This is a genomic window from Nocardioides lentus, assembly GCF_039529515.1.
GTDB classification, from domain to species: domain Bacteria; phylum Actinomycetota; class Actinomycetes; order Propionibacteriales; family Nocardioidaceae; genus Nocardioides; species Nocardioides lentus.
On sequence record NZ_BAAAMY010000002.1, the window covers coordinates 55,467 to 110,166 of the forward strand.

The following is a 54,700-nucleotide window of genomic DNA, read 5'->3' on the forward strand; positions in this document are numbered from 1 at the left end:
GCCTCGACGGCGTCGGCGGTGGTGAGGTAGTTGTCCTCGCCGGTGTTGATGACGATGCCCGCGCGGGCGTGGACCTGGCGGCTGAAGCGCTGGTCCACGAAGGTGCGCACGGGGTTGATGTCGCGGAACAGGATCCCGTACATCGAGTCGTTGAGCATCATGTCGAGCCGCTCGAGCCCGGCGAGCACCGCGATCTCGGGCATGCACAGCCCGGAGGCGTAGTTGGTCAGCCGGACGTAGCGCCCGAGCTCGCGGCTGGTCTCGTCGAGCGCCGCCCGCATCAGCCGGAAGTTCTCCTGGGTGGCGTAGGTGCCCGCGAAGCCCTCGCGGGTCGCGCCCTCCGGCACGTAGTCGAGCAGGCTCTGGCCGGTCGAGCGGATCACCGCGATGACGTCGGCACCCTCGCGGGCCGCGGCGCGCGCCTGGCCGATGTCCTCGTGGATGTCGCCGGTCGCGACGATGAGGTAGATCCACGGCTGGCGCGGGGCGTCGCCGACCTCAGCGACCAGGGCGTCACGCTCCGCGCGGCGGTGGTCGGTGCGGTCCAGCCCCGCGCCGACGGCGGCCCGGGCGGCCTCGGCGGCCCGGTCGGCGTCCGTGCCGGTCGGCACGCGGAAGCGCACCGACCCGGCCGACGCGCGACGCGCGAGGGCGTCGAGGTCCGGGGCCTCGCCGCGCACCAGCGCGTCCCACACCGGCAGGCTGAGGCCGAGGGACAGCCCGCCGTCCGGTGCGGTGTCGGCGAGGACGGCCTCGGCGAGCCGGTTGACCCAGGGCGTCCCGTCGGGGTCGGCGCCACTGAGGCCGGCCAGGCGCAGCGTGGCGCGCTCGACCGAGACGGTGGTGTGCTCGCGGGCGGTGGCCACGATGGGCTCGCCGATCCGGGCGGCGAGCTCGCGCGCCCGGCGGGTGGTGGCGGGGTCCAGGCCGAGCTTGTCGCTCACGTCGTGCTCCTCACGGTGCGCCCGGCGACCAGCAGGTGGCGCAGGACGGGAAGGTCGGCGCCGGGGTCCAGCACCGGCAGGGTGTCGTCGGTCAGCCCGGCGGGGCAGTCCCACAGGGCGAGGTCGGCACGTGCCCCGACCTCGAGGCGACCGCCGTCGGCGTCGCGGCCCGCCGCCGCCGAGCCGGCGGTGTGCGCGGCGTAGGCGACGGGCGCCGTGACGCGGTGCTCGGGGGCGTGGTGGTGCACGGCGGCGCGCACCGCGGCCCAGGGGCCCAGCGCGGTGACCGGCGAGTCGGAGCCGATCGCGAGCCCGCCGCGGGTGGCGGCGAGGGCGGCGAGCGGGTTCGTGACGCGCCACCGCTCGCCGAGCCGGTCGGCGTACATGCCGTCGGGTCCGCCCCACAGCGCGTCGAAGACCGGCTGCACGCTCGCGACGACGCCGAGGTCGTCGAGCACGGCGACGACCGCCGCCGAGGGCATCTCGACGTGCTCCAGGCGGTGCCCGGCCGCACGGAGCCGGGCGGCGCCGAGGCGGTCACGGGCGGCGGCGAACCCCGCGCCGATCGCGTCGAGCGCGGCGTCGCCGATGCAGTGGAAGCCCGCCTGCAGACCGGCCTCGGTGCAGGCCACCACGTGGTCGGCGACCTGCTCGGCGCTCAGGTAGGCGTGGCCGCACGTGGGCGCGTCCGCGTACGACGCGGCGAGCGCGGCGGTCCGGGAGCCGAACGCGCCGTCGGCGATGAGGTCGCCGGCGAGCCCGGTCGCCCCGAGCCTGCGGGCGGTGTCGACGGCGAGCAGCTCGCCCCAGTAGACGGTCGCCCGCAGCCCCGCGTCCGCGGCCGCCCGACGCACGAGCGGGATCTCGGCCTCCGGGCCGATGTGCGGCGCCGCGTTCTCGTGGAAGCCCACGAGGCCGACGTCCGCCATGGCGCCGACGGCGGCCCGGGCGGCGGCGAGCCGGTCGGCGTCGGAGACCAGCGACTCCAGCGTGGCGCGGGCGGCGTGGTGGGCGTCGCGCTCCACCCGACCGTCGTCGGAGGACCCGTCGAGGTCGCCGAGGCCCGGCACGAGGGCGGCCAGCGCGGGCGAGAGCACCGCGGAGTGGGCGTCCACCCGGGTCAGCTGGACCCGGCGTCCGGGCGCGGCGCGCTCCAGCTCGGCCGCGGTGGGGGCGCGACGCTCGGCCCACCCCGTCTCGTCCCAGCCCTGGCCGAGCAGGACGCCGGCGTCGGGGCTCGCCGCCGCGTGGGCGGCGACGGCGTCCAGCACGGCGGCGAGACTGGGAGCGCCGGTGAGGTCGAGGCCGGTGAGGGCGAAGCCGGTCCGCACGGTGTGGACGTGGCTGTCGGTGAAGCCGGCGGTGAGCAGGGCGCCGTCGGCGTCGAGGACCTCCGCGCCGCCGGTGTCCCAGGCCTCGGCCTCGTCCTCCGCGCCGACCAGGACGATCCGGTCGCCCTCGACCGCGACGGCGGTGGCGGCGGAGCCCGGCAGCCGTGCCCGGCGCACCAGCAGCCGGCGGGTCACGCGTGCGCCTCCAGCCGGGCCTCGAAGAGCGCCCGCACGCCGGGCTCGGAGCGCAGCAGGTCGAGGGCGACGTCGGCGTGGCCGGGCACGTAGCCGTTGCCGACGACCATCGTGACGTCCGCGGCGAGTCCCTCGGCGCCCAGCGCGGCCGCGGCGAACGAGGTCGCCATGGAGAAGAAGATCACCGTTCCACCCTGGGCCGTCGCGAGCACGGCGCCACCCTCGCACCCCGGCACGTCGACGCACACCACCGTCACGTCGGCGGGTCCGCCGGTCGCCGCGACAGCGTCGCGGAGGGCGACGGGGTCGCGGGCGTCGCACACGACGACCTCGTCGGCCAGCCCGGCCGCGCGCAGCGTGGCGGCCTCCCCGTCGTGCGGCACGACCCCGACGGTGGCGCGCGCCCCGGCCCGTCGCGCGGCGGCGAGGCACAGCGACCCGGACTTGCCGGCCGCCCCGACGACGGCGACCCGGGGGCCGACGCCACGGTCGCTGTCGAGGTCGACGTGGCGCGCGACGTGGCGCGCGGTGAGGGCCGGCGCCCCACAGACGTCCATGACGGCGAGCGCCAGCTCGGCCGGGAGGTCCTCGGGCAGGCGTGCGGCCACCGAGCGTCCGAAGAGCACCGCGTGGCCGGCGGCGGGGACCTGCTCGGAGCGCCCGTCCCAGCCGGCGAGCGCGTCGGTGAGGTGCAGCGGGGTCAGGGTCAGCGAGACCAGGGTGGCCACCCGGTCGCCGACGGCGAGCCCGAGGGTCGAGGCGGGACCGACCTCCTCGACGGTCCCGACGAGCATGCCGCCGGAGCCGGTGACCGGGTTGTGCATCTTGCCGCGCGCGCCGACGATCTCGAGGACCTCGGCCCGCACCGCCTCGCCGTCCCCGCCGTGCTTCTCGCTGAGCTGGCGGAACGAGGCCGCGTCGAGGTTGAGGCGCTCGACCGCGATCCGCACCTCGTCGGCCCACAGCTCGGGCCGGGCGTCGAGGCGCTGCGCGGCCTGGGGCAGCGCCCCCGCCGGCTCCAGCACCCGGTGCAACCCCAACGGGTCCCCCATCGCCATTCGTTCTGCCCTTCTCTGCGCGACTCGCCGTACGTCTTGCGGCGAGGAGTTGGACTCGCCGGAGATCTTCCGCATATCGTGACAGAGCACACGCGGCGTCGCCAACCGACGCGCGCACCCGAGCTGGAGGCTGCGACATGACCACGACGACCCTGACCCCGGGGGCGACCGACGAGCCCACGGACGCCGCGCGCGCCGGGCAGCCGTACGAGTACCGCCGCGTCGAGCTGGTCGAGCCCGACTGGACGCGCTTCCCGGGCTGGCGCGACGTCACCCGCGAGGAGTGGCACTCCGTGCAGTGGCAGCGCGCGCACTGCGTGAAGAACCTCCGCCAGCTGCGGGCCCTGTGGGGCGACCTCGTCGACGAGCGGTTCTACGCTGACCTCGAGCGCGACCAGGCCGAGCGCGCGACCATGTCGATGCTGGTGCCGCCGCAGATGATGAACACGATGGCGCCCCACGCCGTGCCCGCCGGGCCCGGGTCGCTGACCGAGGCGATGTACGCCGACCCGGTGCGCCGCTACATGATCCCGGTGCTCTCCGACCGTCGTACCGACTGGGCCAGCCACCCGATGGCGAGCCGCGACTCGCTGCACGAGCACGACATGTGGGTCGCCGAGGGCCTGACCCACCGCTACCCCACCAAGGTCCTGGCCGAGCTGCTGCCGACCTGCCCGCAGTACTGCGGCCACTGCACGCGCATGGACCTCGTCGGCACCTCAACCCCGCAGGTCGACAAGCTGAAGTTCCTCGGCAAGCCGGTCGACCGCCACGCCGAGATGCTCGACTACCTGCGCCGCACCCCCTCGGTGCGCGACGTGGTCGTCTCCGGCGGCGACGTCGCCAACATGCCGTGGGCCCGCCTGGAGCAGTGGCTGGACGCAGTCCTCGACATCGAGAACATCCGCGACATCCGTCTGGCCAGCAAGGCGCTGGCCGGTCTGCCCCAGCACTGGCTGGCCGACGACCTGCGCGCCGGCATGGAGCGCGTCGCCACCAAGGCGCGCCGCCGCGGTGTCTCCCTGGCCATCCACACCCACGTCAACCACGCGAGCTCGGTCACGCCGCTCGTCGCCGACGCCGCCCGCGCGATGCTGGAGGCCGGGGTGCGCGACGTCCGCAACCAGGGGGTCCTGCTCGACGGGGTCAACGCCGACGCGCACACGCTGCTGGACCTGTCCTTCGCGCTGCTCGACGGGGCCGGGATCATGCCCTACTACCTGTACATGTGCGACATGATCCCCGCCGCCGAGCACTGGCGGGTCTCCGTGGCCCGCGCCCAGGAGCTGCAGCACGCGATCATGGGCTACCTGCCCGGGTTCGCGACGCCGCGGATCGTCTGCGACGTGCCGTTCGTCGGGAAGCGCTGGGTGCACCAGCTCGCCGACTACGACACGGTGCGGGGCATCTCGTACTGGACGAAGAACTACCGCACCTCCATCGAGGCCACGGACCCCGAGGCGCTGAGCCGGACCTACGGCTACTGGGACCCGATCCACACCCTCCCGGAGGAGGGTCGGCGCTGGTGGGCCGAGCAGGCGGACGCCTGAGCGACAGCCGTCACGTCGGCGTCCCGGGGCGCCGACGGTGACGAACGGGCCGTCGTCACTCATGCTGGACCCTGGTGCGGGACCCGCCGCACCCTGAGCTGCCCCTCGGTCCCGCCCCGCGGCCCGCGCAGGGCGGAGAGGCCCCGATGACCGCAGTCCGCGCGGACCCGACCCACACCCGCCCCCTGCGGGCGGCGGGCTGGGCGCTCCACGCCTACACCGCGAGCGGGACGGCGATCGCCTTCCTCGCCCTGGTCGCGGCGGTCGGCGGCAACGAGCTGGCGGCGCTGTGGCTGCTGTTCGTGGCGCTCCTGGTCGACGGCACCGACGGCATGCTCGCCCGGCGCCTGCGGGTCGGCGAGGTGATCCCGGGCTTCGACGGGGCCCGCCTCGACGACATCGTCGACTACATCACCTACGCCTTCGTGCCGGTCTTCCTGCTCTGGAACGGCGGCTGGCTGCCCGAGGGGACCGCGGGGATCGTGCTGGCGGTGCTCCCGCTGCTCGCCTCGAGCTTCCAGTTCTGCCGCACCGACGCCAAGACCGACGACAACTGCTTCCTGGGCTTCCCGAGCTACTGGAACGTGCTGGCGCTCTACGTCATCGTCCTCGAGCTGTCGCCGGCCGCGACGGCGTCGCTGCTGGTGGTCTGCTCGGTGCTGGTGTTCGTGCCGATCCGCTACCTCTACCCGTCCAAGACGCGGGTGCACCGGCCGCTCAACCTGACCCTCGCGGCGATCTGGCTCGCGACGTACGCCGTGATGCTGCTGCAGTTCGGCGACCCGCACCCGGTGGTCGTCGGCCTCTCGCTGCTCTACGTCGTCTACTACGTCGCCGCGAGCGTGGTGCACACGGTGCGCACGGCACGCCGGGGCACCGTGGCCACGGCGGGCACGGCGACGACGCCGTTGGCGTGACGCGCTAGCTGACCGGGCGCCCCTCGTACGGCGTGGACAGCACGATCGTCGTGCGCGTCGAGACCCCGGCGGCGGCGCGGATCCGCGCCAGCAGGTCCTCGAGGACGGCGGGCGTCGCGACCCGGACCTTGAGGATGTAGGACTCCTCCCCCGCCACCGACCAGCAGGACTCGATCTCCGTCAGGTGGGCGAGGCGGTCCGGGGCGTCGTCCGCGGCGGCGGGGTCGATGGGACGGACCGACACGAACGCCGTGAGCGGCAGGCCGGCCGCCGCGTGGTCGACCTGGGCGCCGTAGCCGGTGATCAGGCCGCGCTGCTCCAGCCGCTTGACCCGCTGGTGGACCGCCGAGGTCGACAGGCCGGTTGCCCGGCCCAGGTCGGTGAACGACATCCGGCCGTCCTCGCTGAGCAGCCGCAGGATCCGGCGGTCGGTGTCCTCCACGGCGCCACCCTAGACGGGTGGGCGGCGCGCTCTGGGAGACTGCACGGATGACGGACCCGAGCCCCGACGCCCGCCCCGAGCGGCTCATGCTGCTCGACACCGCGAGCCTGTACTTCCGGGCGTTCTTCGGGGTCCCCGACTCGGTCACCGCCCCCGACGGCACGCCCGTCAACGCGGTCCGGGGGCTGATGGACTTCGTCACCCGGCTCGTCGGCGACTACGCGCCGACCCACCTGGCCTGCTGCTGGGACGACGACTGGCGCCCGCAGTGGCGCGTCGACCTGCTGCCGTCGTACAAGGCGCACCGGGTGGTCGAGGAGGTCGCGACCGACCCGGACGTGGAGGAGGTCCCGGACCCGCTCGCCACGCAGGTGCCGGTGATCCGCGACGTCCTCGAGGCCCTCGGGATTGCCGTGGTCGGGCACGCCGAGATGGAGGCGGACGACGTCATCGGCACCCTGGCCACCGGCGCGGGCATGCCCGTGGACGTCGTGACCGGCGACCGCGACCTGTTCCAGCTCGTCGACGACGAGGCCGAGGTCCGGATCCTCTACACCGCACGCGGGGTCGGCCGCCACGAGCGCGTGGACGACGCGTGGGTGGTGGGGAGGTACGCCGTGCACGCCGCGCAGTACGCCGACTTCGCCACGCTGCGCGGGGACTCCTCCGACGGGCTGCCGGGCGTCGCCGGCGTGGGGGACAAGACGGCGGCCACCCTGCTGGGCCGCTTCGGCGACCTCCCGGGGATTCTCGCCGCCGTCGACGACCCCGCGGCCGACCTCGGCCCGGGCCCGCGCGGCAAGATCCGTGCGGCGGCGGACTACCTGGAGGTCGCCCCCCGCGTGGTGGCCGTCCGACGCGACCTCGACCTCGGCGGTCCGGACCTGACGCTGCCCCGCAGTCCCGCCGACCCCGACGCGTTCGCCGCCCTGACCGAGCGGTGGGGCCTGGGCTCCTCCGCCGAGCGGCTCCTCGCGGCGCTGGCGGGCTGACGCCCCTTCGCGCTCCCCCGTAGGTTGGGGGACATGTCGAAGATCGCTGTCGTCGGTGGCCACGGCAAGGTGGCCCTCCAGCTGCACCCCCTCCTCGTGGACGCCGGGCACACGCCCGTGGCGCTGGTCCGCACCGAGGACTACCGCGCCGAGCTCGAGGGCCTGGGGGCCGAGGTGAGGATCCTCGACATCGAGAGCGACGACGCCGACGCCTTCGCCGCGGCCTTCGAGGGCTGCGCCGCGGTCGTGTTCGCGGCCGGGGGCGGCGCCGACGGCAACGTCGAGCGGAAGCGGACCGTCGACCTCGGCGGCTCCCTGAAGTCCGTCGAGGGCGCGCGCAAGGCCGGGATCTCCCGCTTTGTGCAGGTCTCCGCCATCAGCGTCGACGAGCCCGTGGCCGACGACGCCGGCGAGGTCTGGAAGGTCTACGTCGAGGCCAAGCGCGACGCCGACGCCGCCCTGCGCGAGTCCGGCCTGGACTGGACGATCATCCGACCCGGCGGCCTCGAGGACACCCCCGGCACCGGCATGGTCGCCCTCGCACCGTCGTTGGAGCGCGGCAACGTCCCCCGCGCCGACGTGGCCGCCGTGGTCGCCGCCTGCCTCGACGAGGACGCCACCATCGGCAAGCAGTGGGAGCTCGTCGCCGGCCAGACCCCCGTCCTCGCCGCCGTCCGCGACGCCTGAGCCACCCGCCGTACCCCGGCCGGCTCCCGCGCCCGGCTGGCCCGCCGGCCCGCTTGGGCGGGTCGGCAGGGCTGCTGATTGTCGACAAACGGTGGATCTGGTCGGCCCGGAGCTGCCGTTTGTGGACAATCGGCAGCACTGACCCCTCGCCCGCCCACGCCACCCGACTGGCCCGACCCCGCCGCCCGGGGACCGCGCGGCGGCCCGGTGGCTAGGAGGCGGTCGAGCGGGCGCGCACGTGCATGCGCTCGCCCTCGCGGCTGAAGATCGACAGGAACTCGACGCGGTGCGCGTCGGCTCCGCCGAACCAGTGCGGCAGCCGGGTGTCGAACTCGACCACCTCGCCGGGGGTCAGGACGAGGTCGTGCTCGCCGAGCACCATCCGCAGCCGACCGTCCAGCACGTAGAGCCACTCGTAGCCCTCGTGGACCTGCGGGTCGGGCTCGCGGCGGCGCCGTCCGGGCGGGATCGTCAGCTTGAACGCCTGCAGGCTCCCGGGGCGCCGCGACAGCGGCACCATCGTCATCCCGCCGCGCGTGATCGCGTTCTGCGGCACGCGCGGGTCCTCGGCGGTCGTCGTCTCGAGCAGCTCGTCGAGCGCCATCCCGTAGGCGCGCGCGATCGGCAGCAGCAGCTCGAGGGTCGGCTTGCGTCCGCCGGACTCCAGGCGCGACAGCGTGCTCACCGAGATCGCCGTGGCCGCGGCCAGCTCGGCGAGCGTCATCTCCTGCTCCCCGCGCAGCGCCCGCAGCCGGGGCCCCACCGCGTCCAGCACCGCGTCCACGTCCATGCTCCGGAGTTTGCCGTATCGGCAACGGTGTTTGTCAACTGCGCTTCCTTCCCACACGCTGGGTGACGTCGAGAGGAGACACGTGATGGACACGTACGACGTCGTGGTGGTCGGGGGTGGCCCGGCGGGCCTGTCGGGAGGGATCGCCCTCGCGCGCTCGCGCCGCCGGGTGCTGGTGGTCGACGCGGGCGAGCCCCGCAACGCGCCGGCGGAGGGCGCGCACAACCTGCTCGGGCGCGAGGGGGTGAGCCCCGCCGAGCTGCTCGCGACCGGGCGCGCCGAGCTCGCCTCGTACGGCGGGCAGGTGCGGCGCGGCACCGCGATCGGCGCCCGCCGCACCGGGGAGGGGGACTTCGTCCTCACCCTCACCGAGGGCCCCGAGGTGGCCGCGCGAGGGCTGCTGGTGACCAGCGGGCTCGTCGACGAGCTGCCGGACGTCACCGGGCTCGCGGACCGGTGGGGCCACGACGTCCTCCACTGCCCGTTCTGCCACGGCTGGGAGGTCCGCGACCGCCGGATCGGGGTGCTGTCCATCGGGCCGATGACGGCGCACCAGGCGCTGCTGTTCCGCGAGCTGTCCGACGACGTCGTCGTGCTCGCCCACACCGCGCCGCCGACCGGTCAGGACCGCACGAACCTGGAGGTGTCGGGGGTGCGGGTCGTCGACGCCGAGGTCGTGGCCGTCGAGGGCGAGCCCGGTGGCGCCATGGCCGGTGCCCGGCTCGCCGACGGCGACCTCGTCGAGCTGGACGCGCTCGTCGTCGCCTCCCGGCTGGTCGCCTCCAGCGCCGTCCTCGACGACCTCGGCCTCGCGCCGGTCGAGCACCCCACCGGGATGGGCTCCTCGTACCCCTCGGAGATGGCCGGCGGGACCGAGGTGCCCCGGCTGCGCCTGGCGGGCAACGTCACCGATCTCATGGCCCAGGTCGGGGCGTCGGCCGCGGCCGGGGTCACGGCGGGCGCCGCGCTCCACGGCGACCTGATCCAGGCCGACCTCGCCGCCCGTCTCGCCGAGTCGGCGCGAGCCCCCGCCTGAGGCACGCCGAGTCGGCGCGACCTCCCGCCTGAGACCCGCCGAGTCGGCGCGAGCTCCCGGGAGCACCCGGGAGGTCGTGCCGACTCGACGCCGTGTGGCTACTCGGTGAGGGTGGAGTAGGCGACCACGCCGCGGCGCAGCCGGGCGCCCGTCTCCCGCGCCGTACGACGCAGCTCGCCGCCGCCGGCCGCCGAGGCGACCTGGTCGGTCAGGTCGAGCAGCTGGCGCACCCAGCGCACGAAGTCACCCGCGGCGAGGTCGGTGCCGGCGAGCACGTCGTCCAGCTCGGCGCCCTCCGCCCAGCGCCAGGCCGCCCACGCGAACCCCAGGTCCGGCGGGCGCAGGTAGTCGAGCCGGTGGTCCTTCTCCAGGGTGTCCAGCTCGCGCCAGAGCCGCACCGTCTCCTCGATGGCCCCCGCCACCGGCCCCCGGGGCAGGCGCGGCTCGGACGCCTCGTCGGGGCGCCGAGCCTCGTAGACCAGCACCGAGAGGGCGGCGGCCAGCTCCGAGGGGTCCAGGCCCTGCCAGAGCCCCCGCCGCAACGCCTCCGCGGCCACGAGGTCCATCTCGGAGTGCAGGCGTCGCAGTCCCCGGCCGCGCTCGGTGACCGTGTCGCCGTCGAGGTAGCCCAGGGCGTCGAGCACCTCGCAGACGCGGTCGAAGCTCCGCGCGACCGTGTGGGTACGGCGCTCCACCCGCTGCCGGAGGGTCTCGGCGTCGCCGGCCAGGCGCTGGTGCCGCTCGGCCCAGCGGGCGTGGTCCTCCCGGTCGGGGCAGTCGTGGCACGGGTGCGCGGCCAGCGCGGCGCGCAGCGAGGCGATCTCCTTCTCCACCGCCGAGGGCAGCCCGACCCCGCCGCGGGAGGCCCGACCGCGCAGCGCGAACGGCGGGTCGAGGTCGCGGGTGCGGGTGCGGACCGCGGAGGCGAGGTCGCGGCGCATCTGCGGGTTGCGGCTGGTGAAGCTCTTCGGCACCTTCACGGTGCCGACCGGCTCGACCGGGCTGGGGAAGTCGACCATGCTCAGACGCCGCGCGTGCCGCTCGTCGGTGACCACCAGCGGGCGTGGCTCGCGGCCCTCGACCCCGGGGTCGACGACCACGGCCCAGCCGGCGAACTTGCCCGCCGGCACCGCGATCACGTCCCCGCGCCGCAGGCGGCCCACCGAAGCCGCCGCCTCGTCGCGCAGGTCGAGGCGGCGCGCCTTGGCGGCGCCCTTCTCGACCTCGGTGATCCGACGACGCAGCGCGGCGTACTCCATGAAGTCGCCCCGGTCGCAGGCCGCGGCGTCCGCGTAGCCGCCGAGCGCGTCCTCGGCCTTGGCGAGCTGTCGGGCGAGCCCCACGACCGACTTGTCGGCCTGGAACTGCGCGAAGGACTGCTCCAGCAGGTCCCGGGACCGCTCCCGGCCCACCTGCGCGACCAGGTTCACCGCCATGTTGTACGACGGGCGGAACGAGCTGCGCAGCGGGTAGGTGCGGGTGGACGCGAGCCCCGCGACCTCCGCGGGGTCCATGCCGGGCTGCCACAGCACGACGCCGTGGCCCTCGACGTCGAGCCCGCGACGCCCGGCGCGACCGGTCAGCTGGGTGTACTCCCCCGGCGTGATGTCGGCGTGGTTCTCGCCGTTCCACTTGCTGAGCTTCTCGATGACCACGGTCCGCGCGGGCATGTTGATGCCGAGCGCGAGGGTCTCGGTCGCGAACACGGCCTTGACGAGACCCTGCACGAACAGCGCCTCGACGCACTCCTTGAAGGTCGGCAGCATCCCCGCGTGGTGGGAGGCGATGCCGCGGGACAGGCCCTCCGCGAAGCGGGCGTAGCCGAGGACCAGCCGGTCCTCGTCGGGCAGGTGGCGGCAGTGCTCCTCGACGAAGGCGAGGATCGAGTCCCGCTCCGCCGGGGTGGTCAGGCGCAGGTCGGCGTCGAGGCACTGCTCGACCGCCGCGTCGCAGCCCACCCGGCTGAACACGAAGACGATGGCCGGCAGCAGGCCGTCACGGTCCAGGCGCACCAGCACCTCGGGGCGGCTGGGGATCCACACCCGGCGCCCGTTGCCGACGTCGCGGCGGCCCCCGGACCCGCCGGACCCCCGCTGGCCGGGTCCACCGCGGTCACGCCCGCCGCGGGCGCCCTTGGGGGCCCGCCGGTCGCGGACGCGTCGGCTGGCGAAGTCGTCGCGCGCGACCCGGAGCAGCTCGCCGTTGACCGGCGCGCCCTCGCGGACGAACCCGGCGGCCGCGTCGACGTCGGAGGAGGCGAACAGGTCGTGGAGGCGCCGGCCCACCATCACGTGCTGGTATAGCGGCACCGGGCGCCGCTCCTCCACGATCGTGGCGGTGTCGCCGCGCACGGTCGCCAACCACTCGCCGAGCTCCTCGGCGTTCGACACGGTCGCCGACAGCGAGACCAGCGACACCGAGTCGGGCAGGTGGATGATGACCTCCTCCCACACCGCGCCGCGCATCCGGTCGGCGAGGTAGTGCACCTCGTCCATCACCACGTAGCCGAGGTCGGTGAGCGTGCCGGAGGAGGCGTACAGCATGTTGCGGAGCACCTCGGTGGTCATGACCACGATGGGTGCGTCCCCGTTCACGGCGTGATCGCCGGTGAGCAGGCCCACCTGGTCGGGGCCGTAGCGCCGCACCAGGTCGGCGTACTTCTGGTTGGACAGCGCCTTGATGGGGGTGGTGTAGAAGCACTTGCGGCCCCCGGCGAGGGCGAGGTGGCAGGCGAACTCGCCGACGACCGTCTTGCCCGACCCGGTGGGCGCGGCCACCAGCACGCCGCGGCCGTCCTCCAGCTCGCGGCAGGCGCGGAGCTGGAAGTCGTCGAGGCCGAACGGGTAGTGCGCCTCGAAGTCGACCAGCACCGGGTGCCGGGAGCGGCGGCGGCTCGCGGCGTAGCGCTCCGACGGGCTGAGCGCCTCGCCGGAGTCGTCCGCCGTGCGGTCCCTCATGTGAGCACCTCCAGCGCCGCGGGGGCGCACTCGATCGTCAACGGCAGCGGCCCGAGCCGTTCACCGTCCGCATAGGCCACGATGCCCGGTGCCGCCAAGGTCACGCGCGCCACCCGGTGCCGGGTGTACGCCGGGTGCCGCACGTGGGTGCCGCGGTAGAGCGTCGGGTAGGTGCGCACGAGCCCCGTGCGGCTCATTGGGGCGATGACGACGACGTCGAGCAGGCCGTCGTCCAGCGCAGCCCCCTCGGTGATCCGCAGGCCCCCGCCGAACGACGGGCCGTTGCCGACGGCGACCAGCATCGCCGAGGTGCGCAGCACCTCGCCGTCGAGCTCGAGGACGTACTCGCGCGGCCGGAAGGTGCGCAGCTCGGCGGCGGTGGCCAGCGTGTAGCGCGCCTGCCCGCGGGGCCAGGTCAGGCCGTTCGCGCGCTCGTTGACGACCGCGTCGAAGCCGGCTGCGAGCACGGTGGCGAAGTGGGTGGCGCCGACCCGGGCGAGGTCGATACGTCGGCGCCGGCCCGCGACGACGCGGTCGGCGGCCGCGCGGGCGTCGCCGCGCGGGAGGTCGAGCATGCGGGCGACGTCGTTGCCGGTGCCGCAGGCGACCACGCCGAGCGGCACCCGGGTCCCGGCGAGCCCCTGGATCGCGGCGTGCACGGTGCCGTCCCCGCCGACCGCGACCACCGCGGCGGGTCCGCCACCGGCGACCGCGGCGCGCACGAGGTCGGCGGCGTGGGCGGCGTCGTCCGCGGGGAGCGGACGGACCTCGAGGCCCGCGTCGCGCAGCCGTCCGGTCGCCTCCCGGGCCGCATCGGCCACCGCGGACCGGCCGCGGGCGCCGGAGCCGGCCGCGGGGTTGGTCAGCAGGGCGATCCAGCGGCCGGGCACGACCGCACCCTAGTGGCGGTGGTCGACCCCGAGCAGCAGCTGCACCGTCCAGCGGCGCGCGTCGGCCCCCACGGCGCGGGCGAACCGCTCGACCGCGTCCAGCACGCCGTCGGCGGTGAACGTCGCCCCGGGGGCGGCCAGCGTGGTCCGCCCGTCGCGCTCGACGAGGTGCACCTGGCCGTGGCGCCACGCGAGGTGCGCGGCGCGACGGGTCACGTCGTCGGCGACGGTGAGGGGGTGCGCGTCGTCGACGGCCAGCAGGTCGCAGGCGAGCTCGCGCCCGCCATCCTCCCGCAGTCGCCCGGTCACGAGGTGTCCGTCGCGGACCCCGGAGTCGGCCTGCCACGTCACGGGCTCGGTGCCGAGCCACTCGGGCAGGTCGAACGGGTCGAGCGCGGGCAGGTCGGTCGGCGGGGTGGTCGTCAGCGCGGGCCTCAGATCGTCGACAGCTCGTCGTCGTCCCACTGGTCCGTGCCGGCGGCGTTGCGGTCCCGGGCGCGGTCGACGAGACGGGCGACGATCTCGGCGATGACGAACAGCACGAGCATCGGCAGGGCCAGCATCAGCATGGAGAACGGGTCCGTGGACGGCGTCGCCACGGCTGCGAACACGAAGGTGCCGATGATGATCCAGGGCCGGTAGCGGCCGATCTGCTTGCCCTTCACGACCCCGGCCAGGTTGAGCATGATCACGAACAGCGGGATCTCGAAGGCGACGCCGAACACGAGCAGCATCCGGGTGAAGAAGCTGAAGTACTCCCCGAAGTCGACGAGGCTCACCAGCGGGTCGGGCGTGAACCCGATCAGCACCTCGAGGCCGACCGGCAGCACGTAGTACGCCGTGCCGACGCCGGCGAGGAACAGCGGGCCGGCGATCACGACGAACAGCCGGGTCCACAGCTTCTCGCGCCGGTGCAGCCCGGGGACGATGAAGGCCCAGAGCTGGTAGAGCCAGTACGGCGAGGTGACGACCACGGCGGCCACCGCGGACAGCTTCAGCTGCAGCAGCAGCGGACCGGTCGCACCACCGATGTAGGGCGTGGTGTCGACGTCCTGCTCCTCGGCCAGGATGTCGCGCGCCTGCTCGTAGGGCCCCAGGACGAGGCCGAGGAGCTGGTCGTAGAAGAAGAGCGCGGCGACGAACACCACGACGAGCGCGAGCGTCGCCTTGATGATGCGGGCGCGGAGCTCGCGGAGGTGGTCGGACAGCGCCATCTGGCCGTCGGGCCCCACCGGGTGGTGGGGCTTGCCGCGGAGCAGGCTGGCGACGCCGCCCAGGGGGACGGAGAAGGCCATCGAGGAAGGACTCGGCTCAGCTGGTCGTGTCGCGGGGCTCGCGGGTGGCCTGGATCTCCGCCTCGCGGGCGGCGGCGTTGCGGGCCTCGATCTCCTTCTCGGCCGGGTGCTTGTCGGAGTCCTTGACCCCGTCGTCGTCACCCTCGATCAGGCCCTTGGTCTCGGTCTTGAAGATCCGCAGCGCACGACCCGTGCCGCGCGCGAGCTCAGGGAGCTTCGCGGCGCCGAACAGCAGGATGATCACGCCGAAGATGAGCACCAGTTCCATGGTGCCGAGTCCGAACATCGGGCGCTCCTCAGGTTGCGGGTGTCGATCGGTGTCTCCGACCTCACTGTACGTCGTGTTCGGAGTAGAGGCCCTCCACGGATGTGAGGTCCGCGGTGAACATCTCGGTGAACTCTGGCGGACGCACGACCGTGGCCGCCGGGGCCAGCCGCATCAGGGTGCGTCGCAGCCACCTCTCGTCGGCGACCCGCAGGTCGACCTCGAGGCTGCCGTCGGGCTGCGGGCGGACCTCGTCGACCTGGTAGTACTCCGGCACCCAGCGGGCGTCCGGGCTCAGCCGCAGCGTCACCCGCCGGGCGTCCGTGGCGGGCGCGAACAGGCCGGCGCCGGGCTCCTCGGGCGGTCGGGGGCCCTGGGCGGGCCGCTCGACGGGGCTGTCGAGCACGACGGCGGAGGAGATCCGGTCGAGCCGGAACCAGCGGGGCGCCTCGGCGCGGTGGCACCAGGCACCGAGGTAGTCGTGGCCGCGGTCGGTCACCAGCGAGTCGGGGTCGACGACCCGCTCGGACTCCTCGTCGCGGGCGGGCACCAGGTAGGTCAGGCGCAGCTGACGGCCGCCGTCGATCGCACGCCGCAGCGTCGCACGGGTCTCGACCAGGCCCGCGTCGGCGGGGTCCTCCCCCGCGTCGACGCGCTGGGCGACCCCGCCCGCGGCGACCTCGAGCTTGGCCAGCACGCGGTCGAGCACCTCGCGGGTCTCCTCGTCGGCGTCGGTGCGCAGGGAGCGCAGGGCGACCACGAGGGCCGCGGCCTCCGTGGCCTGCAGGCGCAGGGGGTGGGAGAGGTAGTCGGCGTTGGAGACCCGCACGACGCCCTCGTCCTCCAGCGCGTCGAGGTCGACGTCGATGAGGTCGTCGGGGTAGCCGCCGGGCAGGCCGCACATGAAGAGCACCCGCAGGTCGCGGTCGAGCTGCTCGCGGCTCACCCCGAGGTCGGTGGCGGCGTGGTCGAGGGGCACGGAGCCGCGGCGGTTGAGGTAGGGCACGAGCCGCAGCAGGCGGCCCACCTGGTCGAGCGCCGGCTGGGCCCGCCGGGGGCTGCTCACGAGGCCTCCCCGGCCGCCGCGAGGGCCCGACGGGCGGCGGCGACCCGTCCCAGCACCGCGGCCCGCAGCTCGGCGGGGCCCTCGACGTAGGCGTCGGCGCCGTGGGCCAGGACCTCGTCGGCGACCTCGCTGCCCGAGTCGGGCAGCACGAGGCGGTCCCACGGCGTCGCGCCGTCCGGCCCGGGCACGCCGGTCTCGGTGCTCTGCGCGGCGCGGCGCAGGCCGAGGCCCGCGTCCCGTCGTACGAGCACGTGGGCGGGGACGCCGGGTGTCGGGCGGACGAGGTTGCGGGTCAGCTGGCCCACCTCGGTGCCGGGCGGCACCACGACGTCGCCGGGCTCCCCGTCGGGCACGACGTCGCCGACCACGCGGCTGAGGCGGAAGACCCGCGGCTCGGCGCGGTCGCGGTCCCGGCCCGCGACGTACCAGCGTCCGGAGGAGCGCACGACCCCCCACGGCTCGAGGCGTCGGGTGGTGGTCTCGTCGGCGGCGCTGCGGCGGTAGTCGAAGCGCACGGGCTGGCCCTGCCCGACCGCGCTCCAGAAGGCCTCGAACGACGGCTCCTCGGCCCGCAGCCGCGGCTCGACCAGCTCCAGGGCCGACCGGTCGAGCTCCACGCCGGCGGCGGTCAGCGTCGCGAGCGCGCGGGTGGTCTCCTCGGCGAGGCGGGCGTGGTCCCAGGCGCGGCCCGCGAGGGCGACGACGGAGGCCTCCTCGGCGGTCAGGGTCACCTCGGGCAGCGCGAACTGCTCGGGGCGGACGCGGTAGCCGACCTCGTCCTCGAAGTAGGTGTCCATGCCGCCGACCTCCACAGGGACGCCGATGCTGCGCAGCTCCTCCTTGTCGCGCTCGAACATCTTCTCGAACGCCGCGTCGGAGGACCCGGCGTACAGGACCTCGCGGATCCGGGCCTTCGGGATCCAGTGCCGCGTGACCAGCAGCATGATCAGCAGGTTCAGCAGCCGCTCGCTCTTGTCGCTGCTCATCGGCGCACCCCCGTCGGCGGCGTCACCGGCGGTCGGCGCCGCCCTGGCCGCCGCCCTGGCCCTGGTTGCCGCCCTGGTCCGCTCCGTCGGACGGCGCGGGGGTCTCGGGGGCCTCGGAGGGTGCCGGGGTCTCGGGCGCGGCCGGCTCGGTGTCGATCACGCTGGTGCCGAGGACGTCGATGACGAAGTACAGGGTGTCGTCGCCGCTGATGCCGGCCTGCTCGTTGCCCTGGGCGCCGTAGCCCAGGTCCGGGGGGATGACGAGCATGACGCGGCTGCCGGTGCGCACGCCCTCGAGGCCCTGCTGCCACCCGTCGACGACGCCGTCGAGGGAGAACACGCCCGGGCCCACCTCGGCGGGAGCGGCGGCGGGGTTGGCGGGATCCGGCTCGGGGGCGGTGAAGTTGGTGTCGAACGGCTGCTCGCCGTCACGGGTCTGGCCGAGGTAGGTGACCGCGACGTAGTCGTCGGGCTGCACCTCGGGGCCGTTGCCCTCGGTGAGCGTGACGACCCGCAGCTGGTCGGTGGGCTCGTCGGAGCCTTCGAAGTTCAGCCCGGTCACGGCGCCGGCGTCGTCGAAGCGGATCCGCGGCAGGCCCGCGGGGGGCTGCTCCTCGCCGCCGGGGTCGATGGCGGGCTTGACGAGGCCGAGGACGTCGAGGACGAACAGGACGCTGTCGGCGTTGCCGATGCCGAGCTGGGGGTTGCCGAGCTCGCCGAAGGCGTCGGCGGGCGGGGCCACGGTCACAGTGCGGCTCCCGACGGTGACGCCCTCGAAGCCCGCGGCGATGCCGGGGGGCAGCTCGGCGGAGGGCGTGAAGATCTCCGGCGACTGCGGCGGGTCGGCGTAGGTGCTGATGGCCGTCGACTGGGTGTAGCCGTTGCCGATGACGAGCTGGGCCATGACCCCGGAGTCGGCGGGGACCTCCTGGCCCTCGCCCTCGACGAGGACCTCGGTCTCGGTCTCGTCGACGGAGACCCGGCCGTCCCACTCGATCTCGGGCGACTGTCCGACGTTGTCGGACACGGTCACGCTCCCGAGGCCGCCCTGGGTGGGCTGGGCGTCCTCCTCGGCGTCCTCGCCGCAGGCGGCGAGGCCGAGGACGAGGACGGTCACGGCGGGGACGGCGAGGGCTCTGCGGGTACGTCGGCGCACGGCGTTCACCCTAACGCCGGGGCGGGTGCGCTCCCCGGGCGCCGTGCGGCGGGTCCTCACATGCCGTCGATGAGGCGCTGGACGCGCTCGTCCGTGGCCCGGAAGGGGTCCTTGCACAGGACGGTGCGCTGGGCCTGGTCGTTGAGCTTGAGGTGCACCCAGTCGACGGTGAAGTCGCGGCGGCGCTCCTGGGCCTTGCGGATGAACTCGCCCCGCAGGCGGGCGCGCGTGGTCTGGGGGGGGACGCTCTTGGCCTCGAAGACCTTGAGGTCGGTGGTGATCCGCTCGACCTTGCCGCGCTTCTCGAGCAGGTAGTACAGGCCGCGGTCGCGGTGGATGTCGTGGTAGGCAAGGTCGAGCTGAGCGACCCGCGGGTGGCTCAGCGGCAGACCGTGCTTCGCGCGGTAGGCGTCGATGAGCTTCCACTTGATGACCCAGTCGAGCTCCCGGTCGACGAGGCCGAGGTCGTCGGACTCGACGGCCTTCAGCCCGCGCTCCCACAGGTCGAGGCTGCGTTCGATGACCGGGGTCGACAGCCCGCGGCGGTCGACGAAGTCGCGGGCCTTCGCCAGGTACTCGCCCTGGATCTCGAGCGCGCTGGCCTCGCGGCCGTTGGCGAGCATCACCTTGCGGCGCCCGGTGACGTCGTGGGAGATCTCGCGGATCGCCCGGATCGGGTTCTCGAGGGTGAGGTCACGCATCACGACGCCCTCCTCGATCATCCGCAGCACGAGGTCGCAGGAGGCCACCTTCAGCATGGTGGTGGTCTCGGACATGTTGGAGTCGCCGACGATGACGTGCAGGCGGCGGTAGCGCTCGGCGTCCGCGTGGGGCTCGTCGCGGGTGTTGATGATGGGCCGCGAGCGGGTGGTGGCGCTCGAGACGCCCTCCCAGATGTGCTCGGCGCGCTGGCTGACGCTGAAGCTGGCGCCGCGCGGTGTCTGGGTGATCTTCCCGGCGCCGACGACGATCTGGCGGGTGACCAGGAACGGGATCAGCACGTCGGCGAGCCGCCCGAACTCGCCGGAGCGGGTGACGAGGTAGTTCTCGTGACAGCCGTAGGAGTTGCCCGCGGAGTCGGTGTTGTTCTTGAACAGGTAGATGTCACCGGCGATGCCCTCGTCGTGCAGCCGCTGCTCGGCGTCGAGCAGCAGGCCCTCGAGGACCCTCTCCCCGGCCTTGTCGTGGGTGACGAGGTCGACGATGTCGTCGCACTCGGGCGTGGCGTACTCGGGGTGCGAGCCCACGTCGAGGTAGAGCCGCGCGCCGTTGCGCAGGAACACGTTGCTGCTGCGCCCCCAGGACACGACCTTGCGGAACAGGTAGCGCGCCACCTCGTCCGGGCTCAGCCGCCGCTGCCCCCGGAACGTGCACGTCACGCCGTACTCGTTCTCGATCCCGAAGATCCGCCGGTCCACTCCCTCACCCTAGTCCCGCTCCCCCACCCCCACGCCTCACCGACGCTCCCGCGCCGGGGCCGGGGGTGGGGCCGCTGAGTGTGGGCAAACGGCAGTGCCGGGGCCGCAGCCCCTGCTGCTAGCCGGCACCGAAGACGTCCATCCGCACCGCCCACCGGGTCCGGAGCCGCGCACGGCCGGCCTCGGTGTAGGCGGAGCGGTCCAGCAGTCGTCGCCAGGTGCGGAGCCGGCCGAGATCGGTGTCTCGAGCCAGGGCACGGTCGACCTCACCCATCACCACCGCAGGGTGTCGTACGAGGTCCTCGGCGGTGTATCCCCGTCGCTGCTGCCCCGCCTGCACCAGGGTGCGCTCGCGTCGGAGGTCCTGGTGCTGCGCGGCCCGGGAGCGGTGGACGGCGCCGTCGTACTCGAACAGCAGAGGCGTGCCCCGCACCCGCAGGTCGGCCCGCGCGACGAACGCCCCCTGCTGGTCGCGGATCGTCGGCTGCACCTCGACGTCGACACCCATCACGACCATGAAGAGGCGTAGCAGGCTCTCGCCGGCCGACTCCGTGGTCCGGTACGACAACGCCAACGCCCGGCGCAGGACCCGGACCCCGGGCCGGCGCGACTCGCAGAGCTCCGTGACGTGCTCGGCCGTGACCGCACCCGACCGCAGGGCTGATTCCACCAGCGGTACGAGGTCGAGCAGGTCGAGGTCGCGTGCGCACCGGAGCAGCACCTCGGCGGGGCCGTCGACCGGCAGCCCCTCCAGCCACCCGGTCCGGTGGTCGGATCGGCGGCGGTAGCGGCTCACGACGAGTCCCGAGCGCTGCGGGCAGGTGCTTCCCGCGCTGACGGCGGCGAAGACCGGCGCCCAGGTCGGCAGGGGTGGGCACCACCAGCCGGCGAGGCGTGCGGCCGTGAGTCCCGTGAAGACAGCGGACTCCGGCAGGACCTCGCGCCAGGCCCGGAGGTCCCGCAGCCACTCCGCGCGCTCCGTGGTGCTCTCCTGCACCGGCAGGAACAACCCGTGGCTGACCCGGCGGTAGCGCGGACTGCGCACGTTGCCGCGGACCGGTCCCCCGGCGGGGGCCCGGCGCCCGTCACGGCCGGGGCGCAGGGCCTCCTCGCGCCGCGCCGAGGCCCGGGGCGCTCGCCAGCGGCTCAGCTCGGCCTCACCCAGACGCTCGTCGCGCTCGTCACCGTCGTCCATGGCGGTGATGCTGCCCCGATCCCACCGCTCCCGAGGCGGCCGCTCTCGTCGGGTGTGGACGGCCGCGACCAGCGCGCGGCTGTGGACGCCTTGCGGCCCTCCCCTCAGCTCAGAGCAGCGGGCATCGCGTTGCCGTTTGTCCGCAAACGGCACGTCGGCGGGCCCGTCGACCACCGTTTGTCGCCAATCGGCAGGCGACCAACCTGTACTGGCGACCACACGGGCAGCACGACCCCCGTCGCGATCGTGGTCAGGTGAAGAGCCCGGAGTACGCGTTGAGGGCGGGCTGCCCCCCGAGATGGGCGTACAGCACGGTCGAGGAGGCCGGGATCTCACGGGACCGGACCAGGTCGATCAGGCCGGCCATCGACTTGCCCTCGTAGACCGGGTCGAGGATGACCCCCTCCAATGACCCGGTGAGCCTGATCGCCTCGAGCGTGGACTCGACAGGGATGCCGTAGACGTCGCCCGCCCACCCCTCCATCACGGTGATCTCCTCGTCGCGCAGGTCGCGCCCGAGACCGATCAGCTCGGCGGTGCTCCGCGCGATGCGGGCGACCTGGTCGCGGGTCTTCTGCAGCGTGGCGGAGGCGTCGATGCCGATGACGCGCCGCGGTCGGGACTGGCCGGCGAACCCGGCGACCATGCCGGCGTGCGTGGAGCCGGTGACGGTGCACACCACGATGGTGTCGAAGAAGACACCGAGCTCGGCCTCCTGCTGCTCGACCTCTCGCGCCCAGGCTGCGAAGCCGAGACCACCGAGGGGGTGCTCCGAGGCGCCGGCGGGGATGCCGTACGGCGTGCGCCCGGCGGCCCGCTCCTCCTCCATGGCCTGCTCCCAGGACGACCGGATGCCGATGTCGAAGCCGGCCGGGTCCAGTCGGACGTCGGCCCCCATGATCCGGGACAGCAGGATGTTGCCGACCTTGTCGTTGACGGCATCGGGCCAGTCGACCCACTTCTCCTGCACCAGACGCGCCCGCAGGCCCAGCTTGGCGGCCACGGCGGCGACCTGACGGGTGTGGTTGGACTGGAAGCCACCGATCGACACGAGCGTGTCGGCCCCCTGGGCGAGGGCGTCGGGAACGATGTACTCCAGCTTGCGGGTCTTGTTGCCGCCGTAGGCGAGACCCGAGCTCACGTCCTCCCGCTTGGCCCAGACCGTCGCGCCCCCGAGGTGGGCGGTGAGGCGCTCCAGGGGATGGACCGGGCTCGGCCCGAAGGTCAGCGGGTAGCGGGCGAAGTCGTCGAGCGACATGGGGTCTCCTGGGGTCGGGGTGCGGTGGATCAGGGATCGGGCGGGCCGGTGTCGTCGAGAAGGCCCTCAGTCGACGGGGCGCAGGGTCATCCAGTTGGCCCGGACCTCGGCGGCGCAGGCCTCCACGTCACCGGAGCGGGCGAGTTCGACGATCCGGCGGTGCTGGCTCACCGACCGACGGCCGGACAGCGACGCGAACCGCGCACGCTCCATCCGGCGCAGGAGCGGCGTCACGTCCGAGAGCACCCCGGCGAGCACGCGGTTCCCGGCTAGGTCGACGAAGACCGCGTGGAAGTGGTCATCGGCCTCGAGGGCCGCCTCGACGTCCGCAGCGTCCAGCGCCTCGGCGAACCGGTCGTTGACCTCGGACATCCGGACCAGGTCCGCGTCGGTGACCACGGGTACGGCGTCCCGCGCGGCCTGCGCGTGCAGGCTCGCGGCGACCGTCTGGGCCTCGCTCGCCTCGCGGTCGTCCAGGGGCGCGACCACCGTGCCCCGACCGGGTGTCACCCGCACCAGACCCATCTGCACCAGACGGGCGAGGGCTTCGCGCACCGGCGTGCGACTCACCCCGAGCCACGCGGTGAGCTCGGCGTCCAACAACCGCTCCCCGGGCTCGAGCGTCCCGTCGACGATGGCGCGGCGCAGCTCGGTCAGCGCATGGTCGCGCATCAAGGCGGGCGTCGGGGTCGGCCGCGACGGAACGGGAGGCACTCTCACAGCGTATGCGATATATCGCGTATCGGTAAAGAGGGTGATGCCGATTGTCGGCAATCGGTGCCGCTGACAAGCCGAGGGCCACCGTTTGTCGGCAAACGGTGGCCCTCGGCGGCGCGCACCGGTGCTCCCTGGTGCGTGGGGGTGGGTCAGGGGGCGATGGGCGGGGGCTGGTCGGTGTCGTCGGAGACGGGGTAGGGCGTCGGCTCCGGCGCGGTGGGCTGGGCCGGGACGCCCTCGACGGAGGTGGCGTCGGCCGGTGTGGCGTCGGCCGGTGTGGCGTCGGCCGGTGCGGTGTCCTCGCCCGGGGTGTCGCCGGCGGCGCTGCGGTCGCCGAGGAGCTCGGTGAGGCGGGCGGGGCGCAGTCGGGAGAACTTGCGGGTCTGCGCCCGGGTGCGGTCGAGGACGGCGACCTCGAGGTCCTCGACCGGGACGACGCGGTCGCCGGCCTCGGAGTGGCCCAGGGCCCGCACGGCGAGGCGGAGGGCGGTCTGCAGGTCCGCACCGGTGGCGTACTCGGCGGTGAGCACGGTGGTCACCACGTCGGCGGCGCCACCCATGACGGCGAAGCCGTGCTCGTCGGCGACCTGCCCGTCGTAGGTCAAGCGGTAGATCTGGTCGTCGTCGGGCCCGGCTCCGACCTCGGCGACGAACAGCTCGACCTCGTAGGGCTTCTCACCGCCCGACGAGAAGATCGTGCCGAGGGTCTGCGCGTAGGCGTTGGCCAGGCCCCGGCCGGTGACGTCGCGGCGGTCGTAGGAGAAGCCCCGCATGTCGGCGTGGCGCACCCCGGCGATGCGGAGGTTCTCGAACTCGTTGTAGCGACCGACCGCCGCGAACGCGATCCGGTCGTAGATCTCGGAGACCTTGTGCAGCGCCTGGGAGGGGTTCTCCGAGACGAACAGGACGCCGTCGGCGTACTGCACGACGACGACGGACCGGCCGCGGGCGATGCCCTTGCGGGCGAAGTCCGCCCGGTCCTTCATCAGCTGCTCGGGCGAGACGTAGAACGGGGTGCTCATCGGGGGTCCTTCAGCTCAGGGCGGCGGCGGGGCCGTCGGGACGCTGCATGCGGGCGGCGACGACGACGTCGGCCACGGCGGCGACCTCGGCGTCCCCCCAGCGGCGGCCGCCGTCGGCGGTGATCACGTGGACGACCGGGAAGATGCGGCGGGCCAGGTCGGGACCGCCGGTCGCCGAGTCGTCGTCGGCGGCGTCGTAGAGCGCCTGCACGCACGCCAGCACGGCCTCGTCGGCGGTGAGGTCCTCGCGGTAGAGCTTCTTCAGCGAGCCCCGCGCGAACACCGAGCCCGACCCCGTCGAGTGGAACGCGGTCTCCTCGTAGCGGCCGCCGGTCGCGTCGTAGCTGAAGATGCGACCGGTCTCCGCGTCGAGGTCGTACCCGGCGAACAGCGGGACCACGGCGAGTCCCTGCATCGCCAGGCCGAGGTTGCCGCGGATCAGGGCGGCGAGGCGATTGGCCTTGCCGTCCATCGACAGCGTGACGCCCTCGATCTTCTCGTAGTGCTCGAGCTCGGTCTGGAACAGGCGCGTCATCTCCACCGCGATCCCCGCGGCGCCGGCGATGCCGACCGCGGAGTACTCGTCGGCGGGGAACACCTTCTGGATGTCGCGCTGGGCGATGACGTTGCCCATGGTCGCGCGCCGGTCACCGGCGACCACGACGCCGCCGGGGAACGTCGCCGCGACGATCGTGGTCGCGTGGGGGGTCAGGCCGTCCCCCGCCGCGCCCGCGGGCAGCGCACGGGCCGAGGGAAGCAGCTCGGGGGCCTGCGAGGCGAGGAAGTCGGTGAACGACGAGGTGCCCGGGGCGAGGTAGGCGCCGGGCAGCCGGGGGCCGTCGGGAGCGCCGCTCATTCGCCGCCCTTCTGGATGAAGGACTTCACGAAGTCCTCCGCGTTGGACTCGAGGACCTCGTCGATCTCGTCGAGGATGCTGTCGGTCTCCTCGTCCAGGGCGTCCTTGCGCTCGGCGGTCTCCGCCGACGCGCTCGCCTCGGTGGACGTCTCGTCCTCGGTCTGCGAGGACTTCCCGCGCTGCTTGTGCTCCTGGGCCACGGCGCACCTCCATCGGCCGTCCCGGGCCGCGTGCCCGGGCGTGACGCCAACCTAGCGCGTGCCCCCGACACCGCCCGACGGCGTCCGGGCGGGTGCGGAGGCGCCGCCGGTCAGGTCCTAGTCGGCGAGCGCGTCGACCAGGGTCGCGGCGTCCTCGCAGCGGTCGAGGAGGTCGCCCACGTGGGCGCGGCTGCCGCGCAGCGGGTCGGTCGTCGGCACGCGCTGGAGGGAGTCGCGGCCCGGCAGGTCGAAGATCACCGAGTCCCACGACGCGGCGGCGACCTGGTCGGCGTACTTCTCCAGGCAGCGGCCCCGGAAGTAGGCCCGGGTATCGGTCGGCGGCTCGTGCATGGCGGCCTCGACCTCGGCGTCGTCGAGCAGGCGCTCCATCCGGCCGGCGGCGACGAGCCGGTGGTGCAGGCCCTTCTCGGGCCGGATGTCGGAGTACTGCAGGTCCACCAGCGCGAGCTTCGCGTCGTCCCAGCCGAGGCCGTCGCGGCTGCGGTACTGCTCGAGCAGCCGCAGCTTGGCCACCCAGTCCAGCTCGCCGGCGAGCTGCAGCGGGTCCTGCTCGAGCCGGGTCAGCACGGACTCCCACCGCGCGAGCACGTCCACCGTCTGCGGGTCGGCGTCGGCGCCGAGACGGTCGTCGACGTGCTTGCGGGCCTGGTCGAGGTACTCCATCTGCAGCTGCACCGCCGTGAGGCGGCGCCCGTCGCCGAGGCGGAGGAGGTGCCCGAGCCCGGGATCGTGGGACACCGCGCGCAGCGACGCCACCGGGCCCTCCACGGCGAGGTCCCCGCGCAGCCAGCCGTCCTCGATCATCGCCAGCACCAGCGACGTCGTCCCGACCTTGAGGTACGTCGAGACCTCGGAGAGGTTCGCGTCCCCGATGATCACGTGGAGACGCCGGTAGCGCTCGGGATCGGCGTGGGGCTCGTCGCGGGTGTTGATGATCGGTCGCTTCAGCGTCGTCTCGAGGCCGACCTCGACCTCGAAGAAGTCCGCGCGCTGGCTGAGCTGGAAGCCGTGCTGGCGACCGTCCTGGCCCAGCCCGACGCGTCCCGCACCCGTCACGACCTGCCGCGAGACGAAGAAGGGCGTCAGGTGCCGCACGATCTCGGCGAACGGCGTGGAGCGGCGCATCAGGTAGTTCTCGTGCGCGCCGTACGACGCGCCCTTGTTGTCGGTGTTGTTCTTGTAGAGGACGATCGGCGCGCCGCCGGGCAGGCGGCCGGCGCGGCCGGCGGCGTCGAGCATGACCTGCTCCCCCGCCTTGTCCCACCGGACGATGTCGAGCGGCGTGGTGACCTCGGGGGTGGCGAACTCGGGGTGGGCGTGGTCGACGTAGAGCCGCGCCCCGTTGGTGAGGATGATGTTGGCGAGGCCGAGGTCCTCGTCGGTCAGCTGGCTGGCGTCGGCGACCTGTCGGCTCATGTCGAAGCCCCGCGCGTCGCGCAGCGGCGACTCCTCCTCGAAGTCCCACCGTGCACGTCGCGCCCGGTGGCTGGCCGTCGCGTAGGCGTTCACGACCTGCGAGGACGCCAGCATCGGGTTGGCCTGGGGCTGCCCGGAGACCGCGATCCCGTACTCGACCTCGGTCCCCATCACCCGGCGCACGCTCATGTGGGCGAGCGTACGCCGGGTCCTCCCACCACAGCCGGGGTCCCGCTGGAAGACTCACGGTGTGGCCCCCCGACCTCTCCTGCGTCGTCGCCGCCGGTCCTGCCGGACGGGCGAGCGCGAGGATCTGCAGTACCTCTTCGTCCTGACCTACGGCCGCTCCGGCTCGACCCTGCTGCAGGGCGTGCTCAACGCGATCCCCGGTGTCCTGGTGCGTGGCGAGAACCACCAGGTGCTGCGCCACCTGTGGCGCTTCGAGACCGAGGCCCGCGAGGAGCGCGACGTCCAACGGCGACTCCGGCTGCGCCACGGCCGGCTCGCCAGCGGGCCCACGAACTCCTTCTACGGCATCGACGGCTTCCCCGTCACGCGGGCGCGCGAGTCGATCCGGCGGCTCGCCCTCGACACGGTGCTGAGGCCCGAGCCGGACACCCGGATCGCCGGGTTCAAGGAGATCCGCTGGGAGGAACCCGACGTGTCCGCCTACGTCGCGTGGCTCCGGGTGGTCTTCCCGGGCGCGCGGTTCGTGGTCAACACCCGCGATCTCGACGACGTCGCCCGCAGCAAGTGGTGGGCCGATCGAACCGACGCCCGCGAGCACCTCGCGGCGGTCGAGCAGCGCCTCCTCGACGTGGCCGCCGACCTCGACAGCGCGGCGTACCGGGTGCACTACGACGACTACGTCGAGGATCCGGCCCGGCTGCAGGGCCTCTTCACCTGGCTCGGCGTCCCGTTCGACCTCGAGCTCGTCCGCCGGACCCTCGCCGTCCGCCACTCGTACTGACCCGTCCGCTGCCCCCTGCGTTCCCGGCCCAGCCGCCCGGGGGCGCCGCGGCCGCTGACCACCATGGTGCCGATTGTCGACAAACGGAAGTCCAGGACGTCCGAAGACCGCCGATTGTCAGCAATCGGCGGCCTTCGGCTCGCCCACCTCGCGGCGGAGGGTCAGAGGTACTGACCGGTGTTGGAGACGGTGTCGATGGAGCGGCCGGGCTCGGTGCCCTGCTTGCCGGTGATGAGCGTGCGGATGAAGACGATCCGCTCGCCCTTCTTGCCCGAGATCCGCGCCCAGTCGTCGGGGTTGGTCGTGTTGGGCAGGTCCTCGTTCTCCTTGAACTCGTCGACGCAGGCCTGCAGCAGGTGCTGCACGCGCAGACCCTTCTGGTCGTGGTCGAGGAGGTCCTTGATCGCCATCTTCTTGGCCCGGTCGACGATGTTCTGGATCATCGCGCCGGAGTTGAAGTCCTTGAAGTACAGGATCTCCTTGTCACCGTTGGCGTAGGTGACCTCGAGGAACCGGTTCTCGTCGGTCTCGGTGTACATCCGCTCGACCGTCGCACGGATCATGCCGTCCACGCAGGCGGTCCGGTCGCCACCGAACTCGGCGAGGTCGTCGGCGTGGAGCGGCAACCGGGTGGTGAGGTACTTGGAGAAGATGTCGCGCGCGGACTCCGCGTCGGGCCGCTCGATCTTGATCTTCACGTCGAGCCGGCCGGGTCGCAGGATGGCGGGGTCGATCATGTCCTCGCGGTTGGAGGCGCCGATGACCAGCACGTTCTCCAGCGTCTCGACGCCGTCGATCTCGCTGAGGAGCTGCGGCACGATGGTGTTCTCGACGTCGGAGGACACCCCCGAGCCGCGGGTGCGGAACAGCGAGTCCATCTCGTCGAAGAACACGATCACCGGGGTGCCCATCGAGGCCTTCTCCCGAGCCCGCTGGAAGACCAGGCGGATGTGGCGCTCGGTCTCGCCGACGTACTTGTTGAGCAGCTCGGGGCCCTTGATGTTGAGGAAGTAGGACTTCCCCTCCTGGCCGGTCCTGGCCGCGACCTTCTTGGCCAGCGAGTTGGCGACGGCCTTCGCGATGAGGGTCTTGCCGCAGCCGGGGGGCCCGTAGAGCAGCACGCCCTTCGGCGGCTTCAGCTCGTGCTCGACGAACATCTCGGGGTGCAGGTAGGGCAGCTCCACGGCGTCACGGATCTGCTCGATCTGGCCGACCAGGCCGCCGATCGACTCGTAGGCGATGTCGGGGACCTCCTCGAGGACCAGCTCCTCGACCTCCGACTTGGGGACGACCTCGTAGACGTAGCCCGCGCGGCTGTCGAGCAGCAGGGAGTCCCCGGCGCGCAGCGTGACCTCGGGGTCGCGCAGCGGGTCCGCGAGGCGCACGACACGCTCCTCGTCGGCGTTGGCGATGACCAGGACGCGCTCGCGGTCGGCGAGGACCTCCTTGAGCATGACGACCTCGCCGACCTGCTCGTAGTCGAACGCGGCCACCACGTTGAGCGCCTCGTTGAGCAGGACCTCCTGCCCGCGGCGCAGGTCGTCGAGCCCGACGTTGGGGCTGACGTTGACCCGCAGCTTGCGCCCGCCGGTGAACACGTCGACCGTGTCGTCGTCGTTGCGGGTCAGGAAGGTCCCGAAGCCGGCCGGGGGCTGCGCCAGCCGGTCGACCTCCTCCTTGAGCTTGGTGATCTGGTCGCGGGCCTCGCGGAGCGTGCCGGCGAGGCGCTCGTTCTGCGCGGAGACCGACGCCAGGGAGCGTTCGGTGTCGACCAGGCGCGCCTCGATGCCGGTCGCGAGTCCGCCTCGTCCCTCGCTCGAGCGGCGCCGCAGCAGGGCCACCTCCGCCTCGAGCGAGCGCACCTGCCGCAGCAGGTCGTCGCGACCCTCCTCGGGTCCGGGGCCAGCAGTGCCGTACGTCGTCATGCGTGCCACCTCCTGTCCTCCTCGACCCTACCCATGCGCCGACGCCCGCACGACGCCTCGCGGCTGTGTCGTACCCGATCGCGACCTGTTCGTCACCTCCGCGCGTGCGGCTCAGCGACCCCGGCCGTCGTCGTAGGCCTCCTCGGCCGCCTGCGGGGGCATCCCGACGGGCCGCGGTCCGGTGTAGTCGACGCCGTACGCGCCCGGGGCGGGGCGTCGCTTCTTCAGCGGCGCCCGCTCGCCGTGGGCCATCCGGCGCGCGGTGAGCAGGAAGGCGGTGTGACCGGTCATGGAGTGGCCGGGGCGCACCGCGAGCCCCTCGACGTGCCAGTCGCGGACCAGCGACTCCCACGCGCGGGGCTCGGTGAAGCCGCCGTGCGCGCGCAGCGTCTCCGTCGTGCGCGACAGCTGGGTCGTGGTCGCGACGTAGGCGCACACGATGCCTCCCGGCAGCAGGGCCTCGGCGACCTCGTCGACGCACTCCCAGGGGGCGAGCATGTCGAGGACGAGGCGGTCGGCGCGGGTGCCGCTCTCCCGCAGGCCCTCGGCGAGGTCGCCCACCCGCAGGTCCCACGCGGGGTGGTCGCCGCCGAAGAACTGGGTGACGTTGCGACGTGCGACCTCCGCGAAGTCCTCGCGCCGCTCGTAGGAGACCACCCGACCGGTCGGACCGACGGCGCGCAGCAGCGAGCACGTCAGCGCACCCGACCCCACCCCGGCCTCGACGACGTGGGCGCCGGGGAACACGTCGGCCATCGCGACGACCTGCGCGGAGTCCTTGGGGTAGACCACCGCCGCGCCGCGCGGCATGGAGACGACGAACTCGCTGAGGAGCGGTCGGAACACGACGTACTCCCCGCCCACGGACGAGGTCACCGAGAAGCCCTCGTCGCGTCCGATGAGGTCGTCGTGCTCGAGGTGGCCCTTGTTGGAGAAGAACCGCTTGCCGGGCTCGAGGGCGAAGTTGTGGCGGCGACCCTTCTGGTCGACCAGGCGCACCCACTCCCCGGCCTGCAGGGGGCCACGACGGACCCCGGACCAGGCGGGCTCGGGCTCGACGGCGGTGGGGTCCTCAGGCATGCGGCGAAGGCTAGTGGCCGCCACCGACGCCGCCCGCGCCGGTCGCGCCGGTCAGGGCAGCGCGCGGAAGGCGCGCTCGACGTCCCCGGTCACGAGCACGCCGTGGATGCGGCCGTCGTCCTCGACCACCAGGTACGTCGGGGCGGGCGCGCGGCCGAGCGCGGCGACGAGCCCCTCGCCCACGAGCCCGGCGGGCATCGTCGCCGCGTCGGTGAGGGTGCGCGCCACGGTCGAGACCGGCACCCACGGGCGTCGCTCGGCGGGCACGGCGAGCAGCGCCGCCTCGTCCACGAGCCCGGCCGGGTGGCCGTCGGCGTCGAGCGTCACGATGCCGCCGGCCTCGGCCTCCTGGGCCCGTCGTACGGCCTCGGCCAGCGGGGTGGGCGCCGGTACGGCGATGGAGCGACGGGCCAGGGACCGGGCGGCGAGGCCGGGCAGGCGGCGTCGCACCCGCGCGGCCGCCATGGCCGCGTTGGCCCCGCTCCACAGGAAGACCGCGATGACGAACGCGAGCAGGTAGTCGACGAGCTGCGGGGTGCGCCCCAGGCCGTACTGCAGCAGCAGCGGCCACCCGAGCATCAGCACGGCGGTGGCGCGCCCGCCCCAGCCGGCGACGACGGTGCCGCGGTGGGGGTCGCCGGACAGGCGCCAGACCGCCGACTTGAGCACGCGACCGCCGTCGAGCGGCAGGCCCGGCACCAGGTTGAGGACCCCGACAAGCAGGTTCGCGGCGGCCAGCGCCTCGACGGCCAGGCGCGGCAGTCCGTCGGGGGTGACGAGGAGCAGCGCGAGCGCCCCGAGACCGACCGCGATGGACGTCAGCGGCCCGACCACCGCGATCCAGAACTCCTGGCGGGGCTTGCGGGCCTCCCCCTCGATGGCGGTCATCCCACCGAGGAAGTGCAGCGTGATCGAGCTCACCGTGAAGCCGTAGCGCTTCGCGACGACCGCGTGGGACGCCTCGTGGAGCAGCACCGAGCCGTACAGCAGGACGGCGAACACGAAGCCGGCGACGTACGCCCACCCGCCGAGGCCGGGCTGCACGAGCTCGGCCCGCGGGGCGACGAGCACCGCGATCAGGGCGGCGACGAGGAACCACGAGCCGGAGACGAGCACGTCGCTGCCGGCGACGCTGCCGACCCGGATCGTCCCGCGGGGACGGGGGCGGGAGGCGGGCACCCCTCCACGCTACCGGGCGGCGTACGACGGGTGTCCGTGCCGTGACCTAGCCTGCGGCCATGACGACGTCGGCGACGGGCGCGAGCCCCGCGGAGGCGCTGTCGACGCGCGTGGACGGGGTCGAGGTGCTCGGGTCGCTGTCGCCGAGCCGGGCCGGGGACTTCCTCAGCTGCCCCCTGCTCTACCGGTTCCGTGCGGTGGACCGTCTGCCGGAGCCCTCGTCGCCGGACGCGGTACGCGGCACCGTCGTCCACAAGGTGCTCGAGGAGCTCTTCGACCTGGACGCCGCCTCGCGCACCCCGGAGCGCGCCCGCGCGCTGCTGCGCCCTGCCTGGGAGGCCGTCGTCGGCGCCGAGCCAGGTCTCGCCGAGGTGGTCTCAGGGGTGGCCTCGGGCGCCGACGCCGAGCCGGACGCCGCGCTCGACCGGCTCCTGGAGCGCTGCGCCGTCGCGCTGGAGACGTACTTCACCCTCGAGGACCCGCGTCGGCTGGAGCCGGCGGAGCGCGAGCTGTACGTCGAGACGGTCCTGGACTCCCGGCTGCTGCTGCGGGGGTTCGTCGACCGGGTCGACGTCTCCTCCGACGGGCTCGTGCGGGTGGTGGACTACAAGACCGGGCGCGCACCGAGCGAGCTGTTCGAGGCGAAGGCGCTCTTCCAGCTCAAGTTCTACGCCCTCGTGCTGTGGCGGATGCGCGGCGTCGTCCCGACGGTCCTGCAGCTGATCTACCTCGGCAACGGCGAGGTGCTGCGCTACACCCCCGACGAGCAGGACCTGCTCGCCTGCGAGCGCAAGGTCGAGGCCATCTGGGCCGCGATCCGCGAGGCCGAGGCCACCGGTGACTGGCGCCCGCGCCCGAGCCGGCTGTGCGACTGGTGCGCGCACCACGCGATCTGCCCGGCGTACGGCGGCACTCCCCCACCCCTGCCCGTCCCCGCGTCCCGAACCCCCGGCGCCGCTCCGCTCCCCGCTCCCCCGACCTGAGCCCTGCGCCCCGGTCCGCCGGGGTCGGATCACGGCCGGGCGGGTGCCGATTGTCGACAAACGGCAGCGAGGGCCGCCGTGCGACTGCCGTTTGCCCACAAACGGCGCGTCCGACGCGCCCGCCCGGTGTGGGCCCGGGGCGGGGGCGGGTCAGGCGTCGGCGGCCTGCTCGGGGGTGACGGTGCGGGTGGTGACGGTGCCGGCGAGGATCTCCTCGGCGTAGTGGCAGGCGACGGTGTGGCCGGGGCGGACCTCGCGGAGCGCGGGACGCTCGGTGTCGCAGCGGGTCTCCTGAGCGAACGGGCAGCGGGTGTGGAAGCGGCACCCGCTCGGGGGGTTCGACGGGGAGGGGAGGTCGCCGGTGAGCAGGATCCGTTCGCGGGTGGCCTCGACGACCGGGTCCGGCACGGGCACCGACGACATCAGGGCCTTCGTGTAGGGGTGCAGCGGCTCGGCGTACAGGTCGTCGGAGGGTGCCTGCTCGACGATCCCGCCGAGGTACATCACCGCCACCACGTCGGAGACGTGACGTACCACCGCGAGGTCGTGGGCGATGACCAGGAAGGTCAGGCCCAGCGCCTGCTGCAGCTCCTCCAGCAGGTTGAGCACCTGCGCCTGGATGGACACGTCGAGCGCCGAGACCGGCTCGTCGGCGATGACGAACCGGGGCTCGAGCGCGATGGCCCGGGCGATGCCGGCTGCACGAGAACCTAACCCCGACGTGTGCGCCGGGTCACGCCACGGAGGCCACGGCGAGGTCACGATCCCCTAACGGGACGTGCGGTCCGCCGTGACGGGCTGCGCCGCGACGGGCTGCGCTCCGACGCGCAGGAGCGCTGCGGCGTCGAGGTCGGCGAGAGAGGTCGCGAACGTCCGGGCGGGCCCGGGCGGGACGTCGACGTGGTGGGGCACCACGAGCACGCGGCAGCCGGCGGCCTCTGCGCTGCGGGTGCCGGTCGGCGAGTCCTCGACGGCCACGCAGTCGCGCGGGTCGAGGCCGAGCCGTTCCGCGCCGAGGAGGTAGGGGTCGGGGTGCGGCTTGCCGCGCTCGACGTTGTCACCGGTCACGACGACATCGAAGGTCCCGGGCGGCAGAGCGGCGACCACCGGCGCGGCGAAGCGCTCCCACGACATCGTGACCAGCGCGCAGGGGACGCCGGCGTCCCGCACCGCCGCGAGCAGCTCCTGGGCGCCCGGACGCCACGGGATGTCGGCCACCACCACGTCGACGACGCGGTCGAGCAGCTCCTCGACGATCTCGTGGGGCGTCAGGTCGACGCCCCCGTGCTCGCGCAGGTAGGCACCCGCGTCGAGCAGGTCGGCGCCGACCAGCGCCATCGCGTGCTCGTGGGTCCAGGTGCCGCCGTGCTCGGTCACCAGGGCGTGCTCGGCCGCGATCCAGGCCGGCTCGGTGTCGACCAGCGTGCCGTCCATGTCCCACAGCACCGCGGCGGCGGTACGGGCGGGGGTGCGGGGCTCACTCATCGGGGTCGTAGCCCAGGTTCGGCGAGAGCCACCTCTCGGCCTCGGCGAGGGTCCAGCCCTTGCGCTCGGCGTAGTCGGCGACCTGGTCGCGGCCCAGCCGCCCGACGACGAAGTACTGCGACTGCGGGTGGGAGAAGTACCAGCCGGACACGGCCGCGCCCGGCCACATCGCCATGGACTCCGTCAGGGTGATCCCGACGGCCTCCTCGACGTCGAGGAGGTCCCACAGGGTCAGCTTCTCGGTGTGCTCGGGGCACGCCGGGTAGCCGGGGGCGGGTCGGATGCCGTGGTACTTCTCGGCGATGAGGTCCTCCGGCGAGAGGCTCTCCGTCGGTTCGTGGCCCCACGCCTCGGTGCGCACGTGCTCGTGGAGCCACTCGGCGAACGCCTCGGCGAGCCGGTCCGCGAGGGCCTCGACGAGGATCGCCGAGTAGTCGTCCTGGGCGGCCTTGAACGCCTCGACGTGCTCGGAGAGCCCCAGGCCGGCGGTCACCGCGAACGCCCCGACGTGGTCGGCGAGGCCGGTCTCCCGCGGCGCGACGTAGTCGGCCAGCGAGCGGTTGGGCACGCCCTCGCGGTGCTCGCCCTGCTGGCGCAGGTGGTGCAGCACGGCGCGGACCTCGCTGCGGTCGTCGTCGGTGTACAGCTCGGTGTCGTCGCCGACGGCAGCGGCGGGGAAGAACCCGTAGACCGCCTTCGCGGTGACCCACTTCTCCGCGATCATCGCGTCGAGCATCCGCTGGGCGTCCTCGTACAGCCGCGTGGCGGTCTCGCCGGTCGTCGGGTTGTGGAGGATGTCGGGGAATCGGCCCTTCATCTCCCAGGCGTTGAAGAACGGCTGCCAGTCGATGTAGCCGCGCAGCACCGACAGGTCCTGGTCCTCGATCACGTGGACGCCCGGCTGCTGCGGCGCCGGCGGGGTGTAGGACGACCAGTCGATCGGGGTCGCGAGCTCGCGGGCGCGCTCCAGGGTCACGACCGGCTTGGTGCGCTTGCCGGCGTGGCGGGTGCGCAGGCTGTCGTAGTCGGCCTTCACGTCGCCGAGCAGCGTGGCGCGACGCTCCTCGTGGAGCAGCGCGGCCGCGGTCGGCACCGAGCGGGAGGCGTCCTTGACCCACACCACCGGCCCGTCGTACGCCGGGTCGACCTTGACCGCGGTGTGCGCGCGGGAGGTGGTGGCGCCGCCGAGCAGGAGCGGGATGTCCATGCCGCGGCGCTGCATCTCGGTGGCGAAGCCGACCATCTCGTCGAGCGAGGGGGTGATCAGGCCGGACAGGCCGATGATGTCGGCGTCGTGCTCGGCGGCGGCGTCGAGGATCTTGGCCGCCGGCACCATCACGCCGAGGTCGATGACCTCGTAGTTGTTGCACTGCAGGACGACGCCGACGATGTTCTTGCCGATGTCGTGCACGTCGCCCTTCACCGTCGCGAGGACGATCGTGCCGTTGGTCTCCTTCGCGGTGGCCAGGCTCGGGTCGCGGAGCTTCTCCTCCTCGATGAAGGGGATCAGGTAGGCGACGGCCTTCTTCATGACCCGGGCCGACTTCACCACCTGCGGCAGGAACATCTTGCCGGCGCCGAACAGGTCGCCGACGACGTTCATGCCGTCCATCAGCGGGCCCTCGATCACCTCGATCGGGCGACCGCCGCGGGCCTCGATCTCGCCGCGCAGCTCCTCGGTGTCGGACTCGACGTCGGCGTCGATGCCGTGCACCAGCGCGTGCGTGATCCGCTCGCCGACAGGCAGCGAGCGCCACTCGAGGACCTTCGCCTCCTCGGGCCCGTCGTCGCGGTTGTAGGTCTCGGCGACCTCGAGCAGCCGCTCGGCGGCGTCCGGACGACGGTTGAGCACCACGTCCTCGATGCGCTCGCGCAGCTCCGGCTCGACGTCGTCGTACACGGTGAGCGCGCCGGCGTTGACGATGCCCATGTCGAGGCCCGCCTCGATGGCGTGCAGCAGGAAGACCGCGTGGATGGCCTCGCGGACCGGGTTGTTGCCCCGGAACGAGAACGACACGTTGGAGATGCCGCCCGACACGAGCGCGCCGGGGAGGTTCTGCTTGATCCAGCGGGTGCCCTCGATGAAGTCCTGGCCGTAGGTCGCGTGCTCCTCGATGCCGGTCGCGACGGCGAAGACGTTGGGGTCGAAGATGATGTCGTGGGGGTCGAAGCCGACCTCCTCGACGAGGATCCGGTAGGCCCGGCCGCAGATCTCCTGCCGGCGCTCGAGCGTGTCGGCCTGGCCGTCCTCGTCGAAGGCCATGACCACGGCCGCGGCGCCGTACTTGCGGCACAGCCGGGCGTGGGCCACGAACGCCTCCTCGCCCTCCTTCAGGGAGATGGAGTTGACGATCGGCTTGCCCTGCACGCACTTCAGGCCCGCCTCGATGACCTCCCACTTCGACGAGTCGACCATCACCGGGACGCGGCTGATGTCGGGCTCGGAGGCGATCAGCTTGAGGAAGCGGTCCATCGCGGCGACGCCGTCGATCATGCCCTCGTCCATGTTGACGTCGATGACCTGCGCGCCGTTCTCGACCTGCTGCAGGGCCACCGCCAGCGCGGCGTCGTAGTCGCCGTCGCGGATCAGGCGCCGGAAACGCGCGGAGCCGGTGATGTTGGTGCGCTCGCCGATGTTGAGGAACAGCGAGTCCGCGTCGACGGTCAGCGGCTCCAGGCCCGAGAGCCGCAGCGCCGGGGCCGGCACGGCCGGCTCGCGCGGGGGGCTGCCCTCGGCCGCGCGGGCCATCGCGGCGACGTGCTCGGGCGTCGTGCCGCAGCAGCCGCCGAGGATGTTGACCAGGCCCGAGGAGGCGAACTCCCCCACGATGCCGGCCATCTCGTCGGCGTCCTGGTCGTACTCGCCGAAGGCGTTGGGCAGCCCGGCGTTGGGGTAGCACGACACGAAGGTGTCGGCGATCCGCCCGAGCTCGACGACGTACTGGCGCATCTCCTCGGCGCCGAGGGCGCAGTTGAGGCCGACGGCCAGGGGCTGCACGTGGCGCACGGAGTGCCAGAAGGCCTCGGTGGTCTGGCCCGACAGGGTCCGGCCCGAGGCGTCGGTGATGGTGCCGGAGATCACGACGGGCCAGCGACGCCCACGCTCCTCGAACAGGGTCTCGAGCGCGAAGATCGCGGCCCGTGCGTTGAGGGTGTCGAAGATGGTCTCGATCAGCAGCAGGTCGGCGCCGCCGTCGACCAGGCCGCTGGCGGCCTCGTGGTACGCCGTGACCAGCTCGTCGTAGGTCACGTTGCGCGCGCCGGGGTCGTTGACGTCCGGGGAGATGGAGGCGGTGCGGTTGGTCGGGCCCATCGCGCCCGCGACCCAGCGCGGCCGGTCGTCGGTGGCGACGGCGTCGCAGGCCTCGCGGGCCAGGCGGGCCGAGGCGTGGTTCAGCTCGTAGGCGACGTCCTCGAGGCCGTAGTCGGCCTGAGCGATCGAGGTCGCGGAGAAGGTGTTGGTCTCGACGATGTCGGCGCCCGCGTCGAGGTACTCGGTGTGCAGCGACCGGATCAGGTCGGGCTGGGTCAGGCTCAGCAGGTCGTTGTCGCCCTGCAGGTCGCGGTGCCAGTCCGCGAACCGCTCGCCGCGGTAGTCCGCCTCGCCGAGGGTCTGGCGCTGGATCAGCGTGCCCATCGCGCCGTCGAGCACTAGCAGTCGCTGGCGCAGGGCGGCGGTGAGGGGCTCGGTGGCGTCAGGGCGCACCTGCTGCTGGGTCCCGGGGTCCACGACGGCTGTCACGAGCGAAATGCTGCCACCGGCGCACAGGCGTTCCCAATCCTCGCCGTGCGACGGACACCGCGTGGGACGCACCCGGTCGCCGCTCACCCGCCCGCCTAGGCTGGGCGGGTGATCGAGATCGAGGACGTCGGCGAGCTCGTCGACCCCGTCGTCATCGCGGCCTTCGAGGGCTGGAACGACGCCGCCGACGCCGCCTCCGGAGTGGTGGACCACCTGATGCGCGTGTGGGACGCGCGGGTCGTGGGGGCCATCGACCCCGAGGACTTCTACGACTTCCAGATGCACCGCCCGCTGATCGGCACCGACGCGGCCGGGCACCGCCAGCTGACCTGGCCGAGCACCCAGATCGCGATCGCCTCCCCGCCCGACCTGCACCGCGACGTGATCCTGCTGCGCGGCATCGAGCCCAACATGCGCTGGCGTCAGTTCTGCGCCGAGCTGCTGGCCGCGTGCGACGAGCTCGGCGGCTCCCTGGTCGTGACCCTGGGTGCGCTGCTCGCCGACACGCCGCACACGCGGCCGGTCCCGGTGACCGGCACGGCCACGGAGCCCGAGCTGCTCGACCGGCTCAAGGTCGAGCCCTCGACGTACGAGGGGCCCACGGGCATCGTCGGCGTCTTCGCCGACGCCTGCGCCCGACTCGACATCCCTTCCGCGTCGTACTGGGCCGCCGTCCCGCACTACGTCGCCCAGCCGCCGTGCCCCAAGGCCACCCTGGCGCTGCTCGGCCACGTCGAGGACCTGCTCGAGGTGCCCGTCCCGCTCGGCGACCTGCCCGAGGAGGCCCGGGCCTGGGAGCGCGGCGTCGACGAGCTCGCCGAGGAGGACGAGGACGTCGCCGAGTACGTCAAGGCCCTCGAGGAGGCCCGCGACACCACCGACCTCCCCGAGGCCTCCGGCGAGGCCATCGCCCGCGAGTTCGAGCGCTACCTCAAGCGCCGCGACACCGACTGACCCCGCCCCGGGCCGTCCGGGTCGCCCGGGCCGGCGGGATCATGTCGACGCCGATTGCCCACGAACGGCAGTCCTGAGGGACCCGGCGCTGCCGTTTGCCGACAAACGGCGCCTCCTCGTGCCGGCTCTGTCCCGGGTCTCGGCCCGCCCGGCGTCGCGGCGGAGATCCCTCCCGCGGCGGCGACGGGGCAGCGCCGATTGTCCACAAACGGCAGTTCCGGACCCGTTCGGACTGGGGTTTGTCGGCAAACGGCGTGCCTACCGCCGCCGCCGACCGGGGGGCGGGTCAGAGGGCGAGGCCGAGGGCGGCGTCGAGGAGGTCGCGGACGCGGGCGCCGGCGTCGCGGTCGGAGGTGTCGGCGAGGCCGGTGGTGCCGAGGGTGTCGTCGACCCAGCGGTCGACGACGGCGACGGCGGTGGGGGCGTCGAGGTCGTCGGCGAGGGCTGCGAGCACGTCGCGGACGACGGGGTCGGCCGGGGCGCCGGCGCCGATCGCGACGGCGCGGCGCCAGCGGGCGAGGCGGTCGACGGCCGTGAAGAGGTCGGCGTCGGTCCACTCCCAGTCGCTGCGGTAGTGCTCGCCGAGCAGCCGCAGGCGCACGGCCATCGGGTCGACCTCGGCGTTGCGCAGCGCGGAGACGAAGACCAGGTTGCCCTTCGACTTCGACATCTTCTCGCCGTCGAAGGCGACCATCCCGGCGTGGGCGTAGAGCCTGGCGAACGGCGTGCCCGGGGTCGCGACCTGCGCGCTCGCGGCGCACATCTCGTGGTGCGGGAAGACCAGGTCGGACCCGCCGCCCTGCACGTCGAACGCGCCGCCGAGGTGCTCGCGGGCGATCGCGGTGCACTCGACGTGCCAGCCGGGGCGGCCACGGCCCAGGCGGGAGTCCCACGCGGGCTCGCCGGGCCGCTCGCCGCGCCACACGACGCAGTCGAGGGGGTCCTTCTTGCCGGCGCGGTCCGGGTCGCCGCCACGCTCGGGGAAGACGCGGGTCATCGTCTCGCGGTCCCAGCCGGACACGCCGCCGAACGCCGGGTCCGCGGTCACCGAGAAGTAGAGGTCGTCCTCGACGCGGTAGACCGCGCCGGCGGCCTCCAACTCCGCGATGTGGTCGAGCACCAGCGGGATCGACTCGACCGCACCCACGAAGTGGGTGGGCGCCAGCACGCGCAGCGCGGTCATGTCCTCGCGGTAGAGCTGGGTCTCCCGCTCGGCGAGGTCGCGCCAGTCGGTGCCGACCTTCTCCGCGCGCTCCAGCAGCGGGTCGTCGACGTCGGTGACGTTCTGCACGTAGACCACCCTGTGGCCGGCGTGCCGCCAGGCCCGCACGAGCAGGTCGAACGCGACGTACGTCGCGGCGTGACCGATGTGGGTGGCGTCGTACGGGGTGATCCCGCACACGTACAGGCGCGCCGGCTCACCCGGGGCCAGGTCGGCCAGGGTGGTCTCGAGGCGGCCGGTGGCGGTGTCGTGCAGCGCGACCGGCGGACCGGCCACGGACAGACCGGGCACCTGCGGGGACGACCAGGAACGCATGGGCGCGAGCCTAGTGGGGGCCGCTCAGAACGGCGGCCAGGGGATGGCGGGACCGTGGCCGCGGGGGGACGGCATCACCGGCGTGCGCAGCAGCCGGTCGCAGCGCCGGGCCAGCACGGTGATCTCGTCCTCGGTCACGTGGTCGACCAGCGCCAGCGCCAGCTCGCCGTCGAGGGCGCCGCCGAGGGCCTCGCGCACCCGTCGCAGCCCCGCGACCTCCTCCTCGTCCAGTCCCTCGCCCAGCCAGCCCCACAGGACCGTGCGCAGCTTGGTCTCGATGTGGAACGTGAGGCCGTGGTCGACGCCGTAGCGGTGGCCGCCCGGCATCGCCAGGACGTGGCCGCCCTTGCGGTCGGCGTTGTTGGCCAGGACGTCGAAGACGGCCATCCGCCGCAGCGGCACGGTGTCCTCGTGGACCAGCGACACGTCGCGGTCGTCGGCGTCGACGCCGTCGAAGACGTGGAGCCAGCCCTCGGGCACCTCGCCGGTGGCGACGATGTCGACCGCGTCCTGCTCCGGGTCGACGTCCTGCCAGAGCTGGACCATCCCGACCCCGTGCGGTCCGTCGCGCAGGTACGTCGGGGGCACCACGTCCCACCCGAGCGTCTCGGAGAGCAGGTACGCCGCCACCTCACGGCCCGCGAGGGTGCCGTCGGGGAAGTCCCACAGCGGCCGCTCCCCCGCGACCGGCTTGTAGACGACCTTGCGGCCCGCCACCTCGCCGAGGAACGTCGCGTTGGACGCGGGCATGATCCGCCCGTGGAGCTCGAGGTCGCCGGTGAGCAGCTCGGTCAGGTCGAGCGCGTCGGGGTCAGGGGTCACGTCGTCGGAAGCCGTTGGCACGCACGCACAGGTGCCCCTCGGGGTCCATCGGCAGTCCGCAGAAGGGGCAGGACGGCCGGCCGGCCTCGAGGACCTGCTCGGAGCGCTTGACGAAGGCGCGGGCCGCGCCGGGCGGCAGCCGGACCAGCAGCAGCTCCTCCGGCTCCGGCTCCTCGACCTCCTCGTCGGCCTGGTCGGGCCCGACGACGGCGGCCTCGCTGTAGGGGAAGACCTCGATCACGACCCGCTGGTCCTCGGGGTCCCAGGACAGCGTCATCGTGCCGGCCCGGAACTCCTCGGTGATGGGCTGCTCGAGCGGTGCGGTGTCCTCGAGGTCGAGCGGCGCGACCGCCGGGACGACGGCGTCGGTGCGCCCCGCGTCCATGACCTCGTCGAGGAGCTCGTCGACCCGCTCGGCCAGCGCCTGCACCTGCTGCTTCTCCAGGGCGACGCTCACCACCCGCACGCCGGAGCGGGCCTGCAGGAAGAAGGTCCGGGATCCGGGCTCGCCCACGGTCCCGGCGACGAAGCGCTCGGGGGGGTCGAAGCTGTGCACCACGGGCATGGGCTCCACCCTATGACCGGGACCTACCGGCCCGGCCCCGCGCCACCCCCGACGACGGCGTCCGCGCTGCGGGGCCGCGTGCGGCCGCCCTTGAGGGCCGCGGCGAGCCAGGACAGGTCGCCCTCGTGGGTGTTGGTGCCGAGCACCGACGGCGACCCGTCGACGAGCCGGACGATCGAGACCGACGCCGGGTCGACGTGCACGCGCTGGAAGAGGTCGAGGTGGGTGCCGAGGGCCTCGGCGAGGATCGACTTGATGATGTCGCCGTGGCTGACCGCGACCCAGGTCGCGTCGGGACCGTGGGCGGCCTCGACCGCCGCGTCGTGCCGGCGCACGGCGTCGACGCCGCGGGCCTGCATCTCGCGCATCGACTCCCCGCCCGGGAAGGTGACCGACGACGGCGTCCGCTGCACGGACGACCACAGCTTCTCCTTCGCGAGCTCCTTGAGCGGGCGTCCCTGCCACTCGCCGTAGTCGCACTCCAGCAGGCCCTTGTCGAGCTCGAGGTCGGGGGCCGGCGGCCGGGCGCCGCGACCGCGGCGGGGCGAGGCGCCGACCGCCTCCTGCTGGGCGGCGAGGATCGCGGCGGCGGTCTGCCGGCACCGCACGAGTGGGCTGGACACCACGGCCGCGAGCGGGACGACGGCGAGGCGGGCGGCGGTGCGGCGCGCCTGCTCCGTGCCGACCTCGTCGAGCCTGACGCCCGCCGAGCGGCCCGCGAGGACCCCGGTGGCGTTGGCCGTCGTACGACCGTGGCGGACCAGCACAACCGTTGCCATGGGTCCCGACCCTAGCCCGCGGTCGGGCGCCACCGGTCCGCGTCCGCCCGGGGCCCTCCCGCGGCTAACCTCGGCGCATGATCGTGGACGCCGCGTGCTACCGCGAGGGCCACCGGGTCTCCCCCGCCGGTCCCGCCGACGTCGAGGACCTGCGGCGACGCACCGGCGACGGCGACGTCCTGTGGGTCGGGCTCCACGACCCCGACGCCTCCGAGCTCGCGCACGTCGCCCGCGCCTTCGACCTGCACCCCCTCGCCGTCGAGGACGCCCAGGACGCCCACCAGCGGCCCAAGCTCGAGCGCTACGGCGACACGCTCTTCCTCGTGCTGAAGACGCTCTGGTACGTCGACGCCGAGGACGCGGTCGAGACCGGGGAGATCGACCTGTTCGTCGGCGCCGACTTCGTGGTCTCGGTCCGTCACGGCGCCGGTGCGCCCCTCGACGACGCCCGCTCCTCGCTCGAGGCCCGCGAGGAGCTGCTGCGGCACGGCACGGCCGCCGTGCTGCACGTCATCTGCGACCGCGTGGTCGAGGAGTACCAGTCCGTCGCCGCCGAGCTGATGACCGACGTCGACGAGGTCGAGGCGTCGGTGTTCTCCGACGAGCGCACCCAGGACGCGGCCCGGATCTACGTGCTCAAGCGCGAGCTCTCCGAGATGCGCCGGGCCGTGATGCCGCTGCGCGAGCCGCTGCGCCGCCTCGCGACCGGCGACGTCCCGGGGATCGGCGCCGGCGCGGCGCCCTACTTCCGCGACGTCGCGGACCAGGTCGACCTCGTCGCCGAGGACGTCGAGACCCTCGACGAGCTGCTCTCGACGGCGTTCGACGCCCACGCGACCCGCATCTCGATGCAGCAGAACGACGACATGCGGAAGATCTCGGCCGGCGCCGCGCTGGTCGTCGTCCCGACCCTCATCGCCGGCGTCTACGGCATGAACTTCACCCACATGCCCGAGCTGGCGTGGCGCTTCGGCTACGCGTGGGCGCTGCTGCTCATGGGCGGGTCGGCCGCCGGCCTGTGGTGGCTGTTCAAGCGCTCCGGCTGGCTGTGAGCCGGCCGGTCACGGGCGGGGCCGCGGCGCTCAGGCCCCGGCGAGCGGGGTGAGGACGCCGAGCGCGAGCAGCAGGAGCACCGCGCCGCCGAGCAGGACCCGGTAGGCCACGAACGGCGCGTAGGAGCGGGTCGAGACGTAGCGCAGCAGCCACGCGATCGCGGCGTAGCCGACGACGAAGGAGATGACGGTCGCGACGATCGTCGGCCCCCAGCCGTAGTTGTTGGCCTCCGCGCCCACGTCCTTGAGCTTGTAGACCCCCGCGCCGAGCACGGCGGGGATCGCCAGCAGGAAGGCGTACCGGGTGGCCGCGGCCCGCTCGTAGCCGAGCGCACGCCCCATCGAGATCGTCGCGCCGCTGCGCGAGACCCCCGGCACCAGCGCCGCCGCCTGCGCCGCGCCCATCAGCACGGCGTGGCGCAGCGTCAGCTTCTCGATCGGCCGGTCGTTGCGACCCAGCCGGTCGGCGAGACCCAGCACCAGGCCGAACACGATCAGCGTGCTGCCGACCACCCACAGGCTGCGCAGCGCCGAGTCGATCGCGTCCTCGAACAGCAGCCCGAGGACCACGATCGGCAGCGAGCCCAGGATGATGAACCACCCCATCCGGGCGTCGGTGTGACCCCGGTACTCCGGCGCCCTCAGCGACCGCAGCCAGGTCAGGGCGATGCGCCAGATGTCCTTGCGGAAGTACAGGAGCACCGCCAGCTCGGTGCCGATCTGGACCACGGCGGTGAACGCCGCCCCCGGGTCGCCCCATCCGAACAGCTGCGGGTAGATGCGCAGGTGTGCGCTGGAGGAGATCGGCAGGAACTCCGTCAGGCCCTGCAGGATGCCGAGCACGGCCGCTTCGAGGTAGTCCCACACGGGGTGCGATCGTACGGCGGGCACCGCGGCGGGTCCCACGGCGCGCCGGTCGGGGCACGCGGGGCGGGCCGCGGGGCGCGGCGGCGATAGGTTGACCGCCATGCAGCAGCGATCCGTCGGCGCCACCGGCCTGCGGGTCTCGCGGCTCGGCCTCGGCACGATGACCTGGGGCTGGGACGTCGACGAGCACGAGGCCCGCGCCCAGCTCGTCGAGTTCGTCGAGGCCGGCGGCACCCTCGTCGACACGGCCTCGACCTACGGCGACGGGGCCTCCGAGGAGCTCCTCGGCTCGATGCTCGGCACCCTGGTGCCGCGCGAGGAGGTCGTCGTCGCCACGAAGGCGGGGCTGTCGCGCCGCGGCGGCCAGCGCCGCGTCGACACCTCACGGCGCGCCCTGCTGCAGACCCTCGACGCCTCGCTGGACCGTCTCGGCACCGACCACGTCGACCTGTGGCAGGTGCACGCCCACGACCCGGCCACGCCGGTCGAGGAGGTGCTGGGGGCCCTGGAGACCGCGGTCGCCACCGGGCGCGCGCGCTACGTGGGTCTGTCCAACCACGCCGGCTGGCAGACCGCCGAGGCCGCCACCTGGCAGCGCGCCGTGCCCGGCCGGGTCCCGCTCGCCGCGGTCCAGGTCGAGTACTCCCTGCTCAACCGCGACGTCGAGGACGAGGTCCTTCCCGCCGCCCGCGAGCTCGGGCTCGGCGTCCTGCCGTGGTCGCCGCTGGGTCGGGGCGTGCTCACCGGCAAGTACCGCACCAGCACGCCGGCGGCCTCCCGCGCCGCCTCCGACCGCTTCGCCGGGTTCGTGCGGCCCTACCTCGACGAGTCGGCGGCCCAGGTCGTCGAGGCCGTCTCGCGCGCAGCCGAGGGCCTCGAGTGGTCCCCGCTCGAGGTCGCCCTCACGTGGGTGCGGGACCGCCCGGGCGTGACGGCGCCGATCGTCGGGGCCCGCAGCGCCTCGCAGCTGCGGTCCTCCCTGGCCACCGAGGACCTCGTCCTGCCCGGTGAGATCATGGACGCCCTCGACGACGTCTCCGGAGCCTGACGGAGGTACCCATGGCCCGCGATCCCTCGCAGCACCCCTCGCTCCGCGCCCGTCTGGACCGACGCTCCGGGATGGAGTGGGAGTTCGAGCGGGTCACCTACCCGCGCGACTTCTCCCGCAGCTCGGTCACCCGTCTGCTCACCGACCGCGCGGAGCACGGCGGCTGGGAGCTCGACCGCGTGCGGATCACGCCCGACGGGACCCGCCGCGTGGTCCTGCGCCGGCGGATCATCCGCGCCGTCCGCACGGCCTGACCGGGCCCGATCGGGCCGCCGGCCCCCGGCCTCAGGCCTCGCCGAGGAACCGGTCCAGCACCCGTGCCCCGAACTCGAGCGCGTCGACGGGCACCCGCTCGTCGACGCCGTGGAAGAGGGCGGTGAAGTCGAGGTCGTCGGGCAGACGCAGCGGCGCGAAGCCGTAGGTCCGCATCCCCAGCCGGGTGAAGTGCTTCGCGTCGGTCCCGCCGCTCATCAGGTACGGCGCGACGATCGCGTCAGGGTCCTCGGCGAGCAGCGAGCGGGTCATCGTGTCGACCAGCGCCCCGTCGTACGGCGTCTCCCAGGGCTGCTGGTGGGAGACGAAGTCGATGTCGACGCGGGGCCCGCACAGCTCGCGCAGGGTGTCGAAGAACTCGTCCTCGTAGCCCGGCAGGAAGCGACCGTCGACGTGGGCGGTGGCCTCGGTCGGGATCACGTTGACCTTGTAGCCCGCCCCGAGCATCGTCGGGTTCGTCGTGTTCTTGATGACGGCGCCGAGCATCCGCGCCGCGCCGCCGAACTCCTCGACGAGTGCCTGCGCGTTCTCCGGGGTGGCCGGGGTGCCGGCGAGCTCGCCGACGGCGGCCAGCAGCACCTCCATCGTCGGGGTCAGGCGCACCGGCCACTCGTGGGCGCCGATCCGGGCGACGGCCGCGGCGAGGTCGGTCACGGCGTTCTCCGCGTTGACCATGGACCCGTGACCGGCGCGACCGCGGGAGGTCAGCCGCATCCAGGCCATGCCCTTCTCGGCGGCCTCCACGAGGTAGACGCGCCGGCCGCGGACGGTGGCGCTGAAGCCACCGACCTCGCCGATCGCCTCCGTGCAGTCCTCGATCAGCTCGCGGTGGTCGCGGACGACGACCTCGGCGCCGTGGTGGCCGCCGGCCTCCTCGTCGGCGGTGAAGCAGAGCACGAGCGGTCGCTCGGGCACCGCACCGGCCCGCGCCCGGGCGCGCACGACCGAGAGCAGCATCGCGTCGAAGTCCTTCATGTCGACCGCGCCCCGTCCCCAGACGTAGCCGTCGGCGACCTCGCCCGAGAACGGGTCGACCTGCCAGTCGGCGGCCTGGGCGGGCACGACGTCGAGGTGGCCGTGGACCAGCAGCGGCGGGCGGTCGTCACCCGCCCCGGTGCCGCCCCACCGCGCGACCAGCGAGGTCCGCCCCGGGGTCTCCTCGATCAGCTGCGAGGAGATGCCGACCTCGTCGAGCAGGGCCGCGACGTGCTCCGCGGCCGCGCGCTCACCGGGCCCGGAGTGGTCCCCGTGGTTGGAGGTGTCCATCCGGATCAGGTCGCGACAGATCTCCACCACCTCGGCGGCGGGGTCGTAGGAGGCGGCCCCGGTCCCGGTGCTGGTGTGGTCGGTGCCCGTGCCCGTGTCGTCGGTGCGCGCGTCAGCCATGCGCCCATCCTGGCAGCACCGGGGAGGTCGACCCGGGCGGCGGCCGGGGAACACCCGACGCGGACCCCGGCGCTCGGGTAACGTCCCGGTCGGGGATCCGCTGTGGTGCCTGGTGCAGGTGGTGCTCGAGTGACGACGAGGAGCGTGGCCCGGGATGGACGGCACGGGGCAGGACGAGATCGAGCGCGACGACACGGGTCTCGACGACACCCGCCTGGACGACGCGACGCGGATGGCGGCCCTGCGTCGCTACGACCTCCTGGGCGGGCGGGGCCCCGGTGACCTCGACTCCCTGGTCGAGCTCGCCGCCCTGGTCGCGGACGTCCCCATGGCGACGATCAACCTGATCACCGACTCCGAGCAGCACCAGATCGCCGCCGTCGGCTTCGACGCGGCCGTGTGCACCCGGGAGGACTCGATGTGCGCCGCGGTGCTGAGCGAGCCCGAGCCGGTCGTGGTCGCCGACGCCAGCATCGACCCGCGCTTCGCCGCCAACCCGTTCGTGACCGGTCGGCTCGGCGACGTCCGGTTCTACGCCTCGTTCCAGCTGCTGACGCCGGACGGGGTGCCGATCGGCTCGCTGTGCATCTTCGACACCGCGGCCCGCACGATCACGCCGGAGCGCGAGGACGCCCTGCGAGTCCTCGCCGCCCGCGTCGTCGACCTCCTCGAGCTGCACCTGCGCACCCAGGAGCTGACCTTCGCCGTGGAGGCGCTGGAGGCGACCCGGGTCGAGCTCACCCGGTCCAACGAGCACCTCACGGCCTTCGCCGGGCAGGTCTCCCACGACCTGCGCTCGCCGCTGACGGCGGTGTCGACGGCGCTGCGGATGCTGGCCGACGAGATCGACGAGAACCCGGCCGCCGTGCCCGAGGAGGACGTCGAGTTCCTGCTGCGGCGTGCGATGAGCGGTGCCTCCCGGATGCAGTCGCTGATCGACGGGCTGCTGTCGTTCGCCCGCTTCGGCGGCGAGCTGCGCACCGCCCCGACGGACCTCGCGACGTTGATGGACGACGTGCGGGCCGACCTCGGCGACCTGCTGGAGGGCGCCGTGCTCGAGGCCCACGACCTCCCGTCGCTGACCGGTGACCCCGTCCACCTGCGGGCGCTGCTGCAGAACCTCGTCGCCAACGCCGTGAAGTTCACCCGTCCGCTGCGCGCGCCCCACGTCGTGGTGCGGGCCGAGAGGGTCGGGGGGTGCTGGCGGGTCGAGATCCAGGACAACGGTCCCGGCGTGCCCGCCGAGCAGCGGGCCTCCGTCTTCCGGCCCCTCGTGCGCCTCGGCAGCACCGTCGCCGGCTCCGGCATCGGCCTCGCCACGTGCCGTCGCATCGTCGAGGCCCACGGCGGGACGATCGGCCTCGCCGACTCGCCGTACGGCGGCGCCACCGCGTGGTTCGAGCTGCCCGCCGAGGCGCCGGTCCGGCCGGCGCCGGTGGCCGTGGGCGGCCCTCAGGACAGCAGCGCCCCGCTCAGCGAGAGCGCCGCGACCACGAGGCCCGCGCTGAGCGCGGTGAACGAGACGAGCGACACCCCGAGGTAGGAGCGACGGGTGTAGAAGCGCTGCGAGAACATCAGCGGCGCGAACAGCAGCGGGTTGACCAGCGCCCCCGCCAGCACCAGCACCAGCGCCCACGACGGGGTCATCGGCGCCGCCAGCCCGACGGCCACCATCACGCAGCCCATGATGATCCAGTCCAGGTGGAGCTGCAGGACGCGCCGCGGGTGCCGCACCCCCACCCGCGCGAGCAGCGCCGAGGGGTGGAACGCGGCCGCGACCGCCCACCCGGACACCCCGCCGAGGGCGAGCGACCACACGCCCGCGACCACCAGCACGTCCGCCACGTCGAGGTCCACAGCGAGCACCGTACGGCGAGGGGTCACCCGTGGTCCCAGCCGTCCGCGGCCCCTGCTAATGTCTGCGACGCACTCGTCCGGGTGGCGGAATTGGCAGACGCGCTAGCTTGAGGTGCTAGTGCCCGTATTAGGGCGTGGGGGTTCAAGTCCCCCCTCGGACACCCAGGTCAGGGGCCATATGGCCCCCACCACGTACCCACAAGTACCCACCCCGGCCCGCCGGGGTGGGTCGGGTGTCGGTGGTGATGCCTACGGTCCGGGTACATGGACCCACGCTCGAGCACATTGCGAGCCCCCCGCCGATCAGGCCGGCGCGTTCTCACCGACCACCGCGAGGTGCACCCGTGAGGACCCCCAGCCGCTACGTCGGACGCGACGGCACCGTGACCTACAAGATCCGCTTTCGCCACGGCCGCCGGCAGACCAGCGAGTCGTTCGGCACGCAGAAGGAGGCGAAGAAGTTCGCCGCCTGGCTCGACGTCCTCGGGCCACAGGGTGCGCTCGACCAGCTGTACGCCGGCGAGCAGGTCGACGATGTCCCGACCCTCGACGAGCTCGCCGCCGACCACATCCGCCTCCTCACCGGCGTCGAGGTCGGCACCCGGGTCACCTACACGCGACTGTGGGAGCGGACCTGGTCGCCGCTGATTGGCCACCTGCCCGCGAACCACGCCACCCGCGACGCGATCGCCGAGGCCGTCAACGAGCTCGGTAGCCGCTACTCCGCGAAGTCCCTGAAGAACCAGCGGGGCCTCCTCGCCGCCGTCCTCGGTCGGGCGGTCGACCAGGGTGTCCTCACGAAGAACCCCGTCGCGCGCATGCGACTCCCCCGCGGCCAGGAGGCCGACGCGAAGGAGATGCGCATCCTCGACCAGCAGGAGTTCGCCGACGTCGTCCTACGCGCCCACGGCCACTACCAGCCACTCCTGCGATTCCTGTACGGCACCGGCGCCCGCTGGGGCGAGGCCGTCGCGCTCGAGGTCCGCGACGTCCAGCTGCCGAACGTGCGGATCCGGCGCGCGGTGAAGTGGTCCCCCGAGGGCGGCCGAGTCGTCGGCGCCACGAAGACGAAGAAGTCGAACCGCACCGTGCTGCTGCCGCCAGCCCTCCACGGCGAGCTCGACATGCTGTGCGCCGGCCGGGCGTCGACCGACCTCGTGTTCACCGCACCCCGCGGCGGCCCGGTGCTGCACCGGACGTTCTGGTCCGACATCTGGCTGCCTGCCGTGAAGCACCTCGACCCGCGGCCGCGGATCCACGACCTGCGGCACAGCCACGCGTCGATCTTGCTTGCCGGAGGCACGCCCATCCACGTCGTGCAGGCTCGCCTCGGCCACGAGTCCATCCAGACGACCGTCGACCGCTACAGCCACCTCCTGCCCGACGCGCAGGTCGCCGCAGCTGCCGCCGCTGACCGGGCCTTCGGGGCGTTGCCCGGTCCGCGATAGCGCCGCAGGCTCAGGCCACGGCGGGGCCATCCCCGAGGCGCCGCTTGAGGTAGGCGCGTTCCGAGGGGTGCAGGTGGGTCAGCCGCACGTCGAGCAGCTCACGGTCGACCCACAGCTCGTCAGCGGCCTCGTCGAGCCCGTGAGACCAGGCCAGGGCCTCCCCCAGCTCCCGGATCCCGATGAGCTTGCGTGCGGCTGCCTGCTCGCAGGCCAGCTCCTCACGGACTGGGTGCCCGCCGGGACCGCGGGCCACGTGCTCCAGCTCGTGAGCCAGCGTCGAGCGGCGTTGCGCCTGGTCGAGACCGGTCGTGATCGTGATCGTCCGAGTGCGGAAGTCCGTCAGCCCGAACGTGCCCGAGGGCAACGGCGAGAACTGGAAGGTCCAGTGACTCAGGCGACGCAGCATCCCCCATGGATGGTGCATGCGAGCGACCGTAGGTCGGCCCACCGACAGCGGGTCAGGCCTCCGGGCCCGGGCGCTCCTGCGACCCCGTCTCGGCGGCGTCCTGGCGGTCGGCTCGGTCCCTGGAACGCCGGGGCTGCCTCGACCTCCGAGCGGCCTGATCGACCGTGAGCACGTCGACGTCGGACATCTCCGAGGGGGCCGTGCCTCGAGCGAAACTACCTTCGACCACGACACCGTCGTCCGCGGGGCGCTCGGCGAGGCGTCGACGGAGCTCGGAGACCAGGTCGTCGTCGGAGGCCGTCCTGACGCTGTTGACGAAGTCGCCGGCGGTATAGCCCATCCCGGTCGCCTCGACGGCCTTCCCGAGCAGGAACTCCGGCGAGACCCCGAAGGCGCGAGCGAAGGCGGCGACCGTGTCGCGGTCCGGCAGCCTGGTGAGGCGCTCGCGGTCGTCGGTCAGCCACTTGCTCACGAGCGCGCGGGACAGCCTCGACGCGCTGACGACGTCGGACTGAGCCCAGCCGCGCAGGTCAGTCTGCTCACGGAGGAAGGCGGTGAACGCGTGTGGCACGGAGCAACCGTCCTTCCCGCTCCCCTGGCGCGGCAACTGGGCCGCGGAGTGACTGTCAACCGAGCGTTACGCCGATCGGCTCAGATCGTGTCAACTAACCCGCTCGGACTCAACACCGCATAGCGGCGCGGCGCTGCGGAAAAACACCAGTGTCATTAGTTGACCCGGTGTCAACGGGTCTGCGACTGTGATGCCACGCAGCGTTGACAACTAGTCAATCGAGGAGAGACGATGAAGCCCGCCACCCGCCGACGTCGATCGAAAGGGCGATGGATGCGCCTCCGCGACACCCGACTGCTCGCCGACTACATGGCTGCCAGCGACTTCAGCCAGGCGAGACTCGCCCGATACGCCGGCTGCAGCCGCCAGTTCATCCACCTCCTGCTGAAGGGCGAGCGCCAGACCTGCACGGTCGAGGTCGCGAAGCGCATTGAGGAGGGACTCCGGGTCCTGCCCGGCACGCTCTTCGCGGCCTCGATGTCAACGGAGACGCGACCGACTGTCGCCGCTCGTCGTCCGGTCGCGAGGACGGCATGACCGCCCGCACTCGTACCGCCCAGGAGGCGGCCGACGACCTCCGCTGCTCGCGCCGGAAAGTCACCGAGACCGCTCGCGTGCTCGGCGTCGGGATGAACCTTGGCGGTCGCGCGGGATGGCGCTTCACCGAGGCCGACCTGGAGCGCATGCGCACCGCCCTGACGCCGGCGCCCGACCCGGAGCTCCCCGCGCGTCGTCGTCGCCGTCGCCGCGGAGCACGACGGACGCAGGTGACGGCATGACGACCCTCGACCGGATCGACGAGCCCACGCTCTTCGACGACCTCACCGTCATCGCAGACCCTTGGACCGCAGCCACGGGCCGCCCGTTCGCGGACCGGTTCCGCGCCGCGTGCGCCGCGGTGATGGACCGCCACCCCGACGGGCTCATCGACCCCAACGCCGTCGCCCGGCTCATGCGCGACGACGACCCCGACCTTCACGCCCAGCGGTTCTCCGGCATGTGGTGCGCCGCCGGCGGACGCGAGCACGGCTTCCTCGACCGCACCGACATCCCGGTGCAGCTCGACGGCGCCACCAGCAAGGGCAACTCGAACAAGTCCACGGTCTACCGCCGCTGGCGGCCGGGCGCACCGCGGACCACCTGATCTCCCGGGGGTGCATGCCCGGCGCGACGGAGGGGGCCATCGTCCCGCGCCACCCCCGGGCCCAGCAGTCAACAACCCGAACAACAGCAGGGAGAACACCTGATGGCACACGGAAAGACGCTCCTCATGCGGCACGCCGGACGCCGGACGCGTCCGCTCGAGGACGCGCCGAAGAAGGCACGCGATCGCTCGCTCAACGGCAAGGCCCGGGTGCGGGCCAGGAAGCGCAGCAACGCGCACGCCGGCTAGCCGGCCCCAGCAGAAAGCGAAGCGCCCCGCAGCCAGGCACGGCATAGCGGGGCACAACACGAGGAGTATCGCATGAAGATCATCGTCACCACCGACCTCGACGGCGCGGTCAAGTACGAGGCCGACTCCTGGGACGTCGACGACGCCGGCTACCTGACCCTCACGAGGCAGAGGGAGGTCGTCGGGGCTCACGCCCCCGGCCGCTGGAAGGCCATCGCGAACCAGTCGGCGATCGCGTGAGCGCCGGCACCGAGGCGCTCCGTCGCGCCCGCTCCGCAGTCGCCGAGGCCCGGGACACCCGGATGGAGGCCGCCGACCTCGCGATGGTCGCGCTCCACGACGACACCGTCGGGTCGGACGCCGTGACCGAGGCGATGGAGGTGTGGCGTCGCGCTGACGCCGACCTGCAGGCAGCCCGCGGCCGGGTTGCGCTCGCACGGGCCGCAGCCGGTCTCGCCCACGTCGTCGCGCTCGAGTCCCCGGTCGCGTCGTGAAGCGCGCGATCTGGGCGCCCGGGCCCCGCCCCGCCCAGGGAGGTGAGAAGCGATGAGCACGCGCGTGCTGTCGAAGATCGACCCGCTGCGGCTCCGCGCCGTGATGGGTCGCGCGGACTGGCTGGTGCCTCACGAGTTCGGCCCAGCCGGTTGGCGGATGCTCCACCGCGACCAGGACGCCTCCATCCTCGTGAGCGAGGCCCACTGGAACGACGGCCGTCTGTGGCGTCACGCGTCGATGACGCGCCCCGACGAGGTCCCCTCCTACGACGATCTCTGCCGGCTGAAGCGCGCAGTGTGGGGTGACGAGGGCGAGGCCTACGCCGTGTTCGCCACGGCGAGGAACCACATCAACATCCACGAGCGGGCGCTCCACCTCTGGGGTCTGGCAGACGGCTCACCGGTCCTGCCGAACTTCGGCGCTCGGGGGTCGATCTGATGACGTCGACGACCGCGGCCGCTGCCGCGCTCGCTCTCGGCGAGCACCTCGTCCACCGTCCCCGCGGGGTCGTGCACCTGTACCGGGGTGGGCTGACCGCGTCGGGCCGGTACGTCCCGATGACGGGTCGTCCGGCGTGCGGTCAGCGCACCAACCGGCTGCAGGTCCTCGAGCCGCCCACGAACCCGCTCGACCCGGCGTGGACGCGACGGCTGTGCGTGCGGTGCGAGGTCATCCTCACCCCGGGGCCCGCCCGGGCGACGGCGGCCGACTGGGACGCCTGGGCCGACGGGATCACCCTCCCCGAGCTCCACGCCTCGCTCGTGCTCGCCGACACCGTCGCCGAGGTCGACCGGGTCGTGCAGGTCGCGCTCCGCACCGTCGGCTACCCCGCCATGGTCCGCACCCCCGTCGGCCGCGGCCGGCTCCCGCTCGTGCAGACCATCGCCGCCCGCCGGCTCGCCCTCGACGAGGAAGCCGCCGAGGCCCGCCGCCACCACGACGACACCGTCCGCGCCTACCAGGCCCGCGTCGAGGCCGCCGAGACCTACGCCGAGGTCGTCGCAGCCCAGAACCTCGCCGCCGCCACCGGCAACACCGTCGACCGGGTCCGCGCCAACCGTCGCGCCGCCGCCTGGACCCACCGCCACCACCAGCCCGCCGCGTCCTGAGGAGGAACCATGGACACCAACCTGCTCGTCACCGTCGTGCTGATCTTCGCGGTCCTCGCGCTGCTGCTCGGCTTCATCGCCTACGGGCTGATGGAGGCGCTGCTCCGCGAGCGC

58 protein-coding genes and 1 tRNA gene (2 of these 59 only partly in view) are annotated in these 54,700 nt (G+C 73.6%); 23 read left to right on the forward strand and 36 right to left on the reverse strand.

What is annotated here, in order from left to right; all coding sequences use genetic code 11:
• The 3 genes in view from kamD to kdd are tightly spaced (each overlapping or abutting the next) and all read right to left on the reverse strand, a layout consistent with a single transcriptional unit that may run on beyond the window.
• A protein-coding gene (gene kamD / locus ABD158_RS03725; RefSeq protein ID WP_344003903.1) for a lysine 5,6-aminomutase subunit alpha crosses the window boundary here: on the reverse strand, positions 1–944 show its 5' portion. It extends 652 nt beyond the left edge of the window; 944 of the gene's 1,596 nt are visible here — the first part of the coding sequence; its start codon is at positions 942–944; its stop codon lies beyond the left edge, outside the window.
• Positions 941–2,470, reverse strand: coding sequence for an amidohydrolase (locus ABD158_RS03730; RefSeq protein ID WP_344003905.1), 1,530 nt, complete (start codon positions 2,468–2,470; stop codon positions 941–943). The genes kamD and ABD158_RS03730 overlap by 4 nt, the downstream gene beginning before the upstream one ends.
• Positions 2,467–3,522, reverse strand: a complete 1,056-nt coding sequence (kdd, locus tag ABD158_RS03735) for an L-erythro-3,5-diaminohexanoate dehydrogenase (protein WP_344003908.1) — start codon at positions 3,520–3,522, stop codon at positions 2,467–2,469. The genes ABD158_RS03730 and kdd overlap by 4 nt, the downstream gene beginning before the upstream one ends.
• A 143-nt stretch (positions 3,523–3,665) precedes the next feature.
• Here kdd and ABD158_RS03740 point away from each other — a divergent pair, with 143 nt between their 5' ends.
• A complete protein-coding gene (locus ABD158_RS03740; protein WP_344003911.1) occupies positions 3,666–5,078 on the forward strand; it encodes a KamA family radical SAM protein in 1,413 nt (470 codons plus the stop codon).
• Positions 5,079–5,224: 146 nt separating this feature from the next.
• Positions 5,225–5,995 carry a CDP-alcohol phosphatidyltransferase family protein gene (locus ABD158_RS03745; protein WP_344003914.1) on the forward strand — a complete coding sequence of 257 codons (771 nt, stop codon included), beginning with the start codon at positions 5,225–5,227 and terminating at the stop codon, positions 5,993–5,995.
• Positions 5,996–5,999: 4 nt separating this feature from the next.
• On the opposite strand, the gene ABD158_RS03750 is transcribed toward ABD158_RS03745, so the two are convergent.
• The gene (locus ABD158_RS03750) at positions 6,000–6,437 is read right to left on the reverse strand and encodes an Lrp/AsnC family transcriptional regulator (protein ID WP_344003916.1); all 438 of its coding nucleotides are present in this window, start codon (positions 6,435–6,437) and stop codon (positions 6,000–6,002) included.
• A 47-nt stretch (positions 6,438–6,484) separates the two neighbouring features.
• Here ABD158_RS03750 and ABD158_RS03755 point away from each other — a divergent pair, with 47 nt between their 5' ends.
• Together ABD158_RS03755 and ABD158_RS03760 are read left to right on the forward strand one after the other, a co-directional pair.
• The gene (locus tag ABD158_RS03755) at positions 6,485–7,429 is read left to right on the forward strand and encodes a 5'-3' exonuclease (RefSeq protein ID WP_344003918.1); all 945 of its coding nucleotides are present in this window, start codon (positions 6,485–6,487) and stop codon (positions 7,427–7,429) included.
• A 33-nt stretch (positions 7,430–7,462) separates the two neighbouring features.
• On the forward strand, positions 7,463–8,116 hold the full coding sequence (locus tag ABD158_RS03760) for an SDR family oxidoreductase (RefSeq protein ID WP_344003921.1): 654 nt from the start codon (positions 7,463–7,465) through the stop codon (positions 8,114–8,116).
• Positions 8,117–8,327: 211 nt separating this feature from the next.
• On the opposite strand, the gene ABD158_RS03765 is transcribed toward ABD158_RS03760, so the two are convergent.
• Positions 8,328–8,906, reverse strand: coding sequence for a helix-turn-helix domain-containing protein (locus ABD158_RS03765; RefSeq protein WP_344003924.1), 579 nt, complete (start codon positions 8,904–8,906; stop codon positions 8,328–8,330).
• Positions 8,907–8,991: 85 nt separating this feature from the next.
• Between ABD158_RS03765 and ABD158_RS03770 the strand changes: the two genes are divergently transcribed.
• Positions 8,992–9,942 carry an FAD-dependent oxidoreductase gene (locus tag ABD158_RS03770; RefSeq protein ID WP_344003927.1) on the forward strand — a complete coding sequence of 317 codons (951 nt, stop codon included), beginning with the start codon at positions 8,992–8,994 and terminating at the stop codon, positions 9,940–9,942.
• Positions 9,943–10,040: 98 nt separating this feature from the next.
• Here ABD158_RS03770 and ABD158_RS03775 read toward each other — a convergent pair whose 3' ends face one another.
• The 16 genes from ABD158_RS03775 to dop form a co-directional block, all read right to left on the reverse strand.
• Positions 10,041–12,899 (reverse strand): DEAD/DEAH box helicase, encoded by a 2,859-nt coding sequence (locus tag ABD158_RS03775; RefSeq protein ID WP_344003929.1) that lies wholly within the window; start codon positions 12,897–12,899, stop codon positions 10,041–10,043.
• Positions 12,896–13,789, reverse strand: coding sequence for a diacylglycerol/lipid kinase family protein (locus tag ABD158_RS03780; protein WP_344003932.1), 894 nt, complete (start codon positions 13,787–13,789; stop codon positions 12,896–12,898). Before ABD158_RS03780 ends, ABD158_RS03775 begins: the two co-directional genes overlap by 4 nt.
• 9 nt (positions 13,790–13,798) lie before the next feature.
• A complete protein-coding gene (locus tag ABD158_RS03785) occupies positions 13,799–14,254 on the reverse strand; it encodes a hypothetical protein (protein WP_344003935.1) in 456 nt (151 codons plus the stop codon).
• Positions 14,224–15,084, reverse strand: a complete 861-nt coding sequence (tatC, locus tag ABD158_RS03790; protein WP_344003938.1) for a twin-arginine translocase subunit TatC — start codon at positions 15,082–15,084, stop codon at positions 14,224–14,226. The genes ABD158_RS03785 and tatC overlap by 31 nt, the downstream gene beginning before the upstream one ends.
• A gap of 16 nt (positions 15,085–15,100) precedes the next feature.
• A complete protein-coding gene (gene tatA / locus ABD158_RS03795; protein ID WP_344003941.1) occupies positions 15,101–15,370 on the reverse strand; it encodes a twin-arginine translocase TatA/TatE family subunit in 270 nt (89 codons plus the stop codon).
• Between the two features lie 43 nt (positions 15,371–15,413).
• A complete protein-coding gene (locus ABD158_RS03800) occupies positions 15,414–16,415 on the reverse strand; it encodes a helix-turn-helix transcriptional regulator (protein WP_344003943.1) in 1,002 nt (333 codons plus the stop codon).
• The gene (locus ABD158_RS03805; protein ID WP_344003946.1) at positions 16,412–17,401 is read right to left on the reverse strand and encodes a helix-turn-helix transcriptional regulator; all 990 of its coding nucleotides are present in this window, start codon (positions 17,399–17,401) and stop codon (positions 16,412–16,414) included. Before ABD158_RS03805 ends, ABD158_RS03800 begins: the two co-directional genes overlap by 4 nt.
• A 22-nt stretch (positions 17,402–17,423) precedes the next feature.
• Entirely contained in the window at positions 17,424–18,557 is a 1,134-nt protein-coding gene (locus ABD158_RS03810) for an FKBP-type peptidyl-prolyl cis-trans isomerase (RefSeq protein ID WP_344003949.1), read from the reverse strand.
• A 56-nt stretch (positions 18,558–18,613) separates the two neighbouring features.
• Positions 18,614–19,975, reverse strand: a complete 1,362-nt coding sequence (gene pafA, locus ABD158_RS03815; RefSeq protein ID WP_344003952.1) for a Pup--protein ligase — start codon at positions 19,973–19,975, stop codon at positions 18,614–18,616.
• A 118-nt stretch (positions 19,976–20,093) separates the two neighbouring features.
• A complete protein-coding gene (locus tag ABD158_RS03820; RefSeq protein WP_344003954.1) occupies positions 20,094–21,170 on the reverse strand; it encodes a hypothetical protein in 1,077 nt (358 codons plus the stop codon).
• A gap of 250 nt (positions 21,171–21,420) precedes the next feature.
• On the reverse strand, positions 21,421–22,428 hold the full coding sequence (locus ABD158_RS03825) for a 1-aminocyclopropane-1-carboxylate deaminase (RefSeq protein ID WP_344003956.1): 1,008 nt from the start codon (positions 22,426–22,428) through the stop codon (positions 21,421–21,423).
• Positions 22,429–22,494: 66 nt separating this feature from the next.
• Positions 22,495–23,100 (reverse strand): GntR family transcriptional regulator, encoded by a 606-nt coding sequence (locus ABD158_RS03830; protein ID WP_344003958.1) that lies wholly within the window; start codon positions 23,098–23,100, stop codon positions 22,495–22,497.
• Positions 23,101–23,294: 194 nt separating this feature from the next.
• Positions 23,295–24,167 carry a proteasome subunit alpha gene (gene prcA, locus ABD158_RS03835; RefSeq protein WP_344003960.1) on the reverse strand — a complete coding sequence of 291 codons (873 nt, stop codon included), beginning with the start codon at positions 24,165–24,167 and terminating at the stop codon, positions 23,295–23,297.
• 10 nt (positions 24,168–24,177) lie between these two features.
• Positions 24,178–25,023: a proteasome subunit beta gene (gene prcB, locus ABD158_RS03840; protein ID WP_344003963.1), complete on the reverse strand. Its 846-nt coding sequence runs from the start codon at positions 25,021–25,023 to the stop codon at positions 24,178–24,180.
• Positions 25,020–25,223 carry a ubiquitin-like protein Pup gene (locus ABD158_RS03845; RefSeq protein WP_344003966.1) on the reverse strand — a complete coding sequence of 68 codons (204 nt, stop codon included), beginning with the start codon at positions 25,221–25,223 and terminating at the stop codon, positions 25,020–25,022. Before ABD158_RS03845 ends, prcB begins: the two co-directional genes overlap by 4 nt.
• 117 nt (positions 25,224–25,340) lie before the next feature.
• On the reverse strand, positions 25,341–26,849 hold the full coding sequence (dop, locus tag ABD158_RS03850; protein ID WP_344003968.1) for a depupylase/deamidase Dop: 1,509 nt from the start codon (positions 26,847–26,849) through the stop codon (positions 25,341–25,343).
• A gap of 61 nt (positions 26,850–26,910) precedes the next feature.
• On the opposite strand from dop, the gene ABD158_RS03855 reads away from it, so the two are divergent.
• Positions 26,911–27,630 carry a sulfotransferase gene (locus ABD158_RS03855; RefSeq protein ID WP_344003971.1) on the forward strand — a complete coding sequence of 240 codons (720 nt, stop codon included), beginning with the start codon at positions 26,911–26,913 and terminating at the stop codon, positions 27,628–27,630.
• A 161-nt stretch (positions 27,631–27,791) separates the two neighbouring features.
• Here ABD158_RS03855 and arc read toward each other — a convergent pair whose 3' ends face one another.
• From arc to ABD158_RS03870, 3 genes are all read right to left on the reverse strand, one after another.
• Positions 27,792–29,555: a proteasome ATPase gene (arc, locus tag ABD158_RS03860; protein WP_344003973.1), complete on the reverse strand. Its 1,764-nt coding sequence runs from the start codon at positions 29,553–29,555 to the stop codon at positions 27,792–27,794.
• 111 nt (positions 29,556–29,666) lie between these two features.
• Complete coding sequence (locus tag ABD158_RS03865; RefSeq protein ID WP_344003975.1) at positions 29,667–30,635, reverse strand: tRNA (adenine-N1)-methyltransferase; 969 nt, start codon at positions 30,633–30,635, stop codon at positions 29,667–29,669.
• A gap of 51 nt (positions 30,636–30,686) precedes the next feature.
• Positions 30,687–31,814, reverse strand: coding sequence for a site-2 protease family protein (locus ABD158_RS03870; protein WP_344003978.1), 1,128 nt, complete (start codon positions 31,812–31,814; stop codon positions 30,687–30,689).
• A 59-nt stretch (positions 31,815–31,873) separates the two neighbouring features.
• On the opposite strand from ABD158_RS03870, the gene ABD158_RS03875 reads away from it, so the two are divergent.
• Positions 31,874–32,797, forward strand: a complete 924-nt coding sequence (locus ABD158_RS03875; protein ID WP_344003981.1) for a RecB family exonuclease — start codon at positions 31,874–31,876, stop codon at positions 32,795–32,797.
• A gap of 150 nt (positions 32,798–32,947) precedes the next feature.
• Here the strand turns inward: ABD158_RS03875 and ABD158_RS03880 are convergent, their stop codons facing one another.
• From ABD158_RS03880 to metH, 3 genes are read right to left on the reverse strand one after another with little or no spacing between them, the layout of a single operon-like run.
• Positions 32,948–33,559, reverse strand: coding sequence for an oligopeptide/dipeptide ABC transporter ATP-binding protein (locus ABD158_RS03880; protein ID WP_344003983.1), 612 nt, complete (start codon positions 33,557–33,559; stop codon positions 32,948–32,950).
• A gap of 6 nt (positions 33,560–33,565) precedes the next feature.
• Positions 33,566–34,282 carry an HAD family hydrolase gene (locus ABD158_RS03885; protein ID WP_344003987.1) on the reverse strand — a complete coding sequence of 239 codons (717 nt, stop codon included), beginning with the start codon at positions 34,280–34,282 and terminating at the stop codon, positions 33,566–33,568.
• Positions 34,275–38,024, reverse strand: a complete 3,750-nt coding sequence (gene metH, locus ABD158_RS03890; RefSeq protein ID WP_425573131.1) for a methionine synthase — start codon at positions 38,022–38,024, stop codon at positions 34,275–34,277. Before metH ends, ABD158_RS03885 begins: the two co-directional genes overlap by 8 nt.
• A 108-nt stretch (positions 38,025–38,132) precedes the next feature.
• Here metH and ABD158_RS03895 point away from each other — a divergent pair, with 108 nt between their 5' ends.
• Positions 38,133–38,978, forward strand: a complete 846-nt coding sequence (locus tag ABD158_RS03895) for a PAC2 family protein (RefSeq protein ID WP_344003990.1) — start codon at positions 38,133–38,135, stop codon at positions 38,976–38,978.
• 286 nt (positions 38,979–39,264) lie between these two features.
• Here the strand turns inward: ABD158_RS03895 and mshC are convergent, their stop codons facing one another.
• The 4 genes from mshC to ABD158_RS03915 are packed head-to-tail and all read right to left on the reverse strand — an operon-like array spanning position 39,265 to position 42,681.
• Entirely contained in the window at positions 39,265–40,515 is a 1,251-nt protein-coding gene (mshC, locus tag ABD158_RS03900) for a cysteine--1-D-myo-inosityl 2-amino-2-deoxy-alpha-D-glucopyranoside ligase (RefSeq protein ID WP_344003993.1), read from the reverse strand.
• Positions 40,516–40,539: 24 nt separating this feature from the next.
• Positions 40,540–41,337, reverse strand: a complete 798-nt coding sequence (locus tag ABD158_RS03905) for an SCO1664 family protein (RefSeq protein WP_344003996.1) — start codon at positions 41,335–41,337, stop codon at positions 40,540–40,542.
• Positions 41,327–41,902, reverse strand: a complete 576-nt coding sequence (locus tag ABD158_RS03910; protein WP_344003999.1) for a DUF3090 domain-containing protein — start codon at positions 41,900–41,902, stop codon at positions 41,327–41,329. Before ABD158_RS03910 ends, ABD158_RS03905 begins: the two co-directional genes overlap by 11 nt.
• 23 nt (positions 41,903–41,925) lie before the next feature.
• On the reverse strand, positions 41,926–42,681 hold the full coding sequence (locus ABD158_RS03915) for an MSMEG_4193 family putative phosphomutase (protein WP_344004002.1): 756 nt from the start codon (positions 42,679–42,681) through the stop codon (positions 41,926–41,928).
• A 77-nt stretch (positions 42,682–42,758) separates the two neighbouring features.
• On the opposite strand from ABD158_RS03915, the gene ABD158_RS03920 reads away from it, so the two are divergent.
• Positions 42,759–43,733 carry a magnesium and cobalt transport protein CorA gene (locus ABD158_RS03920; RefSeq protein ID WP_344004005.1) on the forward strand — a complete coding sequence of 325 codons (975 nt, stop codon included), beginning with the start codon at positions 42,759–42,761 and terminating at the stop codon, positions 43,731–43,733.
• Between the two features lie 30 nt (positions 43,734–43,763).
• Here the strand turns inward: ABD158_RS03920 and ABD158_RS03925 are convergent, their stop codons facing one another.
• A complete protein-coding gene (locus ABD158_RS03925) occupies positions 43,764–44,600 on the reverse strand; it encodes an undecaprenyl-diphosphate phosphatase (RefSeq protein ID WP_344004007.1) in 837 nt (278 codons plus the stop codon).
• 100 nt (positions 44,601–44,700) lie between these two features.
• Between ABD158_RS03925 and ABD158_RS03930 the strand changes: the two genes are divergently transcribed.
• Positions 44,701–45,648 (forward strand): aldo/keto reductase, encoded by a 948-nt coding sequence (locus tag ABD158_RS03930; RefSeq protein ID WP_344004010.1) that lies wholly within the window; start codon positions 44,701–44,703, stop codon positions 45,646–45,648.
• Positions 45,649–45,659: 11 nt separating this feature from the next.
• Positions 45,660–45,902 carry a DUF5703 family protein gene (locus ABD158_RS03935; protein ID WP_425573133.1) on the forward strand — a complete coding sequence of 81 codons (243 nt, stop codon included), beginning with the start codon at positions 45,660–45,662 and terminating at the stop codon, positions 45,900–45,902.
• Positions 45,903–45,933: 31 nt separating this feature from the next.
• Here ABD158_RS03935 and ABD158_RS03940 read toward each other — a convergent pair whose 3' ends face one another.
• The gene (locus tag ABD158_RS03940; protein WP_344004013.1) at positions 45,934–47,307 is read right to left on the reverse strand and encodes a M20/M25/M40 family metallo-hydrolase; all 1,374 of its coding nucleotides are present in this window, start codon (positions 47,305–47,307) and stop codon (positions 45,934–45,936) included.
• Between the two features lie 154 nt (positions 47,308–47,461).
• Between ABD158_RS03940 and ABD158_RS03945 the strand changes: the two genes are divergently transcribed.
• On the forward strand, positions 47,462–48,850 hold the full coding sequence (locus ABD158_RS03945) for a sensor histidine kinase (protein ID WP_344004016.1): 1,389 nt from the start codon (positions 47,462–47,464) through the stop codon (positions 48,848–48,850).
• Here ABD158_RS03945 and ABD158_RS03950 read toward each other — a convergent pair.
• Positions 48,760–49,164 (reverse strand): hypothetical protein, encoded by a 405-nt coding sequence (locus ABD158_RS03950; protein WP_344004019.1) that lies wholly within the window; start codon positions 49,162–49,164, stop codon positions 48,760–48,762. The two genes, ABD158_RS03945 and ABD158_RS03950, sit on opposite strands and share 91 nt — an antisense overlap.
• Positions 49,165–49,239: 75 nt before the next feature.
• Here ABD158_RS03950 and ABD158_RS03955 point away from each other — a divergent pair.
• Positions 49,240–49,325: transfer RNA gene (locus tag ABD158_RS03955), tRNA-Leu, on the forward strand.
• Between the two features lie 183 nt (positions 49,326–49,508).
• The gene (locus tag ABD158_RS03960) at positions 49,509–50,612 is read left to right on the forward strand and encodes a tyrosine-type recombinase/integrase (RefSeq protein WP_344004021.1); all 1,104 of its coding nucleotides are present in this window, start codon (positions 49,509–49,511) and stop codon (positions 50,610–50,612) included.
• A 10-nt stretch (positions 50,613–50,622) separates the two neighbouring features.
• Here ABD158_RS03960 and ABD158_RS03965 read toward each other — a convergent pair whose 3' ends face one another.
• Together ABD158_RS03965 and ABD158_RS03970 are read right to left on the reverse strand one after the other, a co-directional pair.
• Positions 50,623–51,036 carry an ImmA/IrrE family metallo-endopeptidase gene (locus tag ABD158_RS03965; RefSeq protein WP_344004024.1) on the reverse strand — a complete coding sequence of 138 codons (414 nt, stop codon included), beginning with the start codon at positions 51,034–51,036 and terminating at the stop codon, positions 50,623–50,625.
• Positions 51,037–51,070: 34 nt separating this feature from the next.
• The gene (locus tag ABD158_RS03970; protein ID WP_344004027.1) at positions 51,071–51,589 is read right to left on the reverse strand and encodes a nucleotidyltransferase domain-containing protein; all 519 of its coding nucleotides are present in this window, start codon (positions 51,587–51,589) and stop codon (positions 51,071–51,073) included.
• A 231-nt stretch (positions 51,590–51,820) separates the two neighbouring features.
• Here ABD158_RS03970 and ABD158_RS03975 point away from each other — a divergent pair, with 231 nt between their 5' ends.
• The 9 genes from ABD158_RS03975 to ABD158_RS04015 all read left to right on the forward strand — a co-directional run.
• Positions 51,821–52,126 (forward strand): helix-turn-helix domain-containing protein, encoded by a 306-nt coding sequence (locus ABD158_RS03975; protein WP_344004030.1) that lies wholly within the window; start codon positions 51,821–51,823, stop codon positions 52,124–52,126.
• Positions 52,123–52,368 (forward strand): hypothetical protein, encoded by a 246-nt coding sequence (locus ABD158_RS03980; RefSeq protein WP_344004032.1) that lies wholly within the window; start codon positions 52,123–52,125, stop codon positions 52,366–52,368. The genes ABD158_RS03975 and ABD158_RS03980 overlap by 4 nt, the downstream gene beginning before the upstream one ends.
• On the forward strand, positions 52,365–52,733 hold the full coding sequence (locus tag ABD158_RS03985) for a hypothetical protein (RefSeq protein WP_344004035.1): 369 nt from the start codon (positions 52,365–52,367) through the stop codon (positions 52,731–52,733). The genes ABD158_RS03980 and ABD158_RS03985 overlap by 4 nt, the downstream gene beginning before the upstream one ends.
• 102 nt (positions 52,734–52,835) lie before the next feature.
• Positions 52,836–52,982 carry a hypothetical protein gene (locus ABD158_RS03990; RefSeq protein WP_344004038.1) on the forward strand — a complete coding sequence of 49 codons (147 nt, stop codon included), beginning with the start codon at positions 52,836–52,838 and terminating at the stop codon, positions 52,980–52,982.
• Between the two features lie 72 nt (positions 52,983–53,054).
• Entirely contained in the window at positions 53,055–53,222 is a 168-nt protein-coding gene (locus ABD158_RS03995) for a hypothetical protein (RefSeq protein WP_344004041.1), read from the forward strand.
• A complete protein-coding gene (locus ABD158_RS04000; RefSeq protein ID WP_344004044.1) occupies positions 53,219–53,476 on the forward strand; it encodes a hypothetical protein in 258 nt (85 codons plus the stop codon). Before ABD158_RS03995 ends, ABD158_RS04000 begins: the two co-directional genes overlap by 4 nt.
• 52 nt (positions 53,477–53,528) lie before the next feature.
• Positions 53,529–53,915, forward strand: a complete 387-nt coding sequence (locus ABD158_RS04005) for a DUF7694 domain-containing protein (protein ID WP_344004047.1) — start codon at positions 53,529–53,531, stop codon at positions 53,913–53,915.
• A complete protein-coding gene (locus tag ABD158_RS04010; protein ID WP_344004050.1) occupies positions 53,915–54,586 on the forward strand; it encodes a hypothetical protein in 672 nt (223 codons plus the stop codon). The genes ABD158_RS04005 and ABD158_RS04010 overlap by 1 nt, the downstream gene beginning before the upstream one ends.
• A 9-nt stretch (positions 54,587–54,595) precedes the next feature.
• Positions 54,596–54,700: the 5' portion of a hypothetical protein gene (locus tag ABD158_RS04015; protein ID WP_344004053.1), read on the forward strand. The gene runs 114 nt beyond the window's last position; only the first 105 of its 219 coding nucleotides appear in the window; the start codon lies at positions 54,596–54,598; its stop codon lies off the right edge, out of view.

Coding starts and splice junctions, on each gene's coding strand:
- ABD158_RS03760 (WP_344003921.1), top strand. CDS start 7,463: ATGTCGAAGATCGCTGTCGTCGGTGGCCACGGCAAGGTGGCCCTCCAG.
- ABD158_RS03930 (WP_344004010.1), top strand. CDS start 44,701: ATGCAGCAGCGATCCGTCGGCGCCACCGGCCTGCGGGTCTCGCGGCTC.
- ABD158_RS03740 (WP_344003911.1), top strand. CDS start 3,666: ATGACCACGACGACCCTGACCCCGGGGGCGACCGACGAGCCCACGGAC.
- ABD158_RS03830 (WP_344003958.1), bottom strand. CDS start 23,100: ATGCGCGACCATGCGCTGACCGAGCTGCGCCGCGCCATCGTCGACGGG.
- ABD158_RS04010 (WP_344004050.1), top strand. CDS start 53,915: ATGACGTCGACGACCGCGGCCGCTGCCGCGCTCGCTCTCGGCGAGCAC.
- prcB (WP_344003963.1), bottom strand. CDS start 25,023: ATGAGCGGCGCTCCCGACGGCCCCCGGCTGCCCGGCGCCTACCTCGCC.
- kdd (WP_344003908.1), bottom strand. CDS start 3,522: ATGGGGGACCCGTTGGGGTTGCACCGGGTGCTGGAGCCGGCGGGGGCG.
- ABD158_RS03865 (WP_344003975.1), bottom strand. CDS start 30,635: ATGCCTGAGGACCCCACCGCCGTCGAGCCCGAGCCCGCCTGGTCCGGG.
- tatA (WP_344003941.1), bottom strand. CDS start 15,370: ATGTTCGGACTCGGCACCATGGAACTGGTGCTCATCTTCGGCGTGATC.
- ABD158_RS03775 (WP_344003929.1), bottom strand. CDS start 12,899: ATGAGGGACCGCACGGCGGACGACTCCGGCGAGGCGCTCAGCCCGTCG.
- ABD158_RS03995 (WP_344004041.1), top strand. CDS start 53,055: ATGAAGATCATCGTCACCACCGACCTCGACGGCGCGGTCAAGTACGAG.
- tatC (WP_344003938.1), bottom strand. CDS start 15,084: ATGGCCTTCTCCGTCCCCCTGGGCGGCGTCGCCAGCCTGCTCCGCGGC.
- ABD158_RS03990 (WP_344004038.1), top strand. CDS start 52,836: ATGGCACACGGAAAGACGCTCCTCATGCGGCACGCCGGACGCCGGACG.
- arc (WP_344003973.1), bottom strand. CDS start 29,555: ATGACGACGTACGGCACTGCTGGCCCCGGACCCGAGGAGGGTCGCGAC.
- ABD158_RS03945 (WP_344004016.1), top strand. CDS start 47,462: ATGGACGGCACGGGGCAGGACGAGATCGAGCGCGACGACACGGGTCTC.
- prcA (WP_344003960.1), bottom strand. CDS start 24,167: ATGAGCACCCCGTTCTACGTCTCGCCCGAGCAGCTGATGAAGGACCGG.
- ABD158_RS03765 (WP_344003924.1), bottom strand. CDS start 8,906: ATGGACGTGGACGCGGTGCTGGACGCGGTGGGGCCCCGGCTGCGGGCG.
- ABD158_RS03980 (WP_344004032.1), top strand. CDS start 52,123: ATGACCGCCCGCACTCGTACCGCCCAGGAGGCGGCCGACGACCTCCGC.
- ABD158_RS04005 (WP_344004047.1), top strand. CDS start 53,529: ATGAGCACGCGCGTGCTGTCGAAGATCGACCCGCTGCGGCTCCGCGCC.
- ABD158_RS03910 (WP_344003999.1), bottom strand. CDS start 41,902: ATGCCCGTGGTGCACAGCTTCGACCCCCCCGAGCGCTTCGTCGCCGGG.
- ABD158_RS03920 (WP_344004005.1), top strand. CDS start 42,759: ATGATCGTGGACGCCGCGTGCTACCGCGAGGGCCACCGGGTCTCCCCC.
- ABD158_RS03770 (WP_344003927.1), top strand. CDS start 8,992: ATGGACACGTACGACGTCGTGGTGGTCGGGGGTGGCCCGGCGGGCCTG.
- dop (WP_344003968.1), bottom strand. CDS start 26,849: ATGAGCGTGCGCCGGGTGATGGGGACCGAGGTCGAGTACGGGATCGCG.
- ABD158_RS03755 (WP_344003918.1), top strand. CDS start 6,485: ATGACGGACCCGAGCCCCGACGCCCGCCCCGAGCGGCTCATGCTGCTC.
- ABD158_RS03915 (WP_344004002.1), bottom strand. CDS start 42,681: ATGGCAACGGTTGTGCTGGTCCGCCACGGTCGTACGACGGCCAACGCC.
- ABD158_RS03985 (WP_344004035.1), top strand. CDS start 52,365: ATGACGACCCTCGACCGGATCGACGAGCCCACGCTCTTCGACGACCTC.
- ABD158_RS03965 (WP_344004024.1), bottom strand. CDS start 51,036: ATGCACCATCCATGGGGGATGCTGCGTCGCCTGAGTCACTGGACCTTC.
- ABD158_RS03885 (WP_344003987.1), bottom strand. CDS start 34,282: ATGAGTGAGCCCCGCACCCCCGCCCGTACCGCCGCCGCGGTGCTGTGG.
- ABD158_RS03875 (WP_344003981.1), top strand. CDS start 31,874: ATGACGACGTCGGCGACGGGCGCGAGCCCCGCGGAGGCGCTGTCGACG.
- ABD158_RS03805 (WP_344003946.1), bottom strand. CDS start 17,401: ATGAGCAGCGACAAGAGCGAGCGGCTGCTGAACCTGCTGATCATGCTG.
- ABD158_RS03935 (WP_425573133.1), top strand. CDS start 45,660: ATGGCCCGCGATCCCTCGCAGCACCCCTCGCTCCGCGCCCGTCTGGAC.
- ABD158_RS03820 (WP_344003954.1), bottom strand. CDS start 21,170: ATGGACGACGGTGACGAGCGCGACGAGCGTCTGGGTGAGGCCGAGCTG.
- mshC (WP_344003993.1), bottom strand. CDS start 40,515: ATGCGTTCCTGGTCGTCCCCGCAGGTGCCCGGTCTGTCCGTGGCCGGT.
- ABD158_RS03745 (WP_344003914.1), top strand. CDS start 5,225: ATGACCGCAGTCCGCGCGGACCCGACCCACACCCGCCCCCTGCGGGCG.
- ABD158_RS03825 (WP_344003956.1), bottom strand. CDS start 22,428: ATGTCGCTCGACGACTTCGCCCGCTACCCGCTGACCTTCGGGCCGAGC.
- ABD158_RS03975 (WP_344004030.1), top strand. CDS start 51,821: ATGAAGCCCGCCACCCGCCGACGTCGATCGAAAGGGCGATGGATGCGC.
- ABD158_RS03940 (WP_344004013.1), bottom strand. CDS start 47,307: ATGGCTGACGCGCGCACCGACGACACGGGCACGGGCACCGACCACACC.